49 protein-coding genes and 1 pseudogene (2 of these 50 only partly in view) are annotated in these 57,671 nt (G+C 41.6%); 27 read left to right on the top strand and 23 right to left on the bottom strand.

All coding sequences use genetic code 11. The features are described 5' to 3' along the window. From H6G76_RS06425 to H6G76_RS06415, 3 genes are all read right to left on the bottom strand, one after another. Positions 1-139, bottom strand: partial view of an RNA polymerase sigma factor, RpoD/SigA family gene (locus H6G76_RS06425; protein WP_277883075.1) — the 5' portion only. The gene continues 860 nt to the left of window position 1, outside the view; only the first 139 of its 999 coding nucleotides appear in the window; the start codon lies at positions 137-139; its stop codon lies beyond the left edge, outside the window. 689 nt (positions 140-828) lie between these two features. Beyond that, positions 829-4,092 (bottom strand): carbamoyl-phosphate synthase large subunit, encoded by a 3,264-nt coding sequence (gene carB, locus H6G76_RS06420; RefSeq protein ID WP_190697166.1) that lies wholly within the window; start codon positions 4,090-4,092, stop codon positions 829-831. Between the two features lie 668 nt (positions 4,093-4,760). Next, entirely contained in the window at positions 4,761-5,315 is a 555-nt protein-coding gene (locus tag H6G76_RS06415; protein ID WP_190697151.1) for a Dps family protein, read from the bottom strand. 541 nt (positions 5,316-5,856) lie between these two features. Between H6G76_RS06415 and H6G76_RS06410 the strand changes: the two genes are divergently transcribed. Together H6G76_RS06410 and H6G76_RS06405 are read left to right on the top strand one after the other, a co-directional pair. Next, positions 5,857-6,117, top strand: coding sequence for an Asr1405/Asl0597 family protein (locus tag H6G76_RS06410; RefSeq protein ID WP_190697148.1), 261 nt, complete (start codon positions 5,857-5,859; stop codon positions 6,115-6,117). Positions 6,118-6,191: 74 nt separating this feature from the next. After that, complete coding sequence (locus tag H6G76_RS06405; RefSeq protein ID WP_190697146.1) at positions 6,192-6,875, top strand: (2Fe-2S) ferredoxin domain-containing protein; 684 nt, start codon at positions 6,192-6,194, stop codon at positions 6,873-6,875. Between the two features lie 335 nt (positions 6,876-7,210). Here H6G76_RS06405 and phnE read toward each other — a convergent pair whose 3' ends face one another. The 4 genes from phnE to aat all read right to left on the bottom strand — a co-directional run bounded on the left by phnE (position 7,211) and on the right by aat (position 10,775). Next, positions 7,211-7,996 carry a phosphonate ABC transporter, permease protein PhnE gene (gene phnE, locus H6G76_RS06400; RefSeq protein WP_190697142.1) on the bottom strand — a complete coding sequence of 262 codons (786 nt, stop codon included), beginning with the start codon at positions 7,994-7,996 and terminating at the stop codon, positions 7,211-7,213. Continuing rightward, complete coding sequence (locus H6G76_RS06395) at positions 7,990-8,715, bottom strand: phosphonate ABC transporter ATP-binding protein (protein WP_190697139.1); 726 nt, start codon at positions 8,713-8,715, stop codon at positions 7,990-7,992. Before H6G76_RS06395 ends, phnE begins: the two co-directional genes overlap by 7 nt. A 166-nt stretch (positions 8,716-8,881) precedes the next feature. Beyond that, complete coding sequence (locus tag H6G76_RS06390) at positions 8,882-9,862, bottom strand: phosphate/phosphite/phosphonate ABC transporter substrate-binding protein (protein ID WP_190697136.1); 981 nt, start codon at positions 9,860-9,862, stop codon at positions 8,882-8,884. A gap of 337 nt (positions 9,863-10,199) precedes the next feature. Next, entirely contained in the window at positions 10,200-10,775 is a 576-nt protein-coding gene (gene aat, locus H6G76_RS06385) for a leucyl/phenylalanyl-tRNA--protein transferase (RefSeq protein ID WP_190697133.1), read from the bottom strand. A 105-nt stretch (positions 10,776-10,880) separates the two neighbouring features. On the opposite strand from aat, the gene H6G76_RS06380 reads away from it, so the two are divergent. Beyond that, entirely contained in the window at positions 10,881-11,210 is a 330-nt protein-coding gene (locus tag H6G76_RS06380; RefSeq protein ID WP_190697130.1) for a hypothetical protein, read from the top strand. 75 nt (positions 11,211-11,285) lie between these two features. Here H6G76_RS06380 and rpsN read toward each other — a convergent pair whose 3' ends face one another. The 5 genes from rpsN to H6G76_RS06355 form a co-directional block, all read right to left on the bottom strand. Next, the gene (gene rpsN / locus H6G76_RS06375) at positions 11,286-11,588 is read right to left on the bottom strand and encodes a 30S ribosomal protein S14 (protein ID WP_190697127.1); all 303 of its coding nucleotides are present in this window, start codon (positions 11,586-11,588) and stop codon (positions 11,286-11,288) included. 199 nt (positions 11,589-11,787) lie between these two features. After that, on the bottom strand, positions 11,788-12,465 hold the full coding sequence (gene nth / locus H6G76_RS06370) for an endonuclease III (protein WP_190697113.1): 678 nt from the start codon (positions 12,463-12,465) through the stop codon (positions 11,788-11,790). 127 nt (positions 12,466-12,592) lie between these two features. After that, entirely contained in the window at positions 12,593-13,666 is a 1,074-nt protein-coding gene (gene rseP / locus H6G76_RS06365) for an RIP metalloprotease RseP (RefSeq protein ID WP_190697109.1), read from the bottom strand. Between the two features lie 120 nt (positions 13,667-13,786). After that, positions 13,787-14,170 (bottom strand): PIN domain-containing protein, encoded by a 384-nt coding sequence (locus H6G76_RS06360; protein ID WP_190697106.1) that lies wholly within the window; start codon positions 14,168-14,170, stop codon positions 13,787-13,789. Further along, positions 14,163-14,405 (bottom strand): hypothetical protein, encoded by a 243-nt coding sequence (locus tag H6G76_RS06355; protein WP_190697103.1) that lies wholly within the window; start codon positions 14,403-14,405, stop codon positions 14,163-14,165. The genes H6G76_RS06360 and H6G76_RS06355 overlap by 8 nt, the downstream gene beginning before the upstream one ends. On the opposite strand from H6G76_RS06355, the gene H6G76_RS06350 reads away from it, so the two are divergent. Continuing rightward, positions 14,396-15,133: a hypothetical protein gene (locus H6G76_RS06350; RefSeq protein WP_190697100.1), complete on the top strand. Its 738-nt coding sequence runs from the start codon at positions 14,396-14,398 to the stop codon at positions 15,131-15,133. The two genes, H6G76_RS06355 and H6G76_RS06350, sit on opposite strands and share 10 nt — an antisense overlap. Positions 15,134-15,268: 135 nt before the next feature. On the opposite strand, the gene serS is transcribed toward H6G76_RS06350, so the two are convergent. The 3 genes from serS to H6G76_RS06335 form a co-directional block, all read right to left on the bottom strand. Beyond that, positions 15,269-16,549, bottom strand: coding sequence for a serine--tRNA ligase (serS, locus tag H6G76_RS06345; protein ID WP_190697097.1), 1,281 nt, complete (start codon positions 16,547-16,549; stop codon positions 15,269-15,271). Between the two features lie 177 nt (positions 16,550-16,726). Continuing rightward, positions 16,727-17,068 carry a hypothetical protein gene (locus H6G76_RS06340; RefSeq protein ID WP_190697094.1) on the bottom strand — a complete coding sequence of 114 codons (342 nt, stop codon included), beginning with the start codon at positions 17,066-17,068 and terminating at the stop codon, positions 16,727-16,729. A 168-nt stretch (positions 17,069-17,236) separates the two neighbouring features. Then, entirely contained in the window at positions 17,237-17,815 is a 579-nt protein-coding gene (locus H6G76_RS06335) for a DUF3611 family protein (RefSeq protein WP_190697092.1), read from the bottom strand. A 479-nt stretch (positions 17,816-18,294) separates the two neighbouring features. Here H6G76_RS06335 and H6G76_RS06330 point away from each other — a divergent pair, with 479 nt between their 5' ends. The 3 genes from H6G76_RS06330 (at position 18,295) to H6G76_RS06320 (ending at position 19,808) form a co-directional block, all read left to right on the top strand. Further along, entirely contained in the window at positions 18,295-18,642 is a 348-nt protein-coding gene (locus tag H6G76_RS06330; RefSeq protein WP_190697089.1) for a PadR family transcriptional regulator, read from the top strand. Between the two features lie 52 nt (positions 18,643-18,694). Beyond that, positions 18,695-19,228, top strand: coding sequence for a cofactor assembly of complex C subunit B (locus H6G76_RS06325; RefSeq protein WP_190697086.1), 534 nt, complete (start codon positions 18,695-18,697; stop codon positions 19,226-19,228). 142 nt (positions 19,229-19,370) lie between these two features. Further along, positions 19,371-19,808 carry a DUF6918 family protein gene (locus tag H6G76_RS06320; protein ID WP_190697083.1) on the top strand — a complete coding sequence of 146 codons (438 nt, stop codon included), beginning with the start codon at positions 19,371-19,373 and terminating at the stop codon, positions 19,806-19,808. A gap of 271 nt (positions 19,809-20,079) precedes the next feature. On the opposite strand, the gene rpiA is transcribed toward H6G76_RS06320, so the two are convergent. Together rpiA and H6G76_RS06310 are read right to left on the bottom strand one after the other, a co-directional pair. Next, positions 20,080-20,787 carry a ribose-5-phosphate isomerase RpiA gene (rpiA, locus tag H6G76_RS06315; RefSeq protein WP_190697080.1) on the bottom strand — a complete coding sequence of 236 codons (708 nt, stop codon included), beginning with the start codon at positions 20,785-20,787 and terminating at the stop codon, positions 20,080-20,082. A gap of 119 nt (positions 20,788-20,906) precedes the next feature. After that, positions 20,907-26,252, bottom strand: coding sequence for a filamentous hemagglutinin N-terminal domain-containing protein (locus H6G76_RS06310; RefSeq protein ID WP_190697077.1), 5,346 nt, complete (start codon positions 26,250-26,252; stop codon positions 20,907-20,909). A gap of 359 nt (positions 26,253-26,611) precedes the next feature. Here H6G76_RS06310 and H6G76_RS06305 point away from each other — a divergent pair, with 359 nt between their 5' ends. The 7 genes from H6G76_RS06305 (at position 26,612) to H6G76_RS06275 (ending at position 39,900) form a co-directional block, all read left to right on the top strand. Beyond that, positions 26,612-27,316 (top strand): S-layer homology domain-containing protein, encoded by a 705-nt coding sequence (locus tag H6G76_RS06305; protein ID WP_190697074.1) that lies wholly within the window; start codon positions 26,612-26,614, stop codon positions 27,314-27,316. A gap of 122 nt (positions 27,317-27,438) precedes the next feature. After that, positions 27,439-29,346 (top strand): 1-deoxy-D-xylulose-5-phosphate synthase, encoded by a 1,908-nt coding sequence (dxs, locus tag H6G76_RS06300; RefSeq protein WP_190697072.1) that lies wholly within the window; start codon positions 27,439-27,441, stop codon positions 29,344-29,346. Positions 29,347-29,872: 526 nt separating this feature from the next. After that, the gene (locus H6G76_RS06295; protein ID WP_190697069.1) at positions 29,873-30,559 is read left to right on the top strand and encodes an MBL fold metallo-hydrolase; all 687 of its coding nucleotides are present in this window, start codon (positions 29,873-29,875) and stop codon (positions 30,557-30,559) included. A gap of 137 nt (positions 30,560-30,696) precedes the next feature. After that, entirely contained in the window at positions 30,697-31,491 is a 795-nt protein-coding gene (locus tag H6G76_RS06290) for a sulfite exporter TauE/SafE family protein (protein ID WP_242056324.1), read from the top strand. Positions 31,492-31,660: 169 nt separating this feature from the next. Continuing rightward, positions 31,661-37,348 carry a PAS domain-containing protein gene (locus tag H6G76_RS36880; RefSeq protein ID WP_190697066.1) on the top strand — a complete coding sequence of 1,896 codons (5,688 nt, stop codon included), beginning with the start codon at positions 31,661-31,663 and terminating at the stop codon, positions 37,346-37,348. Between the two features lie 242 nt (positions 37,349-37,590). After that, positions 37,591-38,652 (top strand): S-methyl-5-thioribose-1-phosphate isomerase, encoded by a 1,062-nt coding sequence (mtnA, locus tag H6G76_RS06280; RefSeq protein ID WP_190697054.1) that lies wholly within the window; start codon positions 37,591-37,593, stop codon positions 38,650-38,652. 21 nt (positions 38,653-38,673) lie between these two features. Continuing rightward, positions 38,674-39,900 carry a retropepsin-like aspartic protease gene (locus tag H6G76_RS06275; protein ID WP_190697051.1) on the top strand — a complete coding sequence of 409 codons (1,227 nt, stop codon included), beginning with the start codon at positions 38,674-38,676 and terminating at the stop codon, positions 39,898-39,900. A gap of 55 nt (positions 39,901-39,955) precedes the next feature. Here the strand turns inward: H6G76_RS06275 and H6G76_RS06270 are convergent, their stop codons facing one another. Genes H6G76_RS06270 through H6G76_RS06255 form a run of 4 tightly spaced genes read right to left on the bottom strand, consistent with a single transcriptional unit; the run spans position 39,956 to position 42,321 of the window. Beyond that, positions 39,956-41,068 (bottom strand): ABC transporter ATP-binding protein, encoded by a 1,113-nt coding sequence (locus H6G76_RS06270; RefSeq protein ID WP_190697049.1) that lies wholly within the window; start codon positions 41,066-41,068, stop codon positions 39,956-39,958. A gap of 55 nt (positions 41,069-41,123) precedes the next feature. Beyond that, on the bottom strand, positions 41,124-41,348 hold the full coding sequence (locus tag H6G76_RS06265; protein ID WP_190697046.1) for a type II toxin-antitoxin system HicA family toxin: 225 nt from the start codon (positions 41,346-41,348) through the stop codon (positions 41,124-41,126). Next, on the bottom strand, positions 41,348-41,566 hold the full coding sequence (locus H6G76_RS06260; RefSeq protein WP_190697044.1) for a type II toxin-antitoxin system HicB family antitoxin: 219 nt from the start codon (positions 41,564-41,566) through the stop codon (positions 41,348-41,350). Before H6G76_RS06260 ends, H6G76_RS06265 begins: the two co-directional genes overlap by 1 nt. Before the next feature lie 32 nt (positions 41,567-41,598). Continuing rightward, complete coding sequence (locus tag H6G76_RS06255) at positions 41,599-42,321, bottom strand: GUN4 domain-containing protein (protein ID WP_190697266.1); 723 nt, start codon at positions 42,319-42,321, stop codon at positions 41,599-41,601. Positions 42,322-42,617: 296 nt separating this feature from the next. On the opposite strand from H6G76_RS06255, the gene H6G76_RS06250 reads away from it, so the two are divergent. The 3 genes and pseudogenes from H6G76_RS06250 (at position 42,618) to H6G76_RS06240 (ending at position 45,321) form a co-directional block, all read left to right on the top strand. Continuing rightward, the gene (locus tag H6G76_RS06250; RefSeq protein WP_190697042.1) at positions 42,618-44,039 is read left to right on the top strand and encodes an NADP-dependent isocitrate dehydrogenase; all 1,422 of its coding nucleotides are present in this window, start codon (positions 42,618-42,620) and stop codon (positions 44,037-44,039) included. A 211-nt stretch (positions 44,040-44,250) separates the two neighbouring features. Then, positions 44,251-44,490: pseudogene (locus H6G76_RS06245) on the top strand (Uma2 family endonuclease); the annotation flags it as partial. A 108-nt stretch (positions 44,491-44,598) separates the two neighbouring features. Then, positions 44,599-45,321, top strand: coding sequence for a superoxide dismutase (locus tag H6G76_RS06240; RefSeq protein WP_242056323.1), 723 nt, complete (start codon positions 44,599-44,601; stop codon positions 45,319-45,321). On the opposite strand, the gene H6G76_RS06235 is transcribed toward H6G76_RS06240, so the two are convergent. Beyond that, positions 45,284-45,505 (bottom strand): hypothetical protein, encoded by a 222-nt coding sequence (locus H6G76_RS06235; RefSeq protein ID WP_190697040.1) that lies wholly within the window; start codon positions 45,503-45,505, stop codon positions 45,284-45,286. The genes H6G76_RS06240 and H6G76_RS06235 overlap by 38 nt on opposite strands. 40 nt (positions 45,506-45,545) lie before the next feature. Between H6G76_RS06235 and H6G76_RS06230 the strand changes: the two genes are divergently transcribed. After that, positions 45,546-46,439, top strand: coding sequence for an SDH family Clp fold serine proteinase (locus H6G76_RS06230; RefSeq protein ID WP_190697038.1), 894 nt, complete (start codon positions 45,546-45,548; stop codon positions 46,437-46,439). Positions 46,440-46,460: 21 nt separating this feature from the next. Here the strand turns inward: H6G76_RS06230 and H6G76_RS06225 are convergent, their stop codons facing one another. Further along, the gene (locus H6G76_RS06225) at positions 46,461-47,129 is read right to left on the bottom strand and encodes a peptidoglycan-binding domain-containing protein (protein WP_190697036.1); all 669 of its coding nucleotides are present in this window, start codon (positions 47,127-47,129) and stop codon (positions 46,461-46,463) included. A 339-nt stretch (positions 47,130-47,468) separates the two neighbouring features. Between H6G76_RS06225 and H6G76_RS06220 the strand changes: the two genes are divergently transcribed. From H6G76_RS06220 to H6G76_RS06180, 9 genes are all read left to right on the top strand, one after another. Next, on the top strand, positions 47,469-48,917 hold the full coding sequence (locus H6G76_RS06220) for a hypothetical protein (RefSeq protein ID WP_190697028.1): 1,449 nt from the start codon (positions 47,469-47,471) through the stop codon (positions 48,915-48,917). A 202-nt stretch (positions 48,918-49,119) separates the two neighbouring features. Then, a complete protein-coding gene (rimP, locus tag H6G76_RS06215) occupies positions 49,120-49,581 on the top strand; it encodes a ribosome maturation factor RimP (protein ID WP_190697026.1) in 462 nt (153 codons plus the stop codon). A gap of 174 nt (positions 49,582-49,755) precedes the next feature. Further along, positions 49,756-51,090 (top strand): transcription termination factor NusA, encoded by a 1,335-nt coding sequence (nusA, locus tag H6G76_RS06210; protein WP_190697024.1) that lies wholly within the window; start codon positions 49,756-49,758, stop codon positions 51,088-51,090. A gap of 146 nt (positions 51,091-51,236) precedes the next feature. After that, on the top strand, positions 51,237-51,497 hold the full coding sequence (locus tag H6G76_RS06205) for a YlxR family protein (protein ID WP_190697022.1): 261 nt from the start codon (positions 51,237-51,239) through the stop codon (positions 51,495-51,497). Next, positions 51,464-51,613, top strand: coding sequence for a hypothetical protein (locus tag H6G76_RS06200; RefSeq protein WP_190697281.1), 150 nt, complete (start codon positions 51,464-51,466; stop codon positions 51,611-51,613). Before H6G76_RS06205 ends, H6G76_RS06200 begins: the two co-directional genes overlap by 34 nt. Positions 51,614-51,995: 382 nt before the next feature. Next, the gene (infB, locus tag H6G76_RS06195) at positions 51,996-55,127 is read left to right on the top strand and encodes a translation initiation factor IF-2 (RefSeq protein WP_190697020.1); all 3,132 of its coding nucleotides are present in this window, start codon (positions 51,996-51,998) and stop codon (positions 55,125-55,127) included. Positions 55,128-55,251: 124 nt separating this feature from the next. Further along, positions 55,252-55,872 (top strand): low-complexity tail membrane protein, encoded by a 621-nt coding sequence (locus H6G76_RS06190; RefSeq protein ID WP_190697017.1) that lies wholly within the window; start codon positions 55,252-55,254, stop codon positions 55,870-55,872. A gap of 122 nt (positions 55,873-55,994) precedes the next feature. Next, a complete protein-coding gene (locus H6G76_RS06185) occupies positions 55,995-56,192 on the top strand; it encodes a hypothetical protein (protein ID WP_190697014.1) in 198 nt (65 codons plus the stop codon). 356 nt (positions 56,193-56,548) lie between these two features. Further along, positions 56,549-57,671, top strand: the 5' portion of a protein-coding gene (locus tag H6G76_RS06180; protein ID WP_190697011.1) for a DUF1565 domain-containing protein. Its footprint extends 554 nt past the window's final position; the window shows 1,123 of its 1,677 coding nt (coding positions 1-1,123); its start codon is at positions 56,549-56,551; its stop codon lies off the right edge, out of view.

The following is a 57,671-nucleotide window of genomic DNA, read 5'->3' as shown; positions in this document are numbered from 1 at the left end:
CATAGCGAATTTCTTCTTCATGGGTTAACAGTGGTACACGGCCAATCTCACGCAGATAAGTCCGAACCAAGTCTGTGGCTGTCGGAGCGGTTTTTACGGCACTACTCATGGATGATGTTGGGTTGATTGCTTGAGTCATTAACTAAGTAAATTACTAATAGATGTTTGCTGGTAAGACTTTCCAGTTTTACTGGAAGCCTTGTTTTGGTTTACAATTTACGCGCCCGTGATCGGTTGCTTTTATTAATCAAAATTAGGTTATTAACTGCTAGACGTTACAGTTTTTTCTCTGTTTGTGCAAGTATCTACGGATAGAGAACAGTAACTAGAGCAACAAGATTTTTTATTTGAACTTTATTAAAAATTGTAACATTTATGAGAAATTTTGAAAAGCCTAGCTGTTTTGAAATGATTGGATTTTGGAATGGTTATGATAGGTTGATAACCTCTATTGCCGATAAATTAGGAATTTTTCGCAGAATATGAGAATAATGTTGCCAGAAAAGTTATTTGTTGATTTTGTCTCTGGGATTTAGGCTTAAACACTTATTAGCTATAACTTTAGCATCAGTATAATAACATCATCTTTCTCCGGGGTTTGCTTAAGTAAATTAATAAATATCCTTAAAAAGAAAAATAATTTACTCATATTTGTTAAAATATCTCAATAAAAACCATAATGTTTCTTCTATAATAATTACTTAATTTTTCTTGTAAATACTGCTTAAAGCAGATTCATAAAAAAAGGGTAAGAGGCAAGTTAAATCTTTAAACTGCCCCAAACCCCTCATACTCCAGTAAAGTTAGTTGCCCCTGCCAGGCAAAGAGCTACTCAAGGTTGAGAAAATAATCTTGGAGTCCTTTTACGTCCAAAGTGGTATTTTGCAGAGAACGAATTGCGGCGACTGTGGCCTTAGCACCAGCAATGGTTGTGATAATGGGAATTTTGTAAGCCAAGGCTGTGCGACGGATAAGCCTAGCATCAGTGTGCGCTTCTTCGCCAGAAGGCGTGTTGATGATGAGTTGAATTTTCTGGTTTTTGATTGCATCAAGGACGTGGGGACGACCTTCATGGAGTTTCAGTACTAACTCAACATTTAATCCTTGTTCTTGAAGTGCTTTACCTGTGCCGAAGGTCGCCATAACTGTAAAACCTAAGTCGATAAATTCCTTGGTTACAGGAACAGCTGCCGCTTTGTCGCGATCGCTCATCGACACAAATACAGTACCTTTGAGGGGTAAACGCTCACCAGCAGCTAATTCTGCCTTGGCAAAGGCGCGACCAAAATCGCTGTCAATGCCCATCACCTCACCAGTCGAGCGCATTTCTGGCCCTAACAGCGTATCTGTACCTGGGAATTTATTAAACGGTAGAACTGCTTCCTTAACAGCAATGTGAGCAGGTATAACTTCTTGAGTAAAACCTAATTCCTCAAGAGTTTTACCCGACATAATTAAGGATGCCAACTTCGCTAGTTGTACACCTGTGGCTTTAGAAACAAAGGGTACAGTCCGAGAAGCGCGGGGGTTGGCTTCGAGAATGTAAACTTGGGGAGAGTAGGAGCCGACACCCACAACAGCGAACTGAATATTCATCAACCCGACAACTGAAAGTGCTTGCGCGAGTTGCACAGTCCAAGTGCGGATTTGATTAAGAACTGCTGGCGGGAGAGAAATAGAAGGTAAAGAGCAAGCGGAGTCGCCAGAGTGAATTCCGGCTTGTTCAATATGTTCCATGATGCCACCAATCACCACCCTGCCAGTATGGTCAGCGATCGCATCTACATCAACTTCTATCGCATTCTCTAAGAATTTATCAATTAAAATTGGATGTTCTGGCTCTACCTGTACCGCAAAGGTCATGTAACGTTCCAGTTCGGTATCAGAGTAGACAATTTCCATTGCGCGTCCACCTAATACATAGCTAGGACGCACCACGACAGGATAACCAATGCGTTTCGCAACAATCAACGCATCTTCATAACTCCGCGCAATACCATTAGGTGGTTGAGCAATATTTAACTGTTTCAGAATCTGCTCAAACCGTTCCCGGTTTTCGGCACTGTCGATAGAATCTGGTGATGTACCCCAAATTTTAGTGTTCAGCCCTGAGTTGTCAGCGTTGAGTGCTTGTTGCAGAGGTAGTGATAATTTTAATGGTGTTTGTCCACCAAACTGAACAATAATTCCTACAGGATTCTCAGCTTCGATGATGTTGAGAACATCTTCTTTAGTTAATGGCTCAAAGTAAAGGCGATCGCTAGTATCGTAGTCAGTAGAAACTGTCTCTGGGTTGGAGTTGACCATGATTGTTTCATAGCCTGCTGCTTTCAAAGCATAAGCAGCATGACAGCAACAATAATCAAATTCAATTCCTTGACCAATGCGGTTCGGCCCGCCACCCAAAATCATCACCTTGGGTTTATCTGTGGGTAAAACTTCTGTTTCGTCTTCGTAAGTAGAATAGTAATACGGCGTAAAAGCTTCAAACTCAGCCGCACAGGTGTCTACAGTTTTATAAACTGGCACCACTCCCAATTCTTTACGGTATGCCCTAACTTCATCTTCTGTGGTTTTGGTGGCAAAAGCAATTTGGCGATCGCTATATCCTTCCCGCTTTACATCATATAGTTGTTCTTTTGTCAACTGTTTTAATGGCGTGCGCTTGAGGAATTTTTCTGTTTCCAACAATTGCTGCATTTTATCTAAAAACCAAGGGTCAATCGCTGTTAGTTCGTAGATTTCTTCATTAGTTAATCCTACTTGCATTGCATGACGCACAGCAAAAATGCGATCGGGATTAGGTGTCCGCAATAAGGCACGAATTTGTTCGCCACTAGGTAATTTTTCTGCTTGGTCGCAACCCCAACCAGCACGCCCAGTTTCTAAAGAACGCAATGCTTTTTGGAAGGATTCGTTAAATGTCCGTCCCATCGCCATTGCTTCGCCTACCGACTTCATCTGTGTAGTCAGCACTGGTTCTGAACCAGGGAATTTTTCAAAAGCGAAGCGGGGGATTTTTGTGACTACATAATCAATTGTCGGCTCAAAGGATGCGGGGGTTTTCTTAGTAATATCGTTATTAATTTCATCTAAGGTGTAGCCTACAGCCAACTTTGCAGCCATCTTAGCAATGGGAAACCCTGTTGCTTTAGAAGCTAAAGCCGAACTGCGGGAAACACGGGGATTCATTTCAATTACAACTACATCCCCAGTCACGGGACTGACCGCAAACTGAATATTAGAACCGCCAGTTTCTACGCCAATCTCGCGGATAATTTTAATGGACATATCCCGCAACCGTTGATATTCCTTGTCGGTCAGGGTTTGGGCGGGTGCAACGGTAATAGAGTCGCCTGTGTGAATCCCCATCGGGTCAAGGTTTTCGATAGAACAGATAATCACAACGTTATCTGCCAAGTCGCGCATGACTTCTAATTCATATTCTTTCCAACCGAGGAGAGATTGGTCGATGAGAATTTGCGAAACGGGGCTGGCATCAATCCCCACCTGTGCCATTTCTTCAAATTCTTCTTGGTTGTAGGCAATACCGCCACCAGTACCGCCCATTGTAAAGGCAGGACGGATAATTAGGGGATAAGTACCAATTTTACGAGCGATCGCTTTAGCTTCTTCCAAAGATGAAGCTGTGCCACTAGGGCATACTTCCACGCCTATCTTGGCCATCGCTTCATTAAATAGTTTCCGGTCTTCAGCTTTTTCGATCGCTGCTAACTTAGCACCAATTAACTCTACATTATATTGATCTAGAACACCGTTTTTGGCTAGGGTAACGGCTATATTCAAGGCGGTTTGTCCTCCCATTGTCGGGAGTAAAGCATCTGGGCGTTCTTTAGCGATCACCTTTTCGACTATCTCTGGTGTCAACGGCTCAATATAAGTGCGATCGGCCGTTTCTGGGTCAGTCATAATAGTTGCTGGATTGGAATTGACCAACACCACTTCATAGCCTTCTTCTCGCAAAGCTTTGCAGGCTTGGGTTCCAGAATAGTCAAACTCACTGGCTTGCCCAATCACAATGGGGCCAGAGCCTAACAGTAATATTTTTCGGATGTCTTGACGGCGGGGCATAGTCTTCGGGTTGGAGTAAAAGAATACAAATCCTGTTTATTTTAAGGGTCTTTGCCCTTAGTAATCTTGTCTATTATCAAGTTTTCCGGGTTGGATCGTAGCAGACAGAGAAGAGGAATAGGGGAAAAAAGTATGAAGTATGAAATTTCATCCATGAGCCACCTGCCACCTGACCAAGCCCCGTTGGGGCGGGGTGTGGGGAAAGGGACAGCCCCAACAACCGCAATCGTAAAAGCCCCCACCAATGCCGTCTTCCCTACACCCTTCTTTTTGACAAATGCATATCTTTTACTATCTCATGCGTTTTACTCTTCTTTGTCTATTTTTTGTGTATCCAGTTTTAATTAATTCTTAAGAGCTAACAACTTGATGATGTGCAAATGATTTTTATTTAGAAACGATAGTAATTTTAATAACTATGAATTATTGCTATATAGTTATTTATATTTGCATTCACTGTAACGTTTTAATAATTAAAAATATTTTGTAAATAAATAGTTGCTAATTATTTGCAATATTCAATTACTTTAATTGTTATTATTTGTTAAGTAAAATAAAAAATGGCAAAGAAACTAATTGCTTCTTTGCCATTTTTTAAACTTTCTTAATATCCAGGGATATCAGATTTTTACTCAGTCTTGTATAGACTGATGTAAATGATGTGACTGCTAGTTTTGAGCAGGTTGTACAAAACCTAAAGTTAAGCTGTCTTTTGCCAAGAAATGAGCTAAATGGTACGCTCTTTCTTCTGTTTTTAATAAGATTTTTTCGTACAAATAACGTGTACCGCGATCGCCTAAACTCTCAGCCTGAGCAGCTTGGCGACGAATAACGTTAATAATAGCTTGTTCCGCAACTAGGTCATTTTCTACCATCTTGCGAGAAGAATATACGCCATCAGACTCTTGCTCAAAACAGGTTAATTCTGCCAATTTGCTGAAAGACGCAGCAGGTACACCACCTAAACCATTGAGTCTTTCACCAATTTCATGAACATGGTCTTGTACTTCATTGTAACTGTCGTTGAAAAACTCATGTAATGAGTAGAATTCTGCACCTTCTACTACGAAATGGTGTTTTTGGTATTGCAAGTATAATGCCTGAAAACTAGCTAATACGACATTTAATCCTTCTGTAACTGGAGCGGTGACACTATGGTCTAACAGTACAGGATTGTCATAAACCTGACCAAAATTTTGTAACAAAGTTTGTGTATCAGACATGGTTCTCCTCGCTTTTTTGCAGTTAGCTTTTTTAACTGCTTAGTTTCTACATATTAGCATTCTAAAAATAGAAGCAAGCTCCAAGAATATCATAAATTTCTAAATTTTTTTGTTGCTATAATTGCAAATTTTTACTCTTTAGAGATTCAATCTATACCTAATTAGATAGTACGTATTCAATGACATTTATAGAGATAATTTCTCAGATGAGAATTTATTTACCAGACCAGAGCAGGTAGTCCGGGAGGATACATAGATGCACAACGGCTATTCTCCGTATCAGTTGCTAGCCTAAAAAACACGTCAAAAAAAAATTGATAGAAATCTAGAATCAGGTCAAAAGTTGATGATATAAGCTTTTAAGCTGTTTGGCATCACCAAAATTAATGCGAAATTTTCATATTTTTTTAGGCTAGCAACTGAGAATTGTTCGCACTTAGGTTATCCTTATTTAAAGAGGCTTTACTCCCAAAGTTATAAAAATCAGGGAGCAAGGGCAGGCTGACTACTGCAAATTTATTGCACTTTGAGGGTTAGTATCTTGAAATCTTTCAGTTCCGGTTCAGAAATAGAGCAGAAGTACGTTGTGGAAGTGAATTGGGCAGACCGTTGGCAAGTCTATCAACGTTTGAAGGAGTTAGATATTTGTTGTTGTTGTGAGACTAACCAGCCACTGCAAGTTGAAATTGATAGCCCTTTGGCTTTTGTGCAATTTTGGTGTGTTATGCAGCGATTTACTGCCTGTCGTCCAGAACTGATTCAAATTCTTGAGCATAGTTGGCAAAATCGCTACCAAAAGTAATAACTGACGACAGATGTCGGGAATCTCTTGCGTAATTACAACAAAACTATTTAGTTAAAAATAGGGCAAAAAATATGGGGACTATCTACGCTACAGAAACTACGGAATTTTGCCTTGAAGGTAGATTTATTGATTTTGTTATTAAAGATGGTTACAAGCTAAAAGGGCTGAAATTAGAGACTTCTGAGGGTGAATTCTACGTCAAGCTTGCCAAACATTTAAGGGCTGCTTTTGATTTACGACTACCTAAAGGTACTTGGTTGCAAGTGGTAGGTATAAAAAAATACGATAATAAGAAAGGTGAGTTTACTCTCAAAGCGGAACGTGTAATGGCTGCACGTGCTGATTTAGGAAGAAGTTCGGTCAGCACTGCACTACAGGAACCCCCAGCCAGCAATGAGCCGAAGCCAAAACCAGTAAAAGCAAAACAAACTATTTTAGTATGTCAAAAATCCGATTGTTGGAAGCGCGGTGGTAAAGGCGTTTGCCAGGCATTTGAGGCAGCTTTGAGCGATCGCGGTTTAGAAGACCAAGTTACGATCAAAGGTACAGGTTGCATGAAAAACTGTAAAGCAGGCCCTAACTTGGTAATGCCCGATAAAACACGCTACAGCCGCATTCAAGCATCCCAAGTCCCTGCACTGATGGACAAGCATTTTGTTAACAACAATGAAGATAAGCAATCTGATACTTTAGAAGAAGTAGCAATAAATATCTCTAATTTCAATGAAGTTTCTGCAAAATTTTCTCCATTTTAATGAGAAGATGATGAAGTTGAAAGATTAGTGTGTTTCCTGAATACTCGGCTATAACTTTTGCAAACAATCTGCCAGAGTTATAGCTGGGTAATTTAACTGTGTTTTGTAAATTGCCAAAGTTTAACTGACGATTAGTGTGTTTCCTAAATACTCGGCTATAACTTTTGCAAATAATCTGCAAGAGTTATAGTCGTTTAATTTTATTATGTTTTGTAAATTGGCAAAAGTTTAACGATAGTCACATTTTGTACTTAGCGTGACTACGCACTAGCAAAAGATGAACGCAACACAATTTCTTCTTGTATTGCCTGTGTGTCTTCACAGTACAATCAAAATTACATCGAATCTAAACGCTGACGCAGTTTACTACTAAAAATATCAATCACAGTCACCACTACTAACAGTACTAGCATCATAGTTGTGGCTTTGTTGTACTCAAAACCATCAATGTAACTCTTCAATTGAAAGCCAATTCCACCAGCACCGACTACACCCAACACGGAAGCAGCGCGGATATTATACTCAAACATCCATAAGGTATAGCCTAATCCCAAAGGTAAGACTTGGGGTAAAATGCCATACTGTACAATTTGGAATTTAGATGCACCCATCACTTGCAAAGATTCTAAAGACTTCGCATTTACCGCTTCGATCGCTTGTTGATAGAACTTTGCTAGATAGCCAATAGTATAAATTCCTAAGGCTAAAGTTCCTGCGGGTGCGCCTAAGCCAGTAGCGGCGACAAAAATTAACCCCAGAATAATAGAAGGGACGGAACGCACAGCGTTTTGCAGAAAGTTGGCTAACCATTGCAACCAAGGAGGCGCAACATTACTGGCACTAGCTACAGCGATCGGTAAAGATATAATTGCGCCAATGGTGGTTCCCCATAAAGACATTTGGATTGTTTCAATTAATGCCTTAATTGCTATATCTACAACTGTCGTATCAGGGGGAAATAAGCGAGAGATAAAATCTGTAATGTAAGGCCAGCTAGAGGTTAGTAATTCAAAATCGACTTTGATACCTCGCAAAGCCCAAGCATAAATTACAACAACAATTAAAAGGATGAGTAGAGGACTCATCCAAGGGTAACGGCGAAGAATTTTAGAATTTAACATTTGACAAATTGGGCTTGCAAGTTTTCACAAAGTCCGTCATAAACAATGCGTCCAGCCTCTAAGACGATCGCACGTTGGCCATATTTTGCAGCTATGCCTAAATCGTGCAGAACTGTCACAATCGTCATGCCTTGCTGGTGTAATTGGGATAAGGTTTCCATTACCTGCTGACAGGCGACAACATCCAAGCCGGTAATTGGTTCATCGGCTAAAAGAATCTGCGGTGATTGAATTAATGCACGCGCGATCGCAACTCGTTGTTGTTGTCCGCCACTGAGTTGACTAGTTTTTTGATCAGCTTGTTCTTTCAAACCCAACTGTGCGAGTAAATCCATTGCTAAAAGGCGATCGCGCTTTGGAAATCCAAATAATGTCTGCCAAGAAGTCCTTACGCCAAGTCTGCCACACAATACATTATCAATTGCTGATAACTGCCGAATTAATCCGCCTCCCTGAAATAACATCCCAACATCGCGGCGAATTTGTGGGAGTGTGCGAGGAGTCATTGTCACACCATTAATTTTAATTTCTCCCTTGGTTAGCGGGACTAATCCCACAAGCGATCGCAGTAATGTAGATTTACCAGCACCATTAAGTCCTAGCAGGACAACAAACTCACCCTGTTTGATTTGGCAATTAATTCCATTCAGGATAGGACGATTCAGAGAAGCAGCATAAGCTGTCTCTAGGTTATGACATTCAATTACAAAATTACTCATCCTATACTTCAATCAATCCTAACGGTTTCAGATCCCCGACTTCTTAAAGAAGTCGGGGATCTTTTTATTCACAAATGATTCCCTAATGCTATATATCTCGGTTAATCCTATTAACTATTAACAGTTATCGGCCTGATAACTGATAACTGATAACTGTTAACTGAGTTTACGGCGCAATTCCAACTCGGTTGAGTGCTTCACGAACTGGTGCTAAGTGACGGTTATGGTCAACTCTTACCAATTCATTAGAGTTATATAAATTGCGTAGTAGTTGGTTATTTTGTGACTGATTTAACTTCAGTAAAGCGTTGATGAGTCTTTCTCTATCTTGAACGGGAACATCATCATCAATAGCGATACCGTGGGCTGGAACACCAGAGATTTTATGCAGCACCCTTAATTGGTTCTTTTCTTGGGCAGTAATATAAGGAGGGAACAAAGCATACTCAGAAACAACTGCTACATCCGCTTGTCCACGTACTACTGCTTGCAAAGCTTTGCTGTAATTACCACCGTAAGCGATTTGCCCAAAGAACCCATCCATGCGATCGCGGTTGGGGACAAATCCCTGCTTGACTAACTCACTCACTGGGAAAATAAACCCAGAACCAGAAGTAGGAGAAGTAAATGCCATTCGCTTCCCGCGCAATTGTTCTAAGGTAGCTTTAGCGTTATTTCTGGTTTTGAGGGGACTATTGTTAGGAACGACAAATATCGAGTTGTAAGTGTATCTGCCAGAATAATTGTCGCGGACTTCCGCTAGATACAACTTAGCATTTGCCAATTGTTCAGCTTTTAAAGCCGGACGGCTGCTTAAAAAAGCGACATCAGCGCGATTTGCTCTTAAAGCTTCTACAGCAGCAGTATCATCACCAATTTGGGCTTTGACAGGAATTTTTAACTCGTTAGACAGAAATTTTGCAACAGCATTGGCTTTAGTTTGCAAATCTGTTGAATCAGAACGACTAGGAAAAATTACTGTTAAATTACTTAGCTTTTTACCTTGGGCAAGTAAGACTGGTGCTTGTTGATTAGAAATAGAGTTAGCATTACTTGTCTGCATTACCCCAAAAGTGCTGGCAACCATACTCGCTAGTGCTACAAAGGTAGCACCAGTACCCAACAAGCCCTTTTTACTCACACTCATTTCTAACTCTCCGTTAGGAACTATTAGCAGTATTTTTGAAAAAAAGTATCAACTATTTCAATGAATGAATCTAAAACTTTTAGGAATAAAAGTCAATAGAAGGCATTTGAATACACATAAAAAGTGAGTTTGAATCTAGCAATGAGCTATTAACTTGATACGTATAGCTAAGAAATTATTTTATTAATAGATAAAGACTTATATTTTTAGGACTTACGCAAGAACTCTCTTAAACTCTTATAACTTCGTGTCCTTTGTGTCCTTTACGGTTTATTTCTTCATACTTTTGCGTAAGTCCTGATTTTTACAAAGTCAGTAACCGGAGTTCTTCATCTAGTCAAATTAGAGAACAGCGACGTTGCAACGCTGTTTGAAGTAAAGCTTGATATTCTCCATCATCAGTGAGATAAGCACCAAAGCGTTCTAAGTGAGGGTTCATCATTTGGGCATCAAATAGCACAAATTGTCTTTGGCGCAATCTTTCTACCAACTTTACCATTGCCACCTTTGAGCCTTCTGGAATGCGGTAAAACATTGATTCCCCGATGAAAGCACCGCCAATCACAATACCTAAAATTCCCCCAGCGAGTTCGTCACCTTGCCAAGTTTCAAAGCTATGGGCAAAACCAGCTTCGTGAAGTAAGAAGTAAATATCTTTTAATTCTTCAGATATCCAAGTTATATCGCGGTTGGCACAGCCAGCAACAACAGCCGGGAAATCGCGGTTAACAGCTATAGTAAAACGTTCTTGATTTAGAACACGCTGCAAAGACTTAGGGTAGCGAAATCGCTCATCTAAAGGTATCAAAGTGCGATCGCGGCTGCCGTACCAACCCAAGCCATGATCGTCATCAGCCATGAGAAAATAACCTTGAGCATAGCCTTGAATAATAGCAGCGATATCATATTGCATAGATCAAACTATAAATAAAAAATATCAGAGGAACGCAATCTGATGTTATATGCATCCTCTGCGCTCCTCTGAAAATCTACTGAAAGTTCTTCTGCGTTTAAAAAGATGACACAACCAATCCCATCTATCACCCTACCACCAGCTAACAATCCCTACCTTGAAGGTGAATGGTTACAAGAGCGTTTGTTGAGATGGCTGGATACAGAATTTATCCCCGAAGCAATCAATCAACAGATTGCCCAAAGAGCGGCGCAAATCTTTGTCCGCCAACGAATGGAAGGAGAAAACGATCTAGGTTCTCTGGTAATTGCGATTGTCACCGAGATGCAAGCGTTTGATTTTTCCAAAAGCTTTTATGGAGAGTTTGCGATCGCCAACGCCGTCAGCGATCTACTCTTAGAAAGTCTGGGTATAGACCGTTGCTGCGGTCAATAACCTTTGTCATTTGTCATTTGCCGTTTGTCTTAGTTAACTACCCATGACTAATGACCAATGACTAATGACCACTCACTACCAGCTAGACTTAACCACTCCAGGTAACAAACCTTCGTGCGCCCACTCACGCAGAACGTTCCGAGATAGCCCAAAGTCACGGTAAACACCTCTAGGACGACCTGTTACCCAGCAGCGATTGCGGCGACGGTTAGGCGCACTGTTACGAGGCAGTTGTTGGATTTTCCGGTGAGCTTCCAGCTTATCTTCTAGAGATTCTGCTTGTTGAAACTCTACCATCAGAGTTTCCCGCTTTTCTGCGTACTTTTCAACTAATTTGGCGCGTTTTTTCTCGCGCTCAATCATACTCTTCTTCGCCATACATTCTAAATAAAGACAGCATTTTCCATTCTACAGTGTCCCCATCAATTCTAGGGATACTTATTAACAGTTATCAGTGGGCAGTTATCAGTAAACAGTGATGTATAGCTGTTGCCAGATGTATTAAAAATATAAGCTTCTCACAAAACCTATATACACAGAGGCTTTCAAGCTAGATTACTGTTCACTGTTCATTGATTTAATTTGCCTTGCCTATTGTAATCACTTTATGAGCAGTGGGACATAAATCAGCCAACTGACAAGCCCCGCAAGCGGGAGAACGAGCTTTACAAATAGCGCGACCGTGATAAATTATCCGAATTGACCAATTTTCCCAATCTGGCTGGGGTAATAACTTCATTAAATCTTGTTCTATTTTGACAGGTTCAGAATACTTAGTTAAGCCCAAGCGTTGGCTCAAACGCGTAACATGAGTATCCACTGTCACCCCAGCATTAATCCCATAAGCATGGGCTAGAACTACATTTGCTGTTTTCCGTGCCACGCCTGGTAGTTTTAATAATTGCTCCATTTGGTTAGGCACAACAGAGTTAAACTCAGTCACAATCATCCGACAGGCGGCTTGAATATTCTTCGACTTATTGCGATAAAACCCTGTCGAACGCACTAAGTTTTCTAACTCTTCTATATCAGCATTGGCTAAACTTGCCGCATCTGGAAAACGACTAAATAAAGCTGGTGTTACTTGATTAACTCGCTCATCTGTACACTGAGCCGAGAGAATCGTTGCCACTAGCAATTGTACAGGTGTGGAGTAATTTAATGAGCAGGTTGCATCTGGATATAAATGCGTGAGGCGATTGAGAATTTCTAACGCCCTTTGTTTTTTAGAGGGAGATTTGCGAGTAGTTGTCACTGAATTTTTCGTAAAAGCGAATCAAATTCGCAGCTACATTAAAAATAAATTAGCCTGCATAGGCAGGCTTAGTTGAGGTAGCACCAGACTTCAGCCTGAGCGCATTGATGCAAAAATTGCACCATTTTTACTGAGTAGTTAACTGGATGGTTTCTTTAACGATTAGGAAAATTCCTAGTCCTAAAAGTAGCACTAAACCAGTTTGCATTACACCTTCTTGAACGCGGCTAGGCAAGGGTTTACCAAGCAAACCTTCAATCAACAGAAAAGCTAATTGTCCGCCATCCAATGCTGGGAGAGGCAAGATATTGATAATGGCTAAGTTAATGCTAATAATTGCCGCAAAGGATAATAAATTAGTGCTATCGTTGGCAGCTAATTTAGCACCTTCTCTGACAATATTAACTGGCCCTGAAACTTGGCCTATGGTTTGTTGGAAGTTCGTAATTAACTGACCAAGACCTTTAAGTATACTCAAAGTTAATTGTTGGAAGCGGTTAGCAGCAATGCCAAAAATCTCAAAAGGACTGTTGGGGCTACGATAAACTGGTTTCCCATTTGGCCCTAGTTGAATCCCAACTAAACCGTTACCATCTGGGCCTTGTTTCGGTGTTAACTTTAATGAAACTTGCTGATCTTTTTTCTGAACTTTCAGTTCAATTTCTTGATTGGGATGAGTTTGAATTTCTTTGGTCAGTATAGCTGTAGATTTGTCAGAAGCCGGTAGTTCTTGACCATTAACTGCCAGAACAATATCTCCTTCTCTAATCCCTGCTTGATAAGCAATAGATTGTTCATTAACTGGTTGAACAATCACACCAGGTTGATAGTTGAGCTTTTCTGGGATGCCAACAATTCCCAATTGGAGAACTAGTACTAGATACGCAAATATTAAATTTGCTATCACTCCCGCACTGATGACGATCGCCCGGTCTAAAATAGGACGGTTACGCAGCAGATCCGGGTCGTTGGGTGGAATTTCACTATCTGGGTCATCATCGGGAAAGCCCACAAAGCCGCCCAAAGGAAACGCACGGACAGCATATTCAGTTTCCTTTCCTTGGTACTTCCATAAAGTCGGGCCAAACCCTAAAGAGAAGCGGTTAACATGAATGCCTTGTGACCGCGCTGCCACAAAGTGTCCCAGTTCGTGTACCAAAATTAAAACAGCCAAGACTGCGATCGCTGCTAAAACTGACATAAAGCAAATTAGTCAAAATATTCGGATATATATTTTTATTGTAGTAGTTGGTGAACGGACGCACAGATTTAAACCATCTCATAAGATTAGCCAATGTCCACGAAAACCTCAGCTTATGTATTAACGTACTACTCGAATTTCAATCCCAACGCTCAGATTACTCCACAAACGATCAGTAGTTACAACAGGCTGATTCAGCAAAATGCCTAATGCTAGACAAGCGCGATCTCCAAATGAAAGCCCGATTGATTTGGTAGCTGGACGCATCATTCCGGCTTTTAAAGCTTGTTCTTCATTAAAAACAACCACCTCAAGATTTAGATTCAAAAGAATCTGATTAATATCAGCCTCTGGAATTCCTGCATCTGCTAACTTTGCTATAACTTCGGATAAGTTGACAGAACTAATTGCTGCATTGCCAATGTATTGTAAAATTTCTTCGCTACCACTTTCTTGATTCAGCAAAGCTAAAACAGCAGAGGCATCTATAACAACTTTACTCATTCAAAGCTTCCAACCTACGCTCCTCAATTAACTCTTGTGAAAGTTTTGTACTAGCAGGAATATGTTTTCTGAAAATAGCCTGAGCATTTTGAATAGAAGTTTGAACATTATCTTGGATCTGTCGCTCTTCTATTACAAGTACAGCATGATACTCACCCACAGGCAGATCGACAGAAGAATTAATCAACAACTTGCGATCGCTGGTAATACTGATGATTATTTCTAATGTTTTCATTTACCTTTGCCCTCTCTGATTATATTTTGAGCGATCGCTCAACTTGTATCTTATATTCTGACTCTAGATTGGTTTTATTGATGATGAGCGATAGTTTCCAACCCCATATCTGCCCTTCTCTTACCAACTATAAAATTTCCACGTCAATTTGGGGCGATCCAGAGCGCATTTGTGGCTACGACCAGCAAGGAAATTCATGGTGGGGAGAAGAACTACAAGCTAGGCGCGCACAAGGTCTGATTATTAAGGAGTGTCCTGAGAAAACAGTTTTTGTAGTAGGAGAAAAAGGATGCTTGCTGGGTTATATTCGAGAATGCTTCGACGATACGTGGTTAGCAAGCACTTGTTATTTCCCTTGCATAGTAGAGGTAAGCGGCTTCAAGAATGAATTTTACGCAGTTCGATACTTACATCAAGTTATGGAAGTTGCTTTCCCAAATATAGAATATGATCCTGTGCCTGCTCTCCCTGGACACAATGAAAAACTTATTTCAGAACTACCTAATAAACCTATTTTCGACGAATACTTGAATGCACTTCTTGGATATATTCAAGAGTGCTATCCAGGAATTTGGTGTGCGTATAGTTGTTATTATCCCAAAAGCATGAATGCTATAAAGGCAGTTGGGTTTATTAGTGAATTTTATGCAGTTCGCTACTTGTATCAAATTACAGAAATTGTCTTTCCTGATATTATTCAAGACATTCCTAATCTACCTTGGGAATAGTAATTCTTAATTAAGTGTTTGTATTTTGGTTAGAACAACATAATAAGTAATATGACTCTTGCTCTTGATTTAGCGATGGCTAAATAGTGTAGAGACGCTAATTAAAACGCCTCTACTTACTCACCAGAAGTTTAATTACAAAATTTCACGCCCTAAATAAGGTTGCAGTGCTTCTGGTATCTTCACCGTACCATCGGGTTGCTGATAATTCTCTAAAACCGCAGCCATAGTCCGTCCTACAGCCAAACCAGAACCGTTAAGGGTATGAACAAACTGTGTACCTTTCTTACCTGCTTCTTTGAACCGAATATCTGCCCGACGCGCTTGGAAATCAACAAAATTTGAGCAGCTAGAAATTTCGCGGTATTTACCAGAGGAAGGTAGCCAAACTTCTAAATCGTAGGTTTTGGTAGAAGAAAAACCTAAATCTCCACTACACAAATTAACTACCCGATAAGGCAGCTTTAGTCCCTGTAAAATTGCTTCGGCATTCCCTACCAATTTTTCTAGTTCGTCAAAAGAAGTGCTGGGATGAACAAATTTCACCAATTCCACTTTGTTGAATTGATGTAGACGAATTAATCCCCGCATATCACGGCCATAACTTCCAGCTTCCCGCCGAAAACAAGGCGTATAAGCACAGTGATAAATAGGTAAGTTTTCCGCCGCTAGAATTTCGCCTCTGTAGAGGTTTGTAACTGGTACTTCTGCTGTCGGAATTAGCCACAAATCATCATCAGCGCATTTAAAGCTTTCTTCAGCGAATTTGGGGAGTTGACCAGTGGCAGTCAATGAGTCACTGTTAACTAACAGTGGCGGACTAACTTCTAGATAACCTGCTTGTGTTTGGCGATCGAGCATAAATTGAATTAATGCCCTTTCTAGGGCTGCACCCGCGCCAATTAAGCTGACAAAGCGGCTTTGAGCCACTTTTACCGCTCGCTCAACATTGAGAATACCTAGTTTTTCACCAATTTCCCAATGTGGCAGAATATTGGGGTTTTGCGGAATGTACTCATCACCCCAACGACGCACTTCCTCGTTATCTTCCTCATTTTTCCCAGCAGGTGTAGAATCACTGGGTAAATTAGGCAGTGCCAGCACAAGTTGGGTAATTTCAACTTTTATTTCTTTCTCTCTAGGTTCCAGTTCGCTTAATTGCGCTTTGATAGAGTTGCCTTCTTCACGCAAAGCTTGAATTTCCGGGTCTTGTTGATTAACACCAGATTTAATTTTCTGCCCAACAAGTTTACCAATTTCGTTACTCCGAGCTTGAAGTTGACTGCGATTCGCCTCCAATTCTCGTTGTTGCCTATCTAACGCTAATATCGGCTGAATGTCATAATTACCACTGCGACTATTCAACCGTTCTTGAACTAATTGCGGATTTTCCCGTATTTGCTTAATATCCAGCACAGATTTTTCTCAGTCTTTAGCTTAGAATCTTCTTTTCATTACAGTTAACATACAAGAATTCAGCATATATTAATTTTGGCTGACTAGAACTAGAAAAAGTGACTTTTTAGTACAAAACAAAAATTTAGCCTTAGCATTACTGCCAAGGCTAATTCACAATAAAATGCAGCTGCTTCATCAGCTTTTATGCTCTGTGGTATTAGTACTTTGAGCAAGAAGAGCTACAGAATCATTAGGGTTATTACCTCCATTTAGACTTGTAGCCATGAGGCTAGAAGACATTTGTTCTTTATCTTCTTTATTTTGTCCTGGTGAAGGTAACCAGTAAGCAAGGACGCTAGATAAGCCGCCCCAGTAAAGAGCTATATTTTTGTCATCGCCTGGGCCGGGGGAAGCAATTTTCAATATACACAGTGCCAGCACAGTACCGCTAAAAAAGACCTGTACCCAAAATCTCCATGCTTCTTGATTAAATTTTCGTGTGGAGTGATTTCTTGTAATATCAAATTGGCTTTGCATAATTTTATTAAGTGTCAAAATATGATATTTTTGCCCCTGCACTAATCACCCATTTGTAGGATGTCTGTTCAAGGGCTATGTGTTGATCTCCACGTTTGGGATTGCCGATTTCGGGAAACTAAAAATTTATGTTGAAAAATTTTGCTCAACACTAAATAGCTAAAGATACTAAGGGCGGTTGATGCGATTGAGTAGCCAAAGTGAGCCGATTAATCCAGCAAAGTGGGCGGAGACAGTGTTTGTGTTTGCCTGTACTACCAACATATCGAGACCACTGATAATACGGGTAGGATCAAAAAATTGGGTAGTGATGGCTTGAGGAGATATTGATCTAGCCACTAGGGTACCAACGATCGCCTGCGCCCCTAAAAGTGTTACTACTGTACCAATTAGATTTATCCACAGACCTAAGCGTAATACTTGTATAGTTTCACTTTTGCGTGGGCGATTTGTCGGATTAGAAGATTCTAAGGCTCTACCAATTCTGGTATAACGAAAAGCTAAGTAAATTCCCGCACCTAAAACAATTAATCCACAAACTGCTAAAAATACACCAAAACCAGTACCAGGATTATTACTGGGACTCCCGGCTCTTTGGGAGAATACGGCAAACAGTAGGACAATGATGCCGGAAACCACGCCTAGGACTAATTGAATCCAAAAGCTAATCCACCCGATGAGGCGAAATGTTTGGGCGATCGCTCGAATTGTAGCAGAAGATGATGGGGCATCGGAGTTTTGTGACATATTAAATCACCAATGTACTAGGCGCTTGCTAAATTTACTATCACACTTATCAGATGACCTATGGGTAACTCAAGTCTATAAAGTAACTACTAAATACTTAACGAACAAAGTGTTTAATAACCTTTACAGACAAAATCGCATTTTACCTGTAAAATTTCTTCGATGGCATTTTATGTTTAAGCAGTTCTAATCGGCTCGGCATCACTTACTGCTAAGATTACGGTCAAGCCGTTGTCTTAATTGCTCCTCACCACACTGGCCAGAGCTTGAATAGGGGCGTAAATTTAACGCTCCTGCACCTTCGCTTGCTGCCCACGAATTTGACAGCGTGGGTAATTATTGTTTCGCATTGTTTATGCTTTCGCTTTGAAAATCCTGCCGAAGTAGCAGTATATACTTACTTTTAGAAGTAGCAATATATACTTACTACAAGGATGATTGATCTCTCTCTAAGGCATTTTTGTAGCTATTCACCAATTATGAAACTTGAGGATATATATCAATTCTTTGAGAATCCTCCGCCAACTTACCTCTGTCAGGAACTAGCAATTTGTTACATACTGTCCGTTTTACTGCAAGGTGAATCTTACGGAACCGAGTTAATTCAACGTTTAGAAGCTGAATACCCAACTTATCGGCTTTCAGATACCGTACTTTATAGTGCGATTAAGTTTCTGGAAGACGAAAAAGCAATCAATGGGTATTGGAAAAAACTCGAAGGCCGAGGACGGCCTAGGCGGATGTACCAAGTTTCTCCAGAATGGCAAGCTCAAGCGCAGGATTTAACACGTCTTTGGCAAGAGTACATTAACCCAAGGACAAATTAACCAATAATTAATAATGAATAAATCTCCTCCAATCAAACACTAACAATCAGTTATGGATACTGCTATTCTGCCATCTACATTGCTGCTCACCTTGCTGCTATTAGTTGGGTTAGTCTTTTTTATTCGTGCTGCAACCAAAGACCGCATCCAAACGGCACACCTAATATCTGAGCAAAGTGAAGCTGTATTAATGCCTCAATTGCAGGAATACTTCCATTCGCGGTCTTACCGAGTGGCAGAGGTAGACCGGGAAAAAAATAGAGTAATTTTTGAAGGTTATGTTAAACCAAGTTTATTTTTAGCGGTTTTTTTAACGTTTTTAGCAACTGTTGGTTTAGTTTGTTTATCTTTGGTTTTATTTCTACTTTTGCCTAACCTCAACACTTCGGTTTTAGGCATAGCACTGTTATCACCGTTGAGTGGTCTATTCTATTGGAAAAAAGCAGGAAGAGTTGAAAAGGTTTTGCTAGATATGCAAAAAACTAATCAAGACGAACCAAACTCTTTGGGTAAGTTCGCTGTAACGGCTCATCGAGACGAACTAATTGAGCTACAAAAGACGCTCAACCTGAAGCTGAGTGATTAGATTATTTCTGAATTATGAAGGAATAGCAAATCATTGCAGCATATCCACGAAAATTTTCTAGCTCTGTTAACATTTTGTATAATTTCCTGGTTGCTGGGAACAATATTTAGTGGAAACTGCTTTGACATTAAGGAGGAGTGAAATGGGACTTAGCGATGGTCTCTCAAACCCAAGTAAAAAAGCAATGGTTGTGGAAGACTGTTGCAACATGATAGAAACACAGTTGGCTTCCAAGTCAGGTTTAAGTGGTATGGCTCTCAAAACAGCTTTTGCCGCTTTAAAAGGAGTTAAACCAGGGTACATCGCCTACGCTGTTGAGCAACTCCTACCAGAGTGCTTTAATGCACTTGATCCGATTTGGAGTGAAGGAGAACACCAGGGAGACCCAGTGACCCATCTCGCTACCAACAAATCTCGTACAGCAGATGCGCTATTAAGCGTTACTGATACTAGACTCAAGAGTGTGAAGCGGGCTATTGTGCGCGGTACTTATGACAAATTTCGCGGTTCAGCCAAGCAGCACGTAGAGGAAGCTGTACCAGATTTTGCCAAGGTAATTGATAGGTATACAAAAGCCTGATTGCTAGAGCAGGAGATAGAATGCAGACAGTAAGAGCATTACTGTGCTTAACATTCACACTCTCAAGATGTTCTAATCTAGCTAATAAGGTTTTTGCTTACGTAAGCTCTTATACTTATGTAACCACAGCCTTAACTAGCAAACCTATTTGATTTGGAAAAATCGGCAGGCCTAGATCCCCGACTTCTTTAAGAAGTCGGGGATCTAACTATTTACCATTTTTCATCAAAAAGCCACATCCCAAGAACTGTCAACCCTGTTCTCTGCTGTATTACAGTTGTCGTACTACTGGCTGACCATCTATAACTTCGCCAACTAAAACTACATCTGCACAGTTGACGAAAATACCATTTTCCAGAACCCCTGGAATGTTATTTAAAGTTTTTTCTAAGTTTACTGGGTCGTCAATTGAGTCAAACCTGACATCTAAGACAAAGTTACCTTGGTCAGTAATTACCGGGCCAGCTTTTTTTACCCCCATACGTAGTTCTGGTTTACCACCAAGTTGTTTAATAGCATTGGTGACTGGGGTAATTGCCATCGGAATTACTTCAACAGGAACTGCAAACACAGAACCTAAGCGGTCTACTAACTTACCGCTATCTACTACAACAATGAATTGTTTTGCTAAGTAGTCAACTACTTTTTCGCGGGTATGTGCTGCACCACCACCTTTAATCAAGTTCTTTTGAGGGTCAACCTCATCCGCCCCATCAATGGCAATATCAATGTGGTCAACAGCATCTAAGGTAGTTAGAGGAACACCGTACTCTTTTGCTAATACTTCTGATTGAAAAGAAGTCGGAATACCAACAATATCTTTTAGTTCACCAGATTTGAGGCGATCGCCTAAATATTGAATCGTATAGGCTGTAGTTGAACCTGTACCTAACCCAACAATCGAACCTGATTTTACCAAAAGGGCGGCGGCTTTACCTACTTCTTGCTTCATCAACTTCACTGGATCTGCTGCGCTCATTCCCAAAACTCCACAAAAACTGCACTATAGTCCATATTAGAAGGCAAATGGTAAGCAGGGGAAGCAGAGGCTTTAGCAGTGGGCATAACAAGTTAGTCTGATTTGTCACTGCTTACTGATCAACTTGAAGAACAAGAACCAGGATTGGGTTTAAAACCCTCAACACTTGTATTTGGTCTATGAGCAGTTAAGGTGACTTCTCCCTTGTCGTTGAATAACCAGCCTGTAGCATTTATTATCAGCTTGTCCTCAACATTTGGAATAAAATTCTGATTCTGCCCCAACTTTCTCGCAGTCTGAACCTGTGAAGGAAAGCCTGTAAGACGAGTATCTGACCAGATGACATCACCACCAAGGGTTTCACTAGGCGCAGGTGGCAAACCACCACGTCCTGTAACACTAAATTGGCTGTCTGAGCTATGTTGACAAGCATTTTGACTAATCAGGCTACTGGAATCACTCACATTTTCCGGTAATTCCGCTAAGGTGCTATTAGGTTCAGTTAGAGTATTAATCTGGACTTCGCCCTGTGAGCCAAACTCTGAATTTACTGTGAAGTCATTGCCAGAAGTTTGCTGTTGCCGAAATCCAATACCAAATATTGCTTGAGCGTTAACGTCAATCTTACCACCATTACCAAATTCTGCATTAGCAATGATATCGTTCCCAATTGCTCCTGGTGATGGTAAAACAATTAAGAATTTTGTATTGATGCCAATATTGCCACCATTAGCTCTACCGTTAGCTGTGGCAGAAATCAGACTTTCATTTCTCAGTAACAAAGTATTTAATTTTTCTAGTCGAATATTAGCTCCTCCTTGCTCTCCAAGTCCAGTTTCAGCAGTGATACGTCCTCGGTCGAGAAATAGGGAATTAGCTGCAATTTCTATATTGCCTGCTTGCCCTTGAGGACTACTAACACTCACTGCTGAATTATTAGAAATATTGAACTGATCTGTATTTACTGTTAAGTTACCTGCTGTACCACCTGCTGAGGCTTCGACGGATAGACTACTGCCACCATTTACTGTTACTGACTTTGTGGCATTAATGGTTAAGTTCCCTGCACGGCCGTTGGTTTGGGGCTGATTAATATCCTGACTAGCACCAGCAACGTAAGAAGCGGATACCTCAGAACTATCTTGAACACTTAATTCTTGGGTATTAATAGTAACGTTACCACCCTGACTGTTAGCTTCTATAGCTTCAGAAGAAATTTTACTCTGGAAAAGAGAAACAGATTCCGCATCCTGGATCAGGATACTACCAGCATCGCCTGTGCTAGATGTAGCAGCAGAAACTTGTGCGCCATTAGATAAAGAAAGGTTTTTAGCTTGGATTTCTACGTTACCACCCTGACCAACTGCATTGGGATTGACGGCGCTAGTTATAGAAGCGTTATCTATAAATATGGAATCAGCTTGCTGCACAGTAATATTCCCGGCGTTGCCTTCACCAGATGTAGCAGCTGTTATTTGCGCTCCATCTTTAATGATGAGTTGCTTTGTATCTATTGTTAAATTACCAGCATTGCCTGTAGAACCTTCCTGAGCCACCGTTGTTAAATCACTAGCAACCTGATTATCAGCAGATCTACCCATTACCTCTACTTTGTCGGTAGCATTAACTGTTAAAGTGCCGCCAAACCCCGCATTGGTAGTTCCTGCTCCTACCCGTGAACCACTTTGAATACTTAATTGATCAGTTTGGATTCTCAAGTTCCCCGCATCGCCAGCACCAAGAGTGCTGACAGTAATAAGTGCGCCATCGCGGAGTGTGATTTTATTAGCATCAATTGTCAAATTACCTGCATTGCTGTTACTCAAGGTAGCAGTAGTCAAGCCTGCTAATCCTTGTAAATCAACTTGATTGGCATTGATTGTTAATTCGCCAGCTTTTCCAGCAGTAGTAATGTTTGTTAATTCATCGTTGACTATATCAATTACAGCATTACGTAAACTGCTTACCTCCTCAGGGCTGAGAAGGGGTAATACAGGAATTCCAGGAATCACCTGATTATCCACAAACGAAGGAATTACCTCTGGAAAAATTTTAGGTAGGGAACCTGGTGATAGCGAGGCTGTGGATATTCCGGCTCCATCTTTAACTATTAGTCTGCCAGTATTAATAGTTAAATTTCCTGAGTCTCCATTAGCTAGAGTACCTGTAGCAATTCCTGTGGAAAGTTGTACACCAGATTGAACAGTTTTAAAATCAAGCGTGGGTGTAAACGCGCCTCGATCGCTACCAATTAATTCGACAGATTCTGAGGCATTAATTAAAATGTTTCCACCACGTCCGGTGTTAAAATCACTCTTTTCAAATAAAGAGCTACGATTACCTAAAATAAAATCTCTAAAATCATCATAAGAAGTATCGGGAAATCGCTGCACAAAAGTCGAAACACCTGTACGAAATTCACTAAAAGTATTGAATTTAACTTCTGAGGCAGGAATAGTATTTTGAGCCAAAAAACGGCGAGTATTAATTGTAATATCTCCAGCATTACCCATGCCGGAGGTAGTTGAAGCTAAGACTCCGATATTAAGGAGTTTGACTTCATCAGCGTTGACAAAGAGATTGCCTCCTGGCCCCGCACCATTTGTCCGGACAACGACTCCACTCTTATTGCCGATGATAATTGAAGGCGCAGTTAGGGAAATGTCACCGCCTGGTTGTGAAATGTTATTGCTGTTATTTTGATTGGATACACTGTTGACAAATCCACCATCAAAAATAGACAGAGTGTTGCCACTAGTAAGAGCAATATTACCTCCGGCACCTTTAAAGGAGTTGGCACGAATTACGCCACTAATGTGGAGATTTCCGGCGGCATTGATCAAAATATCTCCGGCTGGGTAAGGTGTGGGATCGTTGAATAATTGAAGTACACTAGTACTAATATTGCCGGGAATATTAATGTTGCCGTTGGTACTAGTAATTTGAATCTTTTTGCCTGCATTCCGAATAGTGCCAGTGGTGATGTCTTGACTAGCTTGTAAACTAACGATCGCATTTTTATTAGAACTATCTGATAAATTCGATTCAGCAGTAATTACCCCTGAAGTTGTATCAATACTGCCGTTATTGCTAATCAGCGTAATGTTACGAGCCGGATTCGTAATATTTCCAGTTGTAATGTTTTGATTTGCTAGTAAACTAATTGTGGCGTTGTCAGTTCCTGTCAGGTTAAAACCTGTGGTATTGATAGAGCCAGAACCATCAAGCGATCGCAATGTCACAGGATCTACAAAACTGACATTTCCGGTTAACGAAATCGCTCCACTGCTATTAGCACCACCGATAGTAATAGACTTAAAACCGTTTTGTAAACGGTTAATTTCTGTGTTTGTTAAATCTAAGCTGCTAGCACTACCACTATCAATACCACCAATGGCGATCGCTTGATTGGGATTACTGGGTTGTAGCGTTAAGTTACCTAAACCTGAAACTGTACTATTTAAATTAATCTCGTTACCAGTCAGGTTAATATCACCTGTTCTCTGAACTGTGCCTATACCAGGTAGGTAACTAGCGTTAAGTTGCCCAACATTGATGCTGCCATTGGTAGCAGTGAGATTAATGGTTCCACTTCCCACAGCAGTAACCGGACTTCTGAATAGTAGCTGTGTCCCAAGTGCCGTACCCCAAGGTGTAGTATCGCCTGCCTTGTACACCATGCCATTATCTAAAGGCAAATAATTATCTGTGACGTTTAATCTCCAAGTACCCGCAGGATTCTGCCCGTTAAAAACTGCTAAACCGCCACTTCCTGATGGACGGTATCTGCCAACAAATGGTGCTGAACTACTGGCTATACTATTCGCTGCAATATCATCGAATACAGTGTCCTGGAAATTATCACCACTCCCACCTATGTTATTAAATAAATTAAGTTCTGTTCCTTGGGGCGAGATCAGGGCAACATTTAGGTCTGAGTCCCATGTGTGTGATGCCGAAAACTGAACATCTAAGTCACTGATATTAGTTCCTAAATCTGGGACAGTGAAGGTAAAACTAGCATTGCCATTCGTAGCACTGGGAGGAATTGGGGCACCCCTATCAATATCTACAGCAGCCAGCAATTCTCCGCCCACAACTAAGCTAGTATCAATGTTACCTAGAGTTAAATTAGCTCCCCCAATTGCAATATCTCGCCCATTGGTTTTGATAGTATCTGCGAGATCATCCATCACAAAATTACCCACGCCATCGGCATCAGCATCGGCAGTAAAATTAATTTTGCCGGAACCAGCAGCTAAATTCAGGGTATTATCAGCTAAATCTTGCAGAGTAATATCGTTAGTTGCTTGCAAGAAAATATTAGTATTTCCCGATAAACCCTCTAATTGGGATTCGTAGATTGTAGTTGGTGCAGTATCAGTTATCCCACTCAAAGGTGCGGTTAATATACTTCCCGCAAACGTATCTGTTCCATCACCAGAACCATTAGCAATAGTAATATTCGTGGGGTCGAGGAATAAGCTTCCCGTAATACCTTGCGGGGCGGTAGTATTCACATCACCTCGGAAAATTAGATGTTGTCTACCTGAAACTTCTACAAAACCACCGTTACCAGAGACTTGACCACCGCGCGCGCTAATATTACCGTAAAGTCCAGTCGCTTCATCTGCCCAGACCACAACATTGCCACCATTACCAGTAGTCAGCGCATCAGCTTTAATTGTGGCATTCTTGCCGACGTAGGTACGTAATGCATTGGGTACTGCACCTTTACCTTGAAAGTCACCGCCAATCAAAACTGTACCGCCACCAGTCTCCGAAGAGACATCAATCAGGGCATTATTAAACAAACCTACTTGCTTGCCTAATAGTTGAACTGTACCACCAGGGGCAGTCAAGGAACCTGTATGAGAGACTGCACCAGCTAATAATGTGATATTCTCTCCCGGCTTCACAGCTAAACTGCCAGCATTACTAATACTGTGAGAATTAGCATTTAATTGCAACCCAATCGGGATATTCACAGATAGTAACGACGATGTTTGATCAGCTTTAGCACTGAAGAGTTTACCATCAGCAAAATTGATTCTATTCGCTGTACTCGCTACAAACGAACCACCTACATCTAATCGGGCATTAGGGCCAAAAATAATCCCATTGGGATTGAGAAGAAATAAATTGGCTATGCCATTAGCTCTGATTAAACCATCTATATTAGATAATTCACTGCCAGTCACACGACTAACGATATTTTTAATTGATAAAGCGTTATTAAAATAAGCAGTATTATTGGTTGGTAGAGAAAATTGGGAAAAACTATGAAATAAATTGTTACCAGCTTGGGTACCGCCCTCAATCACCAAGGTTTGATCAGAGGGTGTAACAATGGAATTGCTAGGTAGAGTTCTATCTGGAGTAATTTGGGCTAAAACAGTATTTCCTGTTCCCATAACTACACTCATAAATAAGATAGATGAAATGGCTGGTTTTTTCCAGTGCATAGACCGTGATTGTACTGACAAACTATAAATAAACACCTAGTTAGCCCCGCCAGCTTATTTAAAATTTGGATATAATCACTGAGTATGATAGCTGATAACTTGAGACACCTAATTTATTTGGGGATCAAATATTTACATTTCATGCTAAAGACTGAAATATGAAAGGAAGAAATCGGTAAACCAAGCTTTTCCGTGATTTGTAATTGGTGCTTTATTTCTGCATCTGGCATACTAGCAACATTATTAGGCTGCAATTCGTCAGTAACTAAGAATTAATTGAATCAGTGTTTACTAAGTAGACCAAATTTAAAATTACATTCAGTTTCACAGTCTTGTTGTGTTTGTATGAACATCGGAAAATGATCAGAAATATCAACCAGTGCTTCAGTGTTATTTCTTTATTTTTGCTACTCTCTAGTTTTCCTAGAATTGTTCAGGCACAATCCTCAGGAACATCCTCTGAGAAAACTCCAGATCCAATTCAACAGGTAATTACTGCCAAATGGATGACTAACGCACCAGATGGCAATTTTTATCCTGAAAGGTTGCTGAGTCGGGCAGAATTAGCTGCAATTATGGTCAAAGCATTCCGATTAGATAAACGACAAGCTGTTAGCAAAGAAAATGTTGTAATTGCGGATGTGCCTGCTTCTAATTGGGCATTTAATGATATTCAGATAGTCTTAAAAACAGACATTATGAAAGGCTATAGGGGTAATTTATTTTTCCCCAATCAAAGAGTGACGAGGGCAGAAGCTTTAGCAATTTTTGCTCAGGCTTACGGCGTGTTTCAGTTTGATGATGAGACTGTAAATGAAACTTTATCATCTTATCCCGATGCTGGATCTATTCCAACTTGGGCGAAAAAAGCGATCGCTACAGTAGTTTCTGAAGGATTTATTAATACAGACAGCCAAGGCAATATTTCACCATTACGCCCGATGACTCGTGGAGATATGGCTTATGTATTGAGCAAATATTTGCAACGTCAACGACGGTTACCAGAAACACCCGAAGTTCCAAGTGTGCCGGATAATACAGAATCACCTCAGCAACAGAAGTAACGTACCAATATTTCTTTACGTAATATGTAACAGAATTGCAATTCTCCATGATTATGGGGGCAACCCGACCGTGGGAAAATCAAAATACCAGAAGTAGAAATTAGAGAGGAAAACCCTATAATATGCACTTGAGCGAAATCACCCATCCTAATCAGTTGCACGGTTTATCTATCCGACAACTGCAACAGATTGCCCGCCAAATTCGAGATAAACACCTTCAAACAGTAGCAGCTACAGGCGGTCATCTGGGGCCAGGCTTGGGTGTTGTAGAGTTAACCCTAGGGCTATACCAGACACTAGATTTAGATCGGGATAAAGTTATTTGGGATGTAGGACACCAAGCTTATCCCCACAAACTAATTACAGGACGCTACAGTAACTTTCATACCCTCCGACAAAAAGACGGAATTGCTGGTTATCTGAAACGCGGCGAAAGCAAGTTCGACCACTTTGGTGCAGGACACGCTTCTACAAGTATCTCCGCAGCTTTGGGTATGGCATTGGCTAGAGATGCCAAAGGAGAAAAATTTAAAGCTGTTGCTGTAATTGGTGATGGTGCTTTAACTGGTGGTATGGCTTTGGAAGCTATCAACCATGCTGGACACCTGCCGAAAACTAACCTGCTGGTAGTGCTGAACGATAACGAGATGTCTATCTCTCCCAACGTCGGTGCAATTCCTCGCTACCTCAACAAAATGCGTCTTAGCCCACCCGTACAATTCATCAAAGATAACTTTGAGGAACAATTCAAGCAAATTCCTTTCGTCGGTGAATCTTTATCTCCGGAATTAGGACGCATCAAAGAAGGGATGAAGCGGTTGGCAGTTCCCAAGGTGGGGGCGGTATTTGAAGAACTGGGCTTTACCTACATGGGGCCAGTTGATGGACACAATTTAGAAGAATTGATTGCGACTTTCCAACAGGCGCATCAAATACAAGGGCCAGTTTTAGTACACGTAGCCACAGTTAAAGGCAAAGGTTATGAACTGGCTGAACAAGACCAAGTAGGCTATCACGCCCAAACTCCTTTTAACCTAACAACTGGCAAGGCTATTCCTTCTAGTAAGCCCAAACCCCCGGCTTATGCCAAAGTCTTTGCCCATACCTTAGTTAAACTAGCTGAACAAAACCCGAAAATCATCGGCATTACAGCAGCAATGGCGACAGGTACAGGTTTAGACAAACTCCAAGCTAAACTACCCAATCAATATATAGATGTTGGAATTGCGGAACAACACGCTGTTACCCTCGCTGCGGGTTTAGCATCTGAAGGTATGCGTCCTGTGGCGGCTATATACTCTACTTTCTTACAACGCGCTTACGACCAAATCATTCATGATGTTTGTATTCAAAACTTGCCTGTGTTCTTCTGCTTAGACAGGGCGGGAATTGTTGGTGCTGATGGCCCCACTCACCAAGGAATGTATGACATTGCTTATTTACGCTGCATTCCTAATATGGTGTTGATGGCACCTAAGGATGAAGCGGAATTACAACGGATGATAGTAACTGGGATTAACCATACCAGTAGTGCGATCGCTATGCGCTTCCCACGTGGTAATGGTTATGGTGTACCTTTGATGGAAGAAGGTTGGGAACCTTTAGAAATCGGTAAAGGTGAAATTCTCCGCAATGGCGATGATGTATTAATCGTTGGCTACGGCACAATGGTTTACCCCAGTATGCAAGCGGCAGAAATTCTCAGCGAACATGGCATTGAAGCAACTGTAATTAATGCCCGGTTCGTCAAACCTTTGGATACAGAGTTGATTTTACCGTTGGCGCAGAAGATTGGCCGCGTTGTCACTATAGAAGAAGGCTGTGTTATGGGCGGCTTTGGTTCGGCTGTGGCTGAAGCTTTATTAGATGCTGATGTCGTTGTACCTGTCAAACGCATCGGCATTCCTGATGTGTTGGTTGAACACGCTACACCAGAAGAATCTAAGGCAGAATTAGGTTTAACTAGCCGTCAAATTGCCGAAAGAGTTATGCAGGCTTACTTTCAAAAACAAGTATCGGCGGTGGTTTAGTTCTGCTGTGTAAAAAGTACAATTCATTTTGTTTTTATTTTCAAGAAGGTGGTTCCAAACCACCTTTTTTTATGTTCTTTCTCAATACTTAATTATACTAATTTGCTCTCATAAATAGTAATTTGGGAAGGGAATGATATCGTGTTTGGTAAAGTTTTGGTTCTCCCAAACCATCAGAATTAGAAATATTGGAATTGTCTGAAAAGTGTGAATAGTAAAAATGAGAATCAACTAATTAATTAGTTTATACCAATTCTGTATAAAGTTGTGCTGAATAAGAAACTAACCGCAAAGTACGCAAAAAGAGAAATAAGAGAAAGGGTTTGGCGCAGTTTTACAAAGAAATACCATTAAAATAGCAATTTTATTTAAATTGTAAGAATGTGCTAGTTAAGCTCCACAAATTTCCTGAGAAGTCGTGGAGCTTATTTTCCATAAATGATTATTGTTAATTAATTACAAATGAATTCAAATAAATCAAATATGATCTGCTGCAAGACTAGAATCTAAAAATTGTTGATTGCTTATGCTATTTCGTCAACTTTTTGACCAAGATAGTTGCACATATACTTATCTAATAGCTGATAGTAAAACGAAGCAAGCTGTCTTGGTTGACTCTGTAATTGAACAGGTAGAGCGTGACTTAAATTTAATTAATCAGTTGGGTTTAAAACTAATTTATTGCTTAGAAACTCACATCCATGCTGATCATATTACAGGAGCAGGCAAGATTCGAGAGCTAACTGGTTGTCAAGGAATATTACCAGAAAATACTCATGTTAGCTGTGCCGATCGCTTTATTAAAGATGGCGAAGTTTTAGAAATTGGAGATGTGCAAATTCAAGCCATCGCAACTCCTGGTCACACTGATAGCCATATGGCATATTTAATCAACCACACTCATTTACTTACCGGAGACTCGCTATTCTTTCGTGGTTGTGGACGCACAGATTTTCAGGGTGGGAATGCTGGTGCTATGTACGATGCGATTACTCAAAGACTGTTTACGCTACCTGATGAAACACTAGTCTATCCTGCTCACGATTACAAAGGTCATACCGTTTCTACCATTGGCGAAGAGAAGCAATGGAATCCTCGGTTGACTGGGAAAAGCCGGGAACAGTTCATTGAATTAATGAACAATCTCAACCTACCTAATCCGAAAAAAATTATGGAAGCAGTTCCCGCTAACCAACGCTGTGGCAATATCTAAGAATTTTCTACCGGCCTTCTTTACTATTGCCTGTTGCCTCAACCCTTCCTACACAAATATGTTCAGTCATCAAACCTGATTCTTATATGCTCAAGTATTGACTAAAATAAGATGCCGCTACACCTTATAAATGTTAGATGACGATGTTTTTTGAGATTATTGGACACTTATTAGCTGTTTGTGTGGGTTTAAGCTTAGGTTTAATTGGTGGTGGCGGCTCGATTTTAGCAGTACCTGTCTTAATTAATGTGATGGGAGTGCCGATTAAGTCAGCGATCGCTATGAGTTTGGTGATTGTCGGATTTGTCAGCCTGATTGGGATCATTCCGCATTGGAAACAAGGCAATGTCAACTTTAAAATCGCTTTGCTGTTTTCTCCTGGTGCGATGCTAGGGGCTTACATCGGCGCTCGGATTGCTACTCTACCCGTTGTATCACCAACCCTTCAGCTGGTCTTATTCATAGGCATGATGCTACTAGCGGCGTATTTTATGATTCGTAACAGTAATCATGAGTCCGCAGAACAATTAGATTTGGAATTGAGCAAAGATACTCCTACTCGTATCCCCTCTTGGTTAGCTATTCCCGTAGAAGGTTTGGGTGTAGGAATTATTACTGGTCTAGTTGGGACTGGTGGTGGTTTTATGATTATTCCAGCGCTTGTACTTTTAGGAAATATACCCATAAAGCAAGCGATCGGTACTTCATTAGTAATTATTGTCTTCAAATCCATAACAGGATTTCTTGGATATTTAGGTTCTATCCCTGTGGATATCAATTTAATGTTGACTTTTACTTTAGCTGCTAGTGCAGGAATGCTTCTGGGAGCTTATTTATCGCAGTTTATTCAAGCAAAACAGTTAGAAAAAGGCTTTGGTTTTTTTGTAATTGTAGTGGCAATTTTTATGTTGATGAAGTGGCAATTAAATTAGTCTTTTGATCAATTTCTCTAATTATTTGCTGTCGCCTATTCCCTATTGCCTGTTCCCTATTACCTATTCCCTTATCATGCAACCAAAACCTCAGCCTTAGGGGAGATTCTGAGTAGGGAGTAAGTCATATTCAATAGAAGAAACCGTGTATGCATACGGATAAATCTTCATGAAACGTGACACCACTGGTAAGTTTGTTAGTAATTGGGATGCAGAAACAAAACAACGGGTTAGCCTATCACTTACCAGTACAGCGTGGCAATTGCTTGATGATGAGGCTCACAGACGAGGTATTTCTCGTTCGGAAGTGATTGAACACGTTGCCCGCAGCTTGGGGAATGAAGTAAATCTGAATACTGAGGCGATTGAAGTAAATACAGAAAATGCTTCTTTGGCAGCGCGCATTATTGAACAACAAAAAGCGATCGCCACTTTAGAACGTCAGCAACAAGATTTAACAGCTTTATTAGAAAATTCTCCTGATGCGATCGCTCGCTTCGATTCACAAATCCGTTATTTGTATGTCAACCGCATTGTTGAGCAAGCTCTAGGATTGCCACGAAATGAGCTACTGGGCAAATCCATGTCCGAATTTATGTCAGATCCAATTTACCTGTTCTGGGAAGAGCATTTACGCCAAGTTTTCGCCACGGCGCAAGAACAGGAGATTGAATTTGAATTTGCGACTCCGATGGGTGTGCGATTTTATCAAGCTCGGTTAGTTCCCGAATTGAATGCTGAGGGAACACCCATATCTGTCATAGTCATCAGCCGGGACATGACACACACCAAACAAAGCCAGCAGCAACAAGCCCAACTCCTGGCTGCCCAAGAAACTGAACGCAAAGTTACAACTATCCTAGAAACTATTACGGATGCCTTTGTTGCTTTTGATCAAAACTGGCATTACACCTACGTGAATCGAGCAGCAGCCCAAATTCTGCAAACAACACCAGAAGAGTTGCTTGGGAAAAATGTTTGGGATGAAGTTTTTCCTGAACTTGTAGGTGGAATAGCATACCAGGAAATGCATCGGGCATTAGCTCAACAAGTCCCAGTTTCTTGGGAAGAATTTGGAGAACCTGTTGGATGTTGGTTAGAGGTAAAAGCCTATCCCTCGGCGGAAGGTTTGGCAGTATATTTTCGTGATATTACAGAACGCAAACAAGCTGAGGCTGAACGGGAAAGGTTACTCTCCGAACTTGAAATTGAACATACTCAGTTTATGACTGTTTTAAGGCAGTTACCAGCAGGTGTGTTAATTGCCGATGCGGCAACTGGCAAGTTAGTTTTGGCTAATGAACAAGCCAAACAAATTACTGGCTACGACTATGAACAGTTCTTGGAACTTGAGGAATATGAACTTGTAACTCCATTTACGGCTTTTCGTACTGATGGCGGCAGCTATGCCGCAGAGGAGTACCCACTGGTGCGATCGCTCCGCACAGGCGAAGTAATCTCTAACGAAGAAATGGTGATTCATCAAAATAATGGTAGCCAGACTTTTATTTCTGTAAATTCTGCACCGATTTTTAATCACCAAAATCAAATTGTGGCAGCCGTTTGCGTCTTCCAAGATATAACTAATAGTAAACAAGCCCAAACAGCCCTCCAGCAGCAAACTGAAGCTTTAGAAAACCAGCAAAAATGGTTAAAAACAGTGTTGGATTTGATGCCAACAGCAATGGTATTTATTGAACCAGAAACAGCAAAAATTACCTTTGCAAATCGGATCGCTAATGAATTGGCAGGCGGTGATTTAGCAAAAAATAAATCTCTGGAGGAGTACACTGATGCTTACTACTGTACCGATACCAATGGCGACCGCATCCCTACCGCCAGAATGCCTGCGGTGCTAATTGCCCAGGGAGAAAAGCTAGAAAACTATGAAATGAACTGGTATACACCAGGTGGCATTCGCTCAACCCTTTGCTGGGGAGAAATGTTGCCAGCGATGTATGGTCATCCAGCGACTGGTATTGGAATGTTTCAGGATGTGACGCACCTCAAACAAATTGAAGAGAACTTGCGGCAGATGGAAGAACGTCTACAACTTGCCTTGTCTTCTGCACAAATTGTTGCCTGGGACATGGATTTAATTAAAAGTTATGTGGTGTGTTCTCCTAATAGCCTGGATATTTGGGGTATTCAAGAAGGTACAGCAGAAGAGTTCTTTGCAATTATTCATCCAGACGATCGCCAGCGAATGATAGATGCTGCACAAGCGGCGATCGCTGGAGCAACTTCCTACCAGCAGGAATACCGAATAATTAATTCAAATGGTGTTGTGCGTTGGCTCAATAGCAAAGGCCGAGTTTATGTTGATGGCAGTGGCAAAGGAGTAAGGATAGTTGGAATTTCGGTGGATATTACAGAACGCAAACAAATAGAAGCAGAACGCGATCGCCTCCTACAACAAGAACAAATTGCCCGACAGACAGCAGAAACCGAACGCAAGCGGTTACATGACATCCTCATGCAAATACCTGCCATGATTGGCATTGTTACAGGGTCAAACTTGATATATGAATTTGCCAACCCGATGTATCTGCAAATGACGGGAAGAACTCCAGACATTATTGGTAAATCAATGCGGGAGGTATTTCCAGAGTTAGAAGGGCAGATTTACTTTGATTTAATCGCACAAGTCTACCAAACAGGGCAACAGTTAATTTTAGATGAGTCCCCTGCCTACTTAGATCGTCAAGGCGATCGCACATTAGGAGAAGCATTTTTTAACTGTGTGTTTTCACCTTGGCAGGATGCTCAGGATAGCATTCAGGGCGTGTTTATTCATACCATTGAAGTTACAGCCCAAGTGCAAGCCAAGCAACAAATTGCCCAACTGCTAGAAGATCTGCAACAGAAGGAGAGACAACAAAGATTTTTAATTGAATTGAATGATGCAATTCGGACTATTGAAGACTCGAATGAAATTATCTGGCAAGTTGTTTGCGCTACCGGGCAACACTTCCAAGTAACTCGCTGTACTTACGGTGAAATTGATTCTACCCAGGAATATGTGATTGTCGATCGCGACTATTGCAATGGTGTGATCAGTGTAGCTGGCAGCCACCACATGGATTCCTTCGGCCCGGAACTGATTGCTCAACTGAAGCAAGGTCAAACAATTGTCGTGGATGATGTCGATATCGATCCTCGAACTGCTGGATCTGGTGCTGCTGCTTTCGATGCTATTCAAACAAAATCACTGTTGTGTGTGCCTTTAGTGAAAGAAGGACGATTTGTGGCACTACTTGTATTGCATCATGCTTACCCCCGGCACTGGACAAGCGAAGAAAAAGACACACTGGAGCGAATTGCCCAAAAAACCTGGCTAGCTGTAGAGCGATCGCGCGCCGAAGCAGCCCTGCGAGAAAGTGAGACACATTTGCAACTCGCTCTCAGAGCCGGACGTATGGGAGCCTGGGACTGGGATATCCAAACTGGTACATTGCTTTGGACAGAAGGACACTTCACAGTACTAGGTTTACAAGTCAATGAATGCCCACCTAGTTATGAAGTTTGGGCGAGACGGGTTCATCCCGATGACTTAGCTCAAGCTGAGGCGAAACTTCAGCAAGCCATGCTGGAAAGAAAAGAGTATCACCACGAATATCGTCTGCGGTGGATGGATGGCTCTATTCACTGGGTAGAAGCGAGAGGACAGTTTACCTACGATGCTCAAGGAAAACCCAATCACTCGATTGGTGTTGTCATCGAAATTACACAGCGCAAGCAAGCCGAACAAGAACGCGAAACATTACTCAAGCGCGAACGCATTGCGCGTTATCAAGCAGAAACAGCCCAACGCCAATTAGCAACCATCTTTGAAACCTCTCCAGTGGGAATTGGTTTGTTAGATGCCAAACAGCGATTTATTGAGATTAATGAAGCATTAGCCCAAATCAACGGATTAACCCGCGAACAACACTTAGGACATTCAATTGCCGAACTGTTTGGTGAATCTGATCCCAAGCTAGTCGAACTCTTTAATGATATTTACGCTACAGGGAATGCTTTTATCTCACCTAACTTTGCTGTCAACGTCCCCGGAAGAAGCGATCGCTCTCCTGGTTACTACAGTGTTTATTATTTGCCAACCATCAACGCTCAAGGGCAAGTAGAAGATGTTTTAATCTATATAGTCGATGTCAGCGAGCAAGTAGAGTTAGAACTTGCCCAAAACTTTTTATCCGAAGCAAGTGCGGTTTTAGCATCTTCCCTCGATTATCAAATCACCTTAGAGCGAGTAGCACAGTTAGCAGTGTCTAAGTTAGCTGATTGGTGTACAGTCCACATGATCGAAGAAGATGGCTCAATCGAGCAAATTACTGTAGCTCACATCGACCCTGCCAAACTGCAATGGGCTGAACAAATTCGAGAAAAATATCCTTTAGACCCGAATGCAGCTAGGGGTGCAGCATTGACATTGCGAACTGGACAATCAGATTTGTTACCAGATATTCCTGATGAGTTACTTGTACAAGCAGCCCAAGACCCAGAACATTTAGAAATTCTGCGCTCTGTTGGGTTTAAATCAGTAATGACAGTACCCCTCAAAACTCAATCACAAATTTTAGGCGTAATTTCCTTTATCTCAGCCGAATCGGCAAGACGATATGATGAAAATGATTTGCTACTAGCAGAGGAATTGGCTCATCGTGCTTCTCTAGCCATTGATAATGCTCAATTGTACCAAGTAGCCCAAAGCGATCGCGCCAAAGCCGAAGCCGCCAACCGAGTTAAAGATGAATTTCTGGCGGTATTGTCCCACGAATTGCGATCGCCTCTCAACCCGATTTTAGGTTGGACAAAAATGCTCCGCAGCAAGCGGCTAGATGCTAGTAAAACTGACTTAGCTCTAGAAACAATCGAACGCAACGCTAAATTACAAGCGCAATTAATTGAAGATTTGTTGGATGTCTCCCGCATTCTGCAAGGCAAAATGACCTTAAATGTCGCGCCTGTGAATTTAGCTGAAACTATTACATCTGCTAAAGAAACAGTCAGATTAGCCGCAGAAGCTAAGAACATTCAAATTCATCCGCAACTCAACCCAATAGCAGGCACAGTTTCCGGTGATGCTAACCGCTTACAACAAGTTATCTGGAACCTGCTCTCGAATGCGGTGAAGTTCACACCACCGGGCGGACACATCGAGATCCGGTTAGAGCAAGTTGGGATGTATGCTCAAATCCAAGTTCAAGATACTGGTAAAGGTATCAGCCGTGAATTTTTGCCTTATGTGTTTGAATATTTCCGCCAAGAAGATGGCACAACCACACGCAAATTCGGCGGGTTAGGATTAGGGCTGGCAATTGTTCGTCATTTAACCCAACTGCATGGCGGTACTGTGTCAGCAGATAGCCCAGGGCAAGATTTAGGGGCAACATTTACTGTCAGGCTACCGTTAAACGTCGTTCAACCAGAGCTATCAGCTAATAACAGCGATTCTCAAACTACAACAAACCTCACAGGTATGCACATCTTAGTTGTAGATGACGATGCAGATATGCGGGAGTTGGCAGAATTCATTTTAATGCAATTTGGCGCACAAGTTACCAAGGCCGCTTCGGCAATCCAAGCATTAACACTTTTGAATCAGTCTAACTTTAATTTGCTGCTGTGTGACATTGGAATGCCAGAAATGGATGGCTATTCCTTGATTCGGCAAATTAGAAAATGGTCGCCTCAACAGGGAGGTAATATTCCAGCGATCGCACTCACAGCTTATGCTGGAGAAATCAACCAAAAACAAGCACTACAAGCCGGATTTCAACAGCATCTTGCCAAACCTATCGAGCCTGAAGAGTTAGTACAGGCGATCGCTACATTAATTGCAAATTCACGTTGAATATATGGCTGAACAGCTTAATAGGCAAAGGATTTATTTGGAACTCATACACGATTTGCTGTAGTTGGTCAAATACATTACTAGTTCTGATCAAGTAATATCAATTCTCTAAAATGAGGCAACAGATGAAAATCAGGAAACTCTTACTGGAGCTAGATTTCTTAATTGCGTTAGCGAGCCAGCGAGCGTCATTGCGAATTGGTATAACATTTACTTACTAACTTAATGAACTAGCTATTTTGATGACACGCTCTGCAAATCAGGTTTATCCGGTAATTTGGCACAACAATTCTGTGTCACTGATTGACCAAACCCTTTTACCCAATGAGTATGCCTTTGTCGAAATTCGCACTAGTAAAGAAATAGCGCAGGCAATTAAAACCATGATTGTGCGGGGCGCACCGGCTATTGGTGTGGCTGCGGCTTATGGAATGTATCTTGGCGCGAGAGAAATTACAACCAACGAACGCAGCGAATTTTTAACCCAATTAGAAAATGTTGCCCAACTATTACAAGCAACTCGTCCCACGGCTGTAAATTTATTCTGGGCAATTAACCGAATGTTAAAAACTGCCCACGCAACTCAGGGAAGTGTTGAAGATATTAAACAAGTTTTATTTCAAACAGCCCAAGCCATTAATACTGAAGATTTGCAAACTTGTCAGGCAATGGGCGATCATGGTTTAACTGTACTGCCCAAAACACCCGAAAAGCTAACTTTACTGACTCATTGTAATGCTGGGGCGTTAGCAACAGCAGGTTACGGTACAGCCTTGGGAGTAGTGCGTTCCGCTTGGCGCGAAGGGCGTTTAGAAAAGTTGTTTGCTGACGAAACCCGTCCCCGGTTACAAGGTGCAAAACTCACAGCTTGGGAATGTGTGCAAGAAAATATTCCCGTGACACTGATTACAGATAATATGGCAGCCCACTGTATGCAAAGGGGTTTGATTCATGCTGTAGTTGTAGGAGCCGATCGCATTGCTGCCAACGGTGACACAGCAAATAAAATTGGTACATATAGTTTAGCGATCGTAGCCAAAGCTCACAACATACCCTTCTTTGTCGCCGCACCTTTTTCTACCGTTGATTTTGCATTATCTGACGGTAGCCAAATCCCCATTGAAGAACGCCACCCAGAGGAAATTTATCAAGTTGGTGACACCAGACTAACACCTGAAGGCGTGGAATTTTATAACCCAGCTTTTGATGTTACTCCGGCAGAGTTAATCACAGCCATAATTACAGAAAATGGGGCATTTTCACCTGGTGATTTAGCTAAGTACCAAGTTAAAACAGTGTGTTAACTAGCTATATTCACTGTTTTTATGCAAATTTCTATTCGGTCTCGGTGGAAAAAATATCAGATTCCAACAAACCAAAATTCACACCGAGGCAAAAGTCTGCTTTCTTATGTGCTTATTCCCAGCATTTACTTCAGCAGTCTTTTCCCATTGATACCGACACCTGCTGCTGGTCAAATTCATCAAAAACCAGCCACTAGCCTTGGTCAACAACTGTTACAAGAAGTCATCAAATGTACCGAGGCTAAATCTTTTAATCAAAAGCTAACAAATCAAGCACAAGCTGAAGCCATTGCTAATAGATGTGCCTTGCAAGTAGTAGCTTTAGGCGCAAATGGCCAATTTCGCCCAGATGCTTTTGAGCGCATGGCAGCTTTTATGGAAGCAACTGGTGTGAAACTACCTCAACCTATTGGTCAAGGACAAGCCAGCACCCAACTTAGCTTTGCTGGTGAAAGTTCTATTTTTACGGTTCCAGTCCGCATTGGCAAACAAACTCAAACTTTTATATTAGATACAGGTAATAGTCAAACAATTATAAATACTCAAATAGCTCAACAACTTGGGCTTAATAGTAGTCCTGTGCCGAAAGGACTTTTAGAATATAAGCCAGTAGTTGGGAATAACCTCAAAGGAATAGAAGTTAATACCCATGTCTTACCAGTTTTAGGCGTAAATTCTGCCACTGTTGCTGGTATTCATGGCTTAGGCCTACCGACACAGGCACTACCAAAGAATATCACTGGAGTTTTAGGATTAGATTTTTTAAGTAATTTCGATGTTGTACTCAACCCAAAAAAACAACAGTTGCAACTTCTACCACCTTCTAAATCTGTTGCGGGTGCTATTCCTTTAAAAGGAAGCTTTGGGATTTTGACTGCCCAAGTTTATATTAACGGTCAAGGGCCTTTTACTTTTGCGGTGGATACAGGAGCTTATGCGATGATGCTATCCCCGTCAGTAGTTCAAAAATTAGGAATTGACCATCGCAACGCTCAAACATCACAAATTTTCGGTTTTGGCGGACGTGAAACAGTCAAAAAGGTTAAATTGACTAAGCTGCAAATTCAGCAACACCAAGCCACTGAAATTGATGCTGTAATTGTTGAGCAAAGCAACATTCTCAAACTCCCAGGAGTAGACGGTATTATCGGACAAAACTTTCTCAACAGATATCAACAACACTGGCGTTTTAGCAAGCCAAATGCACTAGGAGTTGTGGAATCTGGCAGTTTAGTTTTAATACCTTAGGAGGCAGAAGGTAGGAAGCAAAATTATTGTCATTCCTGATATTCAGGGTTTTAAATTAATTATTGAACTGGGGATATAACCTATCTCCAGTAATAGAATCAAATACAAATAACTGACTTAAATCTAATTTTAAAGATAAGCGATCGCCTGGATGGAAGCGCACATTGCCACCAATTTGAACATTTAATAATACAGTTGAATCAGGTAAAGCAGCACGAATTAAAGTTTCCCTTCCCAAAGGCTCAACCACTTTTACCTCAACAAATAATTCTCCTATCTCTTCCTGTGTGTTTCGCTGTAGTTCATTAATATAAATATGCTCTGGACGAATACCCAAATCAAAACTCTGCCCCGGATGTAGTTGTAAACTCTCCCTCACATCTGCTGGAACTCTGATTAACTGTTCACCTACATCAAACCCATCATTTGTATATTTTGCCGACAAAATATTCATTGGGGGACTACCTAAAAAAGTCGCCACCATTTGATTAGCAGGACGAGCATAAATGCTTTGCGGGTCGCCAATTTGTTGAATTTTTCCCCGATTTAGCACCACAATTTGATCCGCCAAGGTCATTGCCTCAACTTGGTCATGGGTGACATAAATAGTCGTAATTTCTAATTCTTGATGCAGTTGTTTTAATTCGGCTCTGGTGTCATCGCGCAATTGAGCATCTAAATTAGATAAAGGTTCATCTAATAAAAATACTTGAGGTTCACGCGCGATCGCTCTCCCTAATGCTACCCGTTGTTGCTGCCCACCAGAAAGTTGTTTAGGTTTTCTATCTAACAGATGTTCCAAAGAAAGCGATCGCGCCACTGTCTTCACGCGTTCTTGAATTAGCTTTGCATCCACCTTCCGCATCTGTAAACCAAAGGCGATATTTTCCGCCACCGTCATATGCGGGTAAAGGGCATAGTTTTGAAATACCATCGCCACATCGCGCTGTCTGGCTGGGATATTATTCATTAAGCGATCGCCTATAAATAGTTTGCCAGAAGTGGCAGTTTCTAGACCAGCGATCGTCCGCAAAATCGTTGATTTACCACAACCAGACGGCCCAACTAACACCCAAAACTCGCCATCGGGAATTTCAAAGGTAATATCTTCGATGGCGGTGACGTTGTTAAACCGACGTTTAATTTCTTCGAGACGTACTTTAGCCATTATTTAATCTGATATTTTGAATTTGCAATTGCTAGGCATATTACCCTATTTTTCTTTAGAGCAATGCGATGAACTCCTCCCTAGTAAGTTCGGTATCTCGTAGTATTTTTCTTAGTAATCCTCTGCCAATTGTTTTACCAGCATGAACAGGAATAGTAACCAAGCGTCCATCCTCATGTTCCATTTGCACATGACTGCCTTTTTGACGCACCTCTTGGAATCCTACTTTTTCTAGTGCCTTAATAACTGTTTTACCAGTCAGGCTGGGTAGTTTTGGCATTAAATTACTACTTTTTGAACACCTATAAATTCTGAGATTGTGTCATCATTTTCTGTTTCTAAACACAGTTCAATAACTTCTTTAATATTGACCATTAATTCATCAATTGTTTCTCCTTGACTGTAACAACCTCTTAGCTGTGGGACTTCTCCGATATAATAGCCATCTTCGTCCCGTTCAATAATGACGTAAAATTCGCGTTTGATGTTATTCCGCATAATTTAATTTTACGGGTTACTAATTTCATACTTCATACTTTATTTGTCCACACCGGATGAGCAAATAAAGACGCAATTACACGCACTCCTCGCAGTTGATTCGAGAGAGGTAAATGACCTTTCGGCGCACTCAAATCCCAAATAAAGCCATTAGGATAACGTGTCCAATTATTACCATCTTTCCAGGCAATTTTCGACCAGAGACTATCCCAATTTTTGCCAAGGCTTAACCAAATTTCGCGCTGTACTGAAAAGCCAAATTTACCTTCCGAATGAACTAACCACAAATTATTAATAGTATGTAAGTCAGTCATAGGGAAATTGTCAACTTCCGTAAAATACAGCCATTTTCGTTTGACAGCCGTGGAACCAGCTACTTCGCACATTTTTGCAATAGTCATGCGATCGGCTGCTTGGAAGTCTTGGGCAGCAAGTAGCTGTTGTAAAGGATTGTAATTGATCCCTGCGTCTGATTTTAGAGGTACAATGCCCTCAGGAAAATTATTTTGTAGAAATTCTCTGGCAGTTGGTGCATCAGAGTTATAAAGGACTTGGTAGGCTTTACCATCAATCCAAGTTGCTGGGGACTCACGACGTTTCAGCAAAAATTCCATCAACACTTCTAATCCCTGATTACCTAAGTTGGCTAACTGTGGGATGATCTGTTGTTGGACTTGAAGAGACCCAGCGATTAAGCGTTGTCTGAGGGAGTCGATGTCATTAGCAGTGCCTGATACAATCATTGGGTCTGTCATGCCATTACTCGTGTTAGCGGTCAGTGAACAAGCGATCGCTATCGGGCGTTTTTGATGATGAAACACTGATAGCGAAAAGTAGTTTACTATTTTTGATCGTACAAAATTGCGGCAGTTTCACTTAAATCCCCAAATGCTGTAAAAGAGGAATAGGGGGAAAATCTGCATATTAAGGGATTAGGGACTGGGGACTAGAGGCTAGAACCTAGGCAAGATGAAGGATAGAGGTTGAAGCTGAAATTATATTTCACACTTCATACTTCATACTTTTTATGTTTTTCTGGAGTGTTTAAACTATGTACGACAAGATTACCCCCCCGACTAGTGGATCAAAAATCACCTTCAAAAATGGTGAGCCAATTGTGCCTGACAACCCAATTATCCCGTTTATTCGGGGCGATGGAACAGGTATTGATATCTGGCCTGCTACTCAAAAGGTACTAGATGCGGCAGTAGCTAAGGCATATCAAGGTAAACGCCAGATTAGTTGGTTTAAGGTTTATGCTGGTGATGAGGCTTGTGATTTATACGGTACTTATCAGTATTTACCAGAAGATACTCTGACGGCAATTAAAGAATATGGTGTGGCAATTAAAGGGCCTTTAACTACTCCCGTTGGTGGTGGGATTCGTTCTTTAAACGTAGCATTACGTCAAATTTTTGACTTATATGCTTGCGTGCGCCCATGCCGTTATTACGCTGGTACGCCTTCACCGCACAAAAATCCTGAAAAGCTAGATGTAATTGTTTATCGGGAAAATACCGAAGATATTTACTTGGGAATTGAGTGGAAACAAGGTAGTGAAATCGGCGATCGCTTAATCTCCATCCTCAACAAAGAACTTATCCCCGCCACCCCAGAACACGGTAAAAAGCAAATTCCTCTCGATTCTGGTATTGGCATCAAACCCATCAGCAAAACTGGTTCCCAGCGTCTAGTACGTCGCGCCATTAAACACGCTTTAACCTTACCCAAACAGAAGCAACAGGTGACTCTGGTGCATAAGGGTAACATCATGAAGTACACCGAAGGTGCTTTCCGTGATTGGGGTTATGAATTAGCAACCACAGAGTTTCGTCAAGAGACAGTTACCGAACGGGAATCTTGGATTTTAAGCAACAAGGAGAAAAATCCTAATATTTCCTTAGAAGAAAACGCCCGTCAAATTGATCCTGGTTTTGATGCCCTCACCCAAGAGAAAAAATCCCAAATTGTCAAGGAAGTTGAAACAGTTCTTAATTCAATTTGGGACAGCCACGGCAATGGCAAGTGGAAAGATAAAGTCATGGTCAATGACCGGATTGCTGACAGTATTTTTCAACAAATTCAAACCAGACCAGATGAGTATTCTATTCTGGCAACAATGAACCTCAACGGCGATTACCTGTCGGATGCGGCGGCGGCGATTGTTGGCGGTTTAGGTATGGGGCCAGGCGCGAATATTGGTGATGCTTGTGCTGTTTTTGAAGCAACTCACGGTACAGCACCCAAACACGCAGGCTTAGACAAAATTAACCCTGGTTCGGTAATTTTGTCTGGCGTGATGATGTTGGAATATCTGGGTTGGCAAGAAGCCGCAGACTTAGTTAAGAAAGGTTTAGGAGATGCGATCGCGCAGGGTCAAGTCACCTACGATTTAGCACGGTTAATAGAACCACCTGTAGAACCTCTCAAATGTTCTGAATTTGCCGACGCAATTATTCAACATTTCGGTTAATTGTATTGGGCGGGCAAGCCCCGCCCAGTAACTTAATTTTTAACTTGAAATTTCCTCTCCTGGTAACTGGCTAAGATACTCATCTATAACCGTTAGTAAGTCTTTTGGTGAGTAATTATAAGTTAAAAATAGGAATTTAATAGCGGTAGTGATAATCTGCTTTCTATCTAAATATTGCTGCTAGTTGAGAGCGAGTATATTTACCGTTCATTACTTCCAAACCACAAATAATTGCTTAGAAGATATTGGTTTGGGTGTAACTTTATGGACTGGAGAATTTGAAGGTAGAAATGATACTTGGTTGCGATGGTGCGATCAAGATAGCAATGTTTTGCTGACTGGTGATGAACTCGCTCAACAAATAGAACAGCGCGCTCATCAAGCAGAACAACGCGTCCACTTACTAGCAGAAAGATTAAAAGCATTAGGTGTAGACCCTGATACTATTTAACCATCCATAATTCTTCATTTTTAATCTAGAGTAGGCAATTTTTTGTAGCCTAAATCTATGACAATAAAGACTGTCAACAAATTGCATAGATTTGCTGCAAAAATTCTTATGACTCTTAATAGAAGACATTTCTTGTTTTTACTGGGTGCAGGTACAGGTGTTTTTGCATTAGATTCCTTTGCTTTAGCAGAAAAATCACCCAGTACAACAGGTGCGATTGAACTACCACCTTTGCCATACGCCTACGATGCATTAGAACCACACATTGATGCTAGAACAATGCAGTTTCACCACGATAAGCATCATGCGGCTTATGTGAAAAATTTGAATGCAGCGTTAGACAAACACCCAGAACTCAAAAACCAATCTGTGGAAGAACTATTACGCAAACTTGGCAAAATCCCAGCAGATATTCGTACAACAGTCCGCAATAATGGCGGTGGTCATGTCAACCACTCCATGTTCTGGAAAATTATGAAGCCGCAGGGTGGTGGAGAACCAACAGGAGAAATAGCCACTGCGATTAATCAAAATTTTGGTAATTTTGCAGCTTTCAAAAAACAATTTAACGAAGCTGGTGCAGCACGTTTTGGTAGTGGTTGGGTTTGGCTAGTTCGCAATCAAAATGGCAAGCTAGAAATAACAACTACAGCTAATCAAGATAATCCAATCAGCGAAGGTAAGTATCCTATTCTTGGTAATGATGTATGGGAACACGCCTATTATCTCAACTACCAAAACCGCCGCGCTGACTATTTAGCAGCTTGGTGGAATGTGGTGAATTGGGATGAGATTAACAGACGGTTCGCACAAGCAAGTAAATTTGTCTAAAGCTAACTAAACAATTTAATCGCCACCCAACTAGATGATGGTATAGATACAGCATTAGCCATGTCATACCACAAGCTTTACGAGAACTGGGTGTAAATGCTGATGAGTTGAAATAGCGATCGCAACGCAACTTCAGATCTAGATAAACCCCTAGATAGACTTGCGATCGCCCAAAGATTGTCACAATTAATGACGAGAACAGTTATTTTTGGACAATCAATCTTATGGGCTTCGGTATTGGTGATTTATTCTGGATATTTCTGCTTCTATCTTCTCTACAACCCATCTGGCAAAAACGCCAAGTAGAATATCGACGTATTCGCAGCCTCCAAGAATTCCAGCAAGAACGCAACAGCCGCGTAATTTTGCTGATACACCGTCAAGAATCTATTAGCTTACTGGGTATCCCCATATCACGCTACATCACAATTGAAGACTCCGAACAAATTCTGCGGGCAATTCGCCTCACCCCTCCAGATGTTCCCATTGACTTAATTCTGCATACCCCTGGTGGTTTGGTACTAGCTACCGAACAAATTGCTAGGGCATTAATTCGCCACCAGGCAAAAGTCACAGTTTTTGTACCACACTACGCTATGAGTGGCGGTACAATGCTGGCCTTAGCTGCTGATGAAATTGTCATGGATGCGAATGCTGTCTTGGGGCCAGTCGATCCCCAGTTAGGTAACTTCCCCGCCGCCAGCATTTTGAAAGTAGTCAAAGATAAACCTATCGGTGAGATTGATGATCAAACTTTGATCATGGCAGACTTAGCAGGTAAAGCAATTCAGCAAGTACAACGCTTTGTACGGACTCTGCTTAAAGATAGTATGCCTAAACAAAAAGTAGAGCCAGAAAATATTGAACCGATTATTGAAGCGTTAACCACTGGGCGCGTTACTCACGACTATCCGATAACCGTTGAAGAAGCAACAGAAATGGGGTTGCCCATCACAGTCGGACTACCCCGTTCTATTTACGACCTTATGGATTTGTACCCACAACCACAAGGAGGGCGGCCTACAGTACAGTACATTCCCATGCCTTTTGATGACCGCCGCCCAATTCTACCTACGCCTAAAGGCAGACCATTAGAAGAGCCTAATCAAAGAAGTTGAAATTTTTTGACTGGCTAACGCTTAAGGTGTCGTCGTCGGCGACGCGGTTGGTGATGCGGTTGGTGACGCGGTTGGCGATGCTGTCGGTGACGCAGTTGGCGACGCAGTTGGCGACGCGGTTGGCGACGCTGTCGGCGATGCTGTCGGTGACGCGGTTGGCGATGCTGTCGGTGACGCAGTTGGCGACGCAGTTGGTGAAGGCTGAGTTCTGGGTTTAGTTATAGCTTCTTTAGCTTCTGCATTTAACTTTTGACGGAGTGCTAAATCAGCCACTCCTGTTTCTTTGATCTGATTTTTTTTCTGATACTCTCTAATTAGCTGTTCTGTACGAGTGCCATAGAATTGATCAAGGGGAAGACGGGGATTCGGTTTTAGTACCGCATTTAAGTTTGCTTGTAAGGTTTTTATGATATTGGCAGCAAAGTCTTGGGTTTTCGGCCCAGCTATCCCATCAACGCTCAGTTTGTAACCTTTTTGAAAATCCCGGACTGCTTTTTTGGTTGCCTCATCTGTGAGTGGACGATTTGATACCTGGACGTTATAGCCTAAGCCTCGCAACACAGCACGAAATTCTTGTGGCGTATAGTTACGCTGACGTGCAGCAAATGTACTGTCAGACATCACTACACTGGCAGTGACTAAGCAAGTAGCAGCAATAATTGCATTGGTTTTATTAAACCCACACCACATATCTCAAACTCCTTTGGGGTAAATCAGCAGTACATATACCAACAGGTGCATTTTACGTTTCTTGAAGACTTTTTGCACAATGATTAATCATTTGTTATTAATTAATATTCTGTTAATTAAATTTAACTAATTAATTTTTTTGCAATCTTACTTTAGCAATACTTAAGTATATAACCAAAATCAGTTACATATTACTACGCTTTTTACTCTTCCTTAGCTTTAAGAGTGGGACGAGGGGCGGAAAAAGTAACCCGGATTTTTCTAGATGAATAGTAATACTCAACCTCTATATTTTGGTTATCAGTTAAAATTTAAAGCCTGTATAATTTAAAACTAAAAATGTTTGCTCAAAAAACACCAAACCGGAATAACCTATGGTTTGAAAGATTAATGGCATTAATTGCCACAATCAACTTAGGTTTAGTAGCATTTGATTTAAGTTATGTACCGTGGCGGGATTTCTATTTGCGAAATTTTCCTAAACTTACTAGTATTTATGATCCAGTTAAGGGTATTGAACCACATAGAGAAACGCAGAATTATTTAAAACAAGTAGATGCATTAGAAGAACAGATAGACCAGACAGGTTTAACATCTCCACAGGTAAAGACGAAGCTAGAAGAACTCAGCCGTCTCAGTGCTGAGATGATTGATAGCAATCCATTTGCTGGGATCGGCAAAAGTGGGACGCTAGAAAAAATCAAAAATCGAATGCGCGATCGCATCGGTAACAATTCTGCAAAACAGTCCTTTGCTACTTTTTGGAGTCAAGCTTACCTATCCCAAAAAGGCTGGAATCAAGAAAGAGATTTCTTTAATCAAAAAATTAGTCCTTTAATTACTACCAACTATTACCGCCAAATCGGTGAAAATAGTGAGTATATTAATGATTTTTGGTTAATAGATTTACCTTTTATTGCTTTATTTGGCATAGAACTTCTCGGACGCGTCTTTTTAATCAAACGTCGTCATCCAAGTTTTACCTGGTTCAATGCAATTTTATGGCGTTGGTATGACTTATTTCTGCTGCTTCCCTTTTGGCAATGGTTGCGGATAATACCTGTAACAGTCAGACTTGACCAAGCGCAACTATTAAATCTTCAGCCATTGCAGAGACAACTTAGTCAGGCAATGGTAGCGAATTTTGCCGAAGAAATTACAGAAATTGTCGTAGTCAGAGTCATTAATCAGACTCAAGTTTCTATTAAACAAGGTGATTTTACCCGGTGGATAGCGCAGCAAGAGAGTTTACGCCCCTATGTGGATATTAATAATATTAATGAAATAGAAGCGATCTCCGGCATTTTAGTAAAAACCGTCGTCTACCATGTGTTGCCCAAAATTCAACCAGAATTAGCTGCCCTTTTGCGTCACAATATCGATACTGTCATCCAGCAAGTTCCTATTTACAAGAATTTACAAATATTACCAGGGATAGGACAAGCTCAAACTCAACTGAGCGAACAACTTGCTACCCAAATTGTCACCAGCTTGTACAATGCGATCGTCAGTGCTGTCGAAGATCCTGTAGGTGCAAAACTCACAACTGAACTAGTGGAAAGCTTTAGTACAGCCTTAGGAGCAGAAATCCAGCAAAAACGAGTACTATCTGAAATTCAAAGTTTAATTTTTGATTTTTTAGAAGAAGTCAAATTGAACTACGTGCAACGCCTATCTAAAGAAGATATGGACGCAATTGTCGAGCAAACTAGACAGCTAAGAACACAACAATACATTCAGCCAATTGTAGAAAAAACTGCTGCGATCGTCGAAATTCAAAACAAGTGAAAAGTATGAGGTGTGAAGTCTGAAGTTTTTGCCTGCCTGCTGACAAATTACCCTTGACCACTGATCACTGACTATTGACTATTGGAGAAATGCGCTACACTCAAATTAGGGCGAACTATCATCAGTTCGTCACAAGACTTCTTGGAAGATATCCCTATCGCAGGAAGTGGGTCGAAGCCCACTTTTTTTATTGAATTCTCGCATGACTCATCCGTTAGTCCCACAAATTATTGATTTGGCGACACCAGTAGCAGCAGAACTGGGATTAGAACTCGTTGGTGCAGTTTTTCATACTAACCAACGTCCACCAGTCTTGCGGATAGATATCCGCAATCTCCAGCAGGATACTGGTTTGGATGACTGTGAAAGGATGAGCCGCGCTTTAGAAGCTTGCTTAGATGCGGCAGAGATCATTCCAGATGCCTATGTTTTAGAGGTGTCGAGTCCAGGTATTTCGCGGCAATTGGTAACTGACAGGGAATTTATTTCGTTCAAAGGATTTCCTGTGATTGTTACTACTTCGCCACCCCACGACGGACAACCAGAGTGGAATGGTCAGCTAATTCGCCGGGATGAAACCAAAATTTATTTAAACCAAAAAGGTCGTGTCGTCGAAATTCCTCGTTCTGTAATAACTAGGGTGCAACTAGACGAGCGACGGTAAACGAGGGATGAGGGGCTAGAGACTAGGAGTTAGAGACTAGGGGCTAGAGTAATTTTCTCTAATCCCTATTCACTAATGCGTAATTTTAAGTTTCTATTTTTTCAACTCTCAACCCTAGCCTCTAACCTCTATCCCCTAGCCCCTAAAATCTAAATTTTTATAAGGAGATTGCTTATGTCAATGGTCAGTCTACCAGGATTAAAAGAATTAATTGAAAGTATTAGTCGAGAGCGCAATTTACCTCGTTTAGCAGTTCAATCAGCTATTAGAGAAGCACTGCTGAAAGGTTATGAACGTTATCGTCGCGCCCAAAATTTAGAACGCAAGCAATTTGATGAAGATTACTTTGATAACTTTGAAGTTGAATTAGATATTGATGAAGAAGGATTTCGCGTACTTTCTACCAAAACCATTGTTGAAGAAGTTAGCAATACAGACCATCAAATTTCTTTAGACGAAGTACAACAAGTTGCCCCAGAAGCTCAATTGGGGGATTCTGTAGTACTTGATGTCACCCCTGACCAAGGAGAATTTGGTCGGATGGCCGCCATGCAAACCAAGCAAGTCTTGGCGCAAAAACTTCGGGATCAACAACGCCAAATGGTGCAAGAAGAGTTCCAAGATTTAGAAGGAACTGTATTGCAAGCCAGAGTGCTGAGATTTGAAAGGCAGTCGGTGATTTTGGCAGTTAGCAGTACTTTTGGTCAACCAGAAGTCGAAGCGGAATTACCAAAACGCGAACAGTTACCCAACGATAACTATCGGGCTAATGCTACCTTTAAGGTATACCTGAAGAAAGTTTCTCAAGGTCAGCAACGGGGGCCACAACTTTTGGTATCACGTGCTGATGCAGGTTTAGTAGTTTACCTGTTTGCCAACGAAGTCCCAGAAATTGAAGATGAAGTTGTGCGAATAGTTGCCGTAGCTAGGGAAGCAAATCCGCCATCGCGTTACGTCGGCCCCCGAACTAAAATTGCAGTTGATACCTTAGATCGTGATGTTGACCCAGTAGGTGCTTGTATTGGTGCTAGGGGATCACGAATTCAAGTCGTAGTTAATGAACTACGTGGTGAGAAAATTGATGTGATTCGTTGGTCTCCCGACCCAGCAACATATATTGCTAACGCCTTAAGTCCGGCTAGGGTAGATGAAGTCCGGCTGATGGATCCGGAAACTCGGCAAACTCATGTATTAGTAGCAGAAGACCAACTAAGTTTGGCAATTGGAAAAGAAGGTCAAAACGTCCGGTTAGCAGCCCGGTTGACTGGTTGGAAAATTGATATTAAAGATAAAGCCAAGTATGATTATGCATCCGAAGATGCAAAATTTGCAGCTGCTCGTGCTAAAGCTCAACAAGAACAAGAAGAAATGGAAATGGAGGAAGATGACATCGACCTAGAAGAAGATGATATGCCAATAGAAGAATTCGAGGAGCAAAATCAAGAAGAATTTGAAGAATTAGAAGAATTAGAAGATGAGGAGTCTTTAGACCCTAACGATGAAGAGTAATATATATAGGTTTGGAAAGTTCTGCTAATATTTACCTCAGTGTGAGTTTTAATAATTGCTGAAAACAAGATGAGGTATAAGTAGAAAACTAGCAGTGCTAGCTTGATTTTCGTCCTAAATTTATCACCTCATGCCTTTAAAAACTGATGAAACCGAATTATCGGCGTTGTCTTAGTTGCCGCAAAGTCGCTTTAAAAGAAGACTTTTGGCGCATTGTCCGCGTCTTTCCTTCTGGAAAGGTACAATTAGATCAGGGCATGGGGCGTTCTGCCTATATTTGTCCGCAAGCAACTTGTTTGCAAGCGGCACAAAAAAAGAACAAATTAGGGCGATCGCTACAAGCATCAGTGCCAGAAACACTGTACCAAACATTGTGGCAACGTCTAGCCCCAAGTCATCACCAATAATTAAATCTCAGGTTGAAGAACTTTGTGGCGGTAATCCTCAGAGGATTGTGCCGAAAGCCGAACTGCTCGTGCTGAAGTCATACCCTCTGCAATTGTTTGGGTTAGTGCCAAAATAGTAAATGGGTGTAGTTAGCAAGCGGCTCTCTGATCTCAAGAGAAACGAGGCAATACTCCCAATAAGTTTTACTCGATTGTGTTGTGGAAGACTCAGAATCAGCAAAACAAAAAACAACAGTATGGCAACCTGGTAGCGCTCAGGCGCAGTTCGGCATCACAAGTTCCAATAAAAATTTTTTATTAAAAAACTTTTTATGGGAGCCACTCAACCGCCATTTTTGGCAAAGATGCCAACATTAAACCGAAACATCTCTCTTTCCTGATTGGAGGCACCGGCAAAATTACCAAGGGCAACCGAAAAACAGTGATTCAAAGGATGGAGATGTCGCACTCCCAGGCAACCATCCGCTAAAAAACTGTCAATTGAAAGGGGAAGAGTGGATGAACAACGGCAAAGTTAGAATTTATGAATTATCAAAGGAATTGAATTTGGATAACAAAGAGCTACTAGCAATTTGCGACCAGCTCAATATTGCGGTCAAAAGTCATAGCAGCACAATTTCAGAATCAGAGGCAGAACGTATCCGGACGGCTGCCGAAAAACAGGCAGTTACGAATGGAACAGCTAAAAAAGAACTAGGAACAACCACCCACAAACCAAATTCACATCAAACTGGCTCCCATAGCCGACCTGCACCACCATCACACAAACAACAAATTTTGGAAATTCGTAAACCCAAAATATTGAGAAATAATAACACCAATGCCCCAGAGGCATCAGTTGCTACCAATAATCAATTTGCTTCGTCTGAAGTCAATTCTCCTGCACCTCCACGGCCCTTCGCTACACCAGTCTCATCCATGAAGCCGACGGCACCAACTAAACCAGTACCACGGAATCAGTCTGAGAACTCACAACCACCTGCTGTCACAGACGCGACTCAAAAACAGAATACGCAAGTACCAGAAAATGTAGCGGCAGAAAAACCGGAAAAACCAGAAAGACCGGAAAAAACGCCAGCACACAAGCCAAGGCAAGAAAAACCTCAAAAACCGCAACTATCTGCACCACCTGCTAGACCATCAGACAAACCAGAAGTTGGTATTGAGGCAACTGCGGCAGTAAAACCGATTCTCAAACGCGATCGCGACCAGGCTAAACCTACTAAGGTTGGTAAACCATCTCAGTCTCAAACAGAAGCCCCAACCCAAGCCCCATCACCAAAACAGGGTCGTCCCCCAGGGCCTGCTAAACCAGAGCAGCGGACGAACCGGCCAGGTACAGGATCAACAGACGGGCCACGTCCTCAAAGACCAGTACGTCCATCAGAACCAGCAGCAGCACCACTGGCTACTCCACCCACAAGACCCTCTGCTGGCGTGGCAGCAAAACTAGGAGTGGATGATGATGCTCCTGTAGTACCAGACATCTTAGATTTGAAACGGCCAACGCCACCTCGTTTAGCCAAAGGTGGTAAGAAGTGGCAAGAAGAAGAAATCATTGACGAAGTTAAAGAGAAAGCTGGCAAGGGCGGCCCTAAAGGTAAGCGAACCAAGCCAATTCTAGATGATGACTTTGAAGATGAGGATTTTCTGGATGAAGAAGGTCTGGAAATCCCAGCTACTGTTCAGGTGAGCCTTTCTATAGCTCGTCCTCCTAAACCAAAAGCAGCTAGACCTGCACAGCCAGCTACCGCAGTAGCTATTGCAGCACCTACTACTAGAGGTAATAGAAAATCAACATCCAACCGTGGTGAACAAAACCGTCGTCAAGAAGCGGAACCAAAACGCGATCGCCCTGAAAAAATCGTGGTCACAGGGCCACTGACAGTGCAAGAACTCGCCAATGAGTTGGTAGTGGCTGATACAGAGATTGTAAAAATCCTGTTCATGAAAGGAATGGCGGTCAGCATTACCCAAAATCTGGATATTCCGACCATTACCTTGGTAGCTAAAGAGCTAGAAGTAGAAGTCGAAACGGCTGAACCAGAAGCAGAAGCCCGCAAAGTCACAGAAATGATCGACGTGGCAGATTTAGAACATCTGATTCGTCGTCCACCAGTTGTGACAATTATGGGTCACGTAGACCACGGTAAAACAACCCTCCTCGACTCAATTCGCAAAACGAAAGTCGCGGCTGGGGAAGCAGGTGGTATCACCCAGCATATTGGTGCATACCATGTAGACATCGAACATGACGATAAGCTGCACCAGATCGTATTTTTAGATACCCCTGGTCACGAAGCCTTTACCGCAATGCGGGCAAGGGGAGCTAGGGTAACAGACATAGCCATCTTAGTAGTGGCAGCAGATGATGGTGTGCGTCCCCAAACAGTGGAAGCCATCAGCCACGCGCAAGCCGCAGGAGTGCCAATTGTTGTCGCAATTAACAAAATCGACAAAGAAGGCGCGCAGCCAGACCGAGTTAAACAAGAACTAACTCAATATGGTTTAACCCCAGAAGAATGGGGCGGTGAAACCGTTATGGTTCCCGTGAGTGCTATCAAAGGTGAAAACCTAGACACATTGCTAGAGATGCTGCTGTTGGTAGCAGAAGTAGAAGAACTATCTGCTAACCCTGATCGCCTGGCAAGAGGAACCGTAATTGAAGCACATCTGGATAAAGCAAAAGGAGCAGTCGCTACCTTGTTAATCCAGAATGGGACTCTGCACGTTGGAGATATACTCGTTGCTGGTTCAGCATTTGGTAAAGTCCGGGCAATGGTCGATGACCGCGTCCGTAGAGTCGATGCAGCTTCACCTTCCTTCGCCGTTGAGGTATTGGGGTTAAGTGATGTACCCGCAGCCGGTGATGAATTCGAGGTCTTCGAGAACGAAAAAGAAGCCCGTGCCATCGCTAGCGATCGCGCCGACAAACAACGCCTATCAAGACTGTTACAGGGACGTGTTACCCTCACAACCTTATCTGCACAAGCACAAGAAGGCGAGTTGAAAGAACTCAACCTCATCTTGAAAGCAGACGTGCAAGGTTCTGTAGAAGCGATCATTGGTTCGCTGAAACAAATCCCGCAAAACGAAGTGCAGATTCGGATGCTGTTAGCATCGGCAGGGGAAATTACCCAAACAGACATTGACTTAGCTGCTGCTAGTAACGCAGTCATCATTGGCTTTAATACCACCTACGCCAGTGGCGCAAGACAAGCCGCTGATGAGGCTGGTGTAGATGTTCGGGAGTATAACATTATCTATAAACTCCTCGAAGATATCCAAGGAGCCTTGGAAGGTCTATTGGAACCAGAACTGGTCGAAGAACCCCTCGGTCAGTGCGAAGTTCGTGCTGTCTTCCCTGTTGGCAAAGGAGCCGTTGCTGGTTGTTATGTGCAATCTGGCAAGCTGGTGCGTAACTGCAAACTACGAGTGCGTCGTGGCGGTAAGGTCATTTATGAAGGTGTTCTTGACTCCCTCAAACGGATCAAAGACGATGTGCGTGAAGTCAACGCCGGTTATGAATGCGGTATTAACGTAGACAAATTCCATGACTGGGTTGAAGGCGACATTGTTGAAGCCTACCAAATGGTTACTAAACGCCGTACTCTCACATTGACAAGATAGTGGTCAGTGCTAAGTGCTGAGTTAAAAATAAAGTTAAGTGTGTTGAACTGAAGTTCAGTTTAGTTCCACACTAAAGCTTAAAATTTAAACTCAGCACTCAGAACTTAGAAAGCAAAATTTTTTTATGTCATCGTTTCGCTCTGAACCTATATTGTGGATTCACATTGCTGGATTAGCAACACTGCCAATTTTTTTGGTGTTGTGCTTATTATTCTTAGGTATAGGTGAACCACTTCTACCAGTGTGGGGAGAACTATTATTAGTAGCCGCGATCGGCGTAACCCCACTATTATTGATGCAGCTACGCCGTCCGTTTTACATATATTCTCTATTGGGAATAGCACTCAAACCCGAAAATTTGACCGAGCAACAGCGAAAAATACTTTGTTTAATTAATACAAGATTAAATCGTGTTCTGTCTTTGGTAACAGCACTAATATTAACTGGGGTGTTATGGCTGCTTTACCAGGCTGTTCCCCAAATACAACATTTAGTTAGCTTTTTACCACAGTCGCGTGGTTTGGGTTTATTATTGGCTGGTTTAGCTTTCTTTGCAAGTAATTTATTTTTACAAGTTCCTGTGAGTGTAGCAAGAATTTTGGTGACAAATGACACAGAATTTGCTGCACTAGAACCGTTATCTTTAGAAAGAATCAAGCATGATTTCACCATTTTAGGGGTGCAAGTTAATCAAATTTTACCCAGGTTATTTCAATCCCTGATTGGGAACAATAAAAATTCATAGCAGCCCTAAATATTAGAACCTGATAAATAATTTCGTAGAGTATACACTGTCTCATAGGGGCAGGTTCGTATTTGCTCAAAACGAAAACTGCCATAACTGTTAAAGTTGAGGAATAAGGGACTATGACTCCAACTCCTGCTGCTAGTAATCGCCAGTTTCCTGCTGATACCGAAATTTGGTACAGCCTAAAAAGTGCGATCGCTACCAGTTCCGGTTTCCAACGCTGGCAACTAGAACGTGATGCCCAATTACATGGGCTGCGCCTGGAACAGCAAGTACAAAAGTATTTAAGAGAAACATTAGAAACTTTGGCTTATTAAAATCAAGTTAATATAGCTGGCTTACTTGTCAGTAACCATCATCATATCAAGGGAAGCATTCTCACAATGCTTCCCTTGATTATTTACTAGGTATCCATACAAAGTGAAGCTTCCGTCATTCATAGAGTAACTATCGATACTTGTTTAGTCATTAACATGATGTTAACTGCTGGCTATGCAGTAGCTTAGAAGTGCCTCTTACATAGCCAGAATTGTTTATTTACGTTTCTGATTGCGAAACTTCGCTGAATATTGCCTAGTCATCCGTTATAGTTTTGCTTGGGTTAGACAGTTACATAGCTGTCACATCTGCCCTTTTTTGACCAATTATAATTCAGCACATCACAGACACAAAAATGAAACATAAAGGTTTTCATTTTTCTTCCACAATAAATATTCACTTTCTTTCTAGAAGGAACCTGGGATTTACTTTATCCTTGGGAGCCGGACTAACAGCTTTGTTAGTTGCTGCTACTGGTTCCACACTATTGACTAGTGCAGCAAATGCTGGTGCTTCGCCAAATGTTTTGGCACAAGCTCCTGCAACAGCTAAAGTGATTTATATCAACCCAGCAACTGGACAAGATAATGCTAGTGCTGGCGCAACCGAAGGCGCGCCTTACAAAACTATTACTTTCGCACTAACTCAAGCTCAACCGGGAACAATTATTCGGCTTGCTCCGGGAAATTACACCCAAGAGTCTGGAGAAACATTTCCTCTGTTGCTCAAATCAGGAGTGACACTACAAGGTGATGAATCAACAAAAGGCCAAGGCACAGTAATTACAGGTGCTGGTTTCTACACAAGTCGTACTTTTGCTAGACAAGAAATTACGATATTGGGTGATAACAATACCACGATCGCTGGTGTTACTGTAACTAACCCAACTCAACGCGGTACAGGTATTTGGGTTGAGTCTACTAATCCCACTATCCAAAACAGCACTTTTACAAACAATGGTAGAGAGGGTGTTTTTGTAACAGGTACAGGCAATCCGACAATCGAGGGTAACGTCTTTTTACAAAATAAAGGTAATGGGGTTTCAATCGTAAAATCTGCTCAAGGCCAAGTACGGAATAATTTGTTCCAAGATACAGGTTTTGGTCTGTCGATTAACGGAAATGCAACCCCTTTAGTTGAAGGCAACCAAATCATCCAAAACCAAGATGGTATATATGTATCTGACTCTGCTAAACCTGTATTACGTAAGAACGTAATTCAGAATAATAAGCGGGATGGAATCATAGCAATTAGCGCAGCTCAACCTGACCTTGGCACTAATGAGAATCCTGGTGGCAACCTCATTCGCGGTAATACTCGTTATGACATCTATAACGCCACTAAAGCTAATACTATCGTTGCCGTTGGTAATGATGTCGATCAGAAAAAAATAAATGGTCAAGTAGACTTTGTTGCCGCTACAGTTGAGCCACCAGCAGGCGGTGCGGTTGCCTTTAAGGATGTGCAGGCAACTTATT

The organism is Nostoc sp. FACHB-152 (assembly GCF_014697475.1).
Taxonomy (GTDB): Bacteria; Cyanobacteriota; Cyanobacteriia; order Cyanobacteriales; family Nostocaceae; genus Nostoc_B.
This window is presented reverse-complemented; position numbering and strand designations above follow the sequence as displayed.

Coding starts and splice junctions, on each gene's coding strand:
- carB (WP_190697166.1), bottom strand. CDS start 4,092: ATGCCCCGCCGTCAAGACATCCGAAAAATATTACTGTTAGGCTCTGGC.
- H6G76_RS06415 (WP_190697151.1), bottom strand. CDS start 5,315: ATGTCTGATACACAAACTTTGTTACAAAATTTTGGTCAGGTTTATGAC.
- H6G76_RS06405 (WP_190697146.1), top strand. CDS start 6,192: ATGGGGACTATCTACGCTACAGAAACTACGGAATTTTGCCTTGAAGGT.
- phnE (WP_190697142.1), bottom strand. CDS start 7,996: ATGTTAAATTCTAAAATTCTTCGCCGTTACCCTTGGATGAGTCCTCTA.
- H6G76_RS06395 (WP_190697139.1), bottom strand. CDS start 8,715: ATGAGTAATTTTGTAATTGAATGTCATAACCTAGAGACAGCTTATGCT.
- H6G76_RS06390 (WP_190697136.1), bottom strand. CDS start 9,862: ATGAGTGTGAGTAAAAAGGGCTTGTTGGGTACTGGTGCTACCTTTGTA.
- aat (WP_190697133.1), bottom strand. CDS start 10,775: ATGCAATATGATATCGCTGCTATTATTCAAGGCTATGCTCAAGGTTAT.
- H6G76_RS06380 (WP_190697130.1), top strand. CDS start 10,881: ATGACACAACCAATCCCATCTATCACCCTACCACCAGCTAACAATCCC.
- rpsN (WP_190697127.1), bottom strand. CDS start 11,588: ATGGCGAAGAAGAGTATGATTGAGCGCGAGAAAAAACGCGCCAAATTA.
- rseP (WP_190697109.1), bottom strand. CDS start 13,666: ATGTCAGTTTTAGCAGCGATCGCAGTCTTGGCTGTTTTAATTTTGGTA.
- H6G76_RS06360 (WP_190697106.1), bottom strand. CDS start 14,170: ATGAGTAAAGTTGTTATAGATGCCTCTGCTGTTTTAGCTTTGCTGAAT.
- H6G76_RS06350 (WP_190697100.1), top strand. CDS start 14,396: ATGTTTTCATTTACCTTTGCCCTCTCTGATTATATTTTGAGCGATCGC.
- H6G76_RS06355 (WP_190697103.1), bottom strand. CDS start 14,405: ATGAAAACATTAGAAATAATCATCAGTATTACCAGCGATCGCAAGTTG.
- H6G76_RS06340 (WP_190697094.1), bottom strand. CDS start 17,068: ATGCAAAGCCAATTTGATATTACAAGAAATCACTCCACACGAAAATTT.
- H6G76_RS06335 (WP_190697092.1), bottom strand. CDS start 17,815: ATGTCACAAAACTCCGATGCCCCATCATCTTCTGCTACAATTCGAGCG.
- H6G76_RS06330 (WP_190697089.1), top strand. CDS start 18,295: ATGAAACTTGAGGATATATATCAATTCTTTGAGAATCCTCCGCCAACT.
- H6G76_RS06325 (WP_190697086.1), top strand. CDS start 18,695: ATGGATACTGCTATTCTGCCATCTACATTGCTGCTCACCTTGCTGCTA.
- H6G76_RS06320 (WP_190697083.1), top strand. CDS start 19,371: ATGGGACTTAGCGATGGTCTCTCAAACCCAAGTAAAAAAGCAATGGTT.
- rpiA (WP_190697080.1), bottom strand. CDS start 20,787: ATGAGCGCAGCAGATCCAGTGAAGTTGATGAAGCAAGAAGTAGGTAAA.
- H6G76_RS06310 (WP_190697077.1), bottom strand. CDS start 26,252: ATGCACTGGAAAAAACCAGCCATTTCATCTATCTTATTTATGAGTGTA.
- H6G76_RS06305 (WP_190697074.1), top strand. CDS start 26,612: ATGATCAGAAATATCAACCAGTGCTTCAGTGTTATTTCTTTATTTTTG.
- dxs (WP_190697072.1), top strand. CDS start 27,439: ATGCACTTGAGCGAAATCACCCATCCTAATCAGTTGCACGGTTTATCT.
- H6G76_RS06295 (WP_190697069.1), top strand. CDS start 29,873: ATGCTATTTCGTCAACTTTTTGACCAAGATAGTTGCACATATACTTAT.
- H6G76_RS06290 (WP_242056324.1), top strand. CDS start 30,697: ATGACGATGTTTTTTGAGATTATTGGACACTTATTAGCTGTTTGTGTG.
- H6G76_RS36880 (WP_190697066.1), top strand. CDS start 31,661: ATGAAACGTGACACCACTGGTAAGTTTGTTAGTAATTGGGATGCAGAA.
- mtnA (WP_190697054.1), top strand. CDS start 37,591: ATGACACGCTCTGCAAATCAGGTTTATCCGGTAATTTGGCACAACAAT.
- H6G76_RS06275 (WP_190697051.1), top strand. CDS start 38,674: ATGCAAATTTCTATTCGGTCTCGGTGGAAAAAATATCAGATTCCAACA.
- H6G76_RS06270 (WP_190697049.1), bottom strand. CDS start 41,068: ATGGCTAAAGTACGTCTCGAAGAAATTAAACGTCGGTTTAACAACGTC.
- H6G76_RS06265 (WP_190697046.1), bottom strand. CDS start 41,348: ATGCCAAAACTACCCAGCCTGACTGGTAAAACAGTTATTAAGGCACTA.
- H6G76_RS06260 (WP_190697044.1), bottom strand. CDS start 41,566: ATGCGGAATAACATCAAACGCGAATTTTACGTCATTATTGAACGGGAC.
- H6G76_RS06255 (WP_190697266.1), bottom strand. CDS start 42,321: ATGACAGACCCAATGATTGTATCAGGCACTGCTAATGACATCGACTCC.
- H6G76_RS06250 (WP_190697042.1), top strand. CDS start 42,618: ATGTACGACAAGATTACCCCCCCGACTAGTGGATCAAAAATCACCTTC.
- H6G76_RS06240 (WP_242056323.1), top strand. CDS start 44,599: ATGACTCTTAATAGAAGACATTTCTTGTTTTTACTGGGTGCAGGTACA.
- H6G76_RS06230 (WP_190697038.1), top strand. CDS start 45,546: ATGGGCTTCGGTATTGGTGATTTATTCTGGATATTTCTGCTTCTATCT.
- H6G76_RS06225 (WP_190697036.1), bottom strand. CDS start 47,129: ATGTGGTGTGGGTTTAATAAAACCAATGCAATTATTGCTGCTACTTGC.
- H6G76_RS06220 (WP_190697028.1), top strand. CDS start 47,469: ATGTTTGCTCAAAAAACACCAAACCGGAATAACCTATGGTTTGAAAGA.
- rimP (WP_190697026.1), top strand. CDS start 49,120: ATGACTCATCCGTTAGTCCCACAAATTATTGATTTGGCGACACCAGTA.
- nusA (WP_190697024.1), top strand. CDS start 49,756: ATGTCAATGGTCAGTCTACCAGGATTAAAAGAATTAATTGAAAGTATT.
- H6G76_RS06205 (WP_190697022.1), top strand. CDS start 51,237: ATGAAACCGAATTATCGGCGTTGTCTTAGTTGCCGCAAAGTCGCTTTA.
- infB (WP_190697020.1), top strand. CDS start 51,996: ATGAACAACGGCAAAGTTAGAATTTATGAATTATCAAAGGAATTGAAT.
- H6G76_RS06190 (WP_190697017.1), top strand. CDS start 55,252: ATGTCATCGTTTCGCTCTGAACCTATATTGTGGATTCACATTGCTGGA.
- H6G76_RS06185 (WP_190697014.1), top strand. CDS start 55,995: ATGACTCCAACTCCTGCTGCTAGTAATCGCCAGTTTCCTGCTGATACC.